Source organism: Halomicroarcula saliterrae, assembly GCF_031624395.1.
Classification (GTDB): Archaea; Halobacteriota; Halobacteria; order Halobacteriales; family Haloarculaceae; genus Haloarcula; species Haloarcula saliterrae.
In genome coordinates this window covers 1,092,165-1,147,207 of the sequence record NZ_JAMQON010000001.1, presented here as the reverse complement: position 1 = coordinate 1,147,207, position 55,043 = coordinate 1,092,165, and the positions used below count along the sequence as shown (strand labels likewise).

General features: G+C 68.1%; 54 protein-coding genes (2 of these 54 cut by a window edge). 31 read left to right on the top strand and 23 right to left on the bottom strand.

Annotation, left to right across the window (positions count from 1 at the left end; all coding sequences use genetic code 11):
- Positions 1–100 carry the 3' portion of a PadR family transcriptional regulator gene (locus NDI56_RS06245; RefSeq protein ID WP_310918580.1) on the top strand. Its footprint begins 188 nt before the window's first position, so the window shows 100 of its 288 coding nt (coding positions 189–288); its start codon lies off the left edge, out of view; the stop codon is at positions 98–100.
- Here NDI56_RS06245 and NDI56_RS06240 read toward each other — a convergent pair.
- Positions 97–1,344: an AI-2E family transporter gene (locus tag NDI56_RS06240; RefSeq protein ID WP_310918579.1), complete on the bottom strand. Its 1,248-nt coding sequence runs from the start codon at positions 1,342–1,344 to the stop codon at positions 97–99. The two genes, NDI56_RS06245 and NDI56_RS06240, sit on opposite strands and share 4 nt — an antisense overlap.
- Positions 1,345–1,424: 80 nt before the next feature.
- Between NDI56_RS06240 and NDI56_RS06235 the strand changes: the two genes are divergently transcribed.
- A complete protein-coding gene (locus NDI56_RS06235) occupies positions 1,425–2,693 on the top strand; it encodes an MgtC/SapB family protein (RefSeq protein ID WP_310918578.1) in 1,269 nt (422 codons plus the stop codon).
- Here NDI56_RS06235 and NDI56_RS06230 read toward each other — a convergent pair.
- Complete coding sequence (locus NDI56_RS06230; protein ID WP_310918577.1) at positions 2,690–3,019, bottom strand: ribbon-helix-helix protein; 330 nt, start codon at positions 3,017–3,019, stop codon at positions 2,690–2,692. The two genes, NDI56_RS06235 and NDI56_RS06230, sit on opposite strands and share 4 nt — an antisense overlap.
- Before the next feature lie 173 nt (positions 3,020–3,192).
- Between NDI56_RS06230 and NDI56_RS06225 the strand changes: the two genes are divergently transcribed.
- The gene (locus tag NDI56_RS06225; RefSeq protein WP_310918576.1) at positions 3,193–4,116 is read left to right on the top strand and encodes an HhH-GPD family protein; all 924 of its coding nucleotides are present in this window, start codon (positions 3,193–3,195) and stop codon (positions 4,114–4,116) included.
- A gap of 5 nt (positions 4,117–4,121) precedes the next feature.
- Here the strand turns inward: NDI56_RS06225 and NDI56_RS06220 are convergent, their stop codons facing one another.
- The 3 genes from NDI56_RS06220 to NDI56_RS06210 form a co-directional block, all read right to left on the bottom strand.
- Entirely contained in the window at positions 4,122–4,847 is a 726-nt protein-coding gene (locus NDI56_RS06220; protein WP_310918575.1) for a universal stress protein, read from the bottom strand.
- Between the two features lie 2 nt (positions 4,848–4,849).
- Positions 4,850–6,280 carry an APC family permease gene (locus NDI56_RS06215; protein WP_310918574.1) on the bottom strand — a complete coding sequence of 477 codons (1,431 nt, stop codon included), beginning with the start codon at positions 6,278–6,280 and terminating at the stop codon, positions 4,850–4,852.
- A 99-nt stretch (positions 6,281–6,379) separates the two neighbouring features.
- Positions 6,380–6,916 (bottom strand): hypothetical protein, encoded by a 537-nt coding sequence (locus tag NDI56_RS06210; RefSeq protein WP_310918573.1) that lies wholly within the window; start codon positions 6,914–6,916, stop codon positions 6,380–6,382.
- Positions 6,917–7,035: 119 nt separating this feature from the next.
- Between NDI56_RS06210 and NDI56_RS06205 the strand changes: the two genes are divergently transcribed.
- From NDI56_RS06205 to NDI56_RS06185, 5 genes are all read left to right on the top strand, one after another.
- Positions 7,036–7,614: an NADPH-dependent FMN reductase gene (locus NDI56_RS06205; protein WP_310918572.1), complete on the top strand. Its 579-nt coding sequence runs from the start codon at positions 7,036–7,038 to the stop codon at positions 7,612–7,614.
- Positions 7,615–7,825: 211 nt separating this feature from the next.
- Positions 7,826–8,458 carry a YIP1 family protein gene (locus NDI56_RS06200; protein WP_310918571.1) on the top strand — a complete coding sequence of 211 codons (633 nt, stop codon included), beginning with the start codon at positions 7,826–7,828 and terminating at the stop codon, positions 8,456–8,458.
- Between the two features lie 21 nt (positions 8,459–8,479).
- Positions 8,480–8,743: a hypothetical protein gene (locus NDI56_RS06195; protein ID WP_310918570.1), complete on the top strand. Its 264-nt coding sequence runs from the start codon at positions 8,480–8,482 to the stop codon at positions 8,741–8,743.
- A 75-nt stretch (positions 8,744–8,818) separates the two neighbouring features.
- Complete coding sequence (locus NDI56_RS06190; RefSeq protein ID WP_310918569.1) at positions 8,819–11,032, top strand: DHH family phosphoesterase; 2,214 nt, start codon at positions 8,819–8,821, stop codon at positions 11,030–11,032.
- 39 nt (positions 11,033–11,071) lie between these two features.
- Positions 11,072–11,560 carry a cupin domain-containing protein gene (locus NDI56_RS06185; protein WP_310918568.1) on the top strand — a complete coding sequence of 163 codons (489 nt, stop codon included), beginning with the start codon at positions 11,072–11,074 and terminating at the stop codon, positions 11,558–11,560.
- Between the two features lie 227 nt (positions 11,561–11,787).
- On the opposite strand, the gene NDI56_RS06180 is transcribed toward NDI56_RS06185, so the two are convergent.
- Entirely contained in the window at positions 11,788–11,922 is a 135-nt protein-coding gene (locus tag NDI56_RS06180; RefSeq protein WP_310918567.1) for a hypothetical protein, read from the bottom strand.
- Positions 11,923–12,076: 154 nt separating this feature from the next.
- Between NDI56_RS06180 and NDI56_RS06175 the strand changes: the two genes are divergently transcribed.
- From NDI56_RS06175 to NDI56_RS06160, 4 genes are all read left to right on the top strand, one after another.
- Positions 12,077–13,732 (top strand): tRNA uridine(34) 5-carboxymethylaminomethyl modification radical SAM/GNAT enzyme Elp3, encoded by a 1,656-nt coding sequence (locus NDI56_RS06175; protein ID WP_310918566.1) that lies wholly within the window; start codon positions 12,077–12,079, stop codon positions 13,730–13,732.
- Positions 13,733–13,741: 9 nt separating this feature from the next.
- Positions 13,742–14,203: an SRPBCC family protein gene (locus NDI56_RS06170; RefSeq protein WP_310918565.1), complete on the top strand. Its 462-nt coding sequence runs from the start codon at positions 13,742–13,744 to the stop codon at positions 14,201–14,203.
- Positions 14,204–14,269: 66 nt separating this feature from the next.
- Positions 14,270–14,983 carry an MBL fold metallo-hydrolase gene (locus NDI56_RS06165; protein WP_310918564.1) on the top strand — a complete coding sequence of 238 codons (714 nt, stop codon included), beginning with the start codon at positions 14,270–14,272 and terminating at the stop codon, positions 14,981–14,983.
- Positions 14,984–15,055: 72 nt separating this feature from the next.
- Complete coding sequence (locus NDI56_RS06160) at positions 15,056–16,090, top strand: NAD(P)/FAD-dependent oxidoreductase (protein ID WP_310918563.1); 1,035 nt, start codon at positions 15,056–15,058, stop codon at positions 16,088–16,090.
- A 6-nt stretch (positions 16,091–16,096) separates the two neighbouring features.
- Here the strand turns inward: NDI56_RS06160 and NDI56_RS06155 are convergent, their stop codons facing one another.
- Positions 16,097–16,474 carry a truncated hemoglobin gene (locus NDI56_RS06155; protein ID WP_310918562.1) on the bottom strand — a complete coding sequence of 126 codons (378 nt, stop codon included), beginning with the start codon at positions 16,472–16,474 and terminating at the stop codon, positions 16,097–16,099.
- Positions 16,475–16,571: 97 nt separating this feature from the next.
- Between NDI56_RS06155 and rqcH the strand changes: the two genes are divergently transcribed.
- The 5 genes from rqcH to NDI56_RS06130 all read left to right on the top strand — a co-directional run bounded on the left by rqcH (position 16,572) and on the right by NDI56_RS06130 (position 22,749).
- On the top strand, positions 16,572–18,710 hold the full coding sequence (gene rqcH / locus NDI56_RS06150; RefSeq protein ID WP_310918561.1) for a ribosome rescue protein RqcH: 2,139 nt from the start codon (positions 16,572–16,574) through the stop codon (positions 18,708–18,710).
- A gap of 146 nt (positions 18,711–18,856) precedes the next feature.
- Positions 18,857–19,513 (top strand): DUF4013 domain-containing protein, encoded by a 657-nt coding sequence (locus NDI56_RS06145; protein WP_310918560.1) that lies wholly within the window; start codon positions 18,857–18,859, stop codon positions 19,511–19,513.
- A gap of 135 nt (positions 19,514–19,648) precedes the next feature.
- Positions 19,649–20,374, top strand: a complete 726-nt coding sequence (locus tag NDI56_RS06140) for a DUF4013 domain-containing protein (protein WP_310918559.1) — start codon at positions 19,649–19,651, stop codon at positions 20,372–20,374.
- Between the two features lie 38 nt (positions 20,375–20,412).
- Entirely contained in the window at positions 20,413–21,480 is a 1,068-nt protein-coding gene (locus tag NDI56_RS06135) for an mRNA surveillance protein pelota (protein WP_310918558.1), read from the top strand.
- Between the two features lie 111 nt (positions 21,481–21,591).
- A complete protein-coding gene (locus NDI56_RS06130; RefSeq protein WP_310918557.1) occupies positions 21,592–22,749 on the top strand; it encodes a sensor histidine kinase in 1,158 nt (385 codons plus the stop codon).
- 3 nt (positions 22,750–22,752) lie between these two features.
- Here NDI56_RS06130 and NDI56_RS06125 read toward each other — a convergent pair whose 3' ends face one another.
- The gene (locus NDI56_RS06125; protein WP_310918556.1) at positions 22,753–23,514 is read right to left on the bottom strand and encodes an MBL fold metallo-hydrolase; all 762 of its coding nucleotides are present in this window, start codon (positions 23,512–23,514) and stop codon (positions 22,753–22,755) included.
- Between the two features lie 237 nt (positions 23,515–23,751).
- Positions 23,752–24,537, bottom strand: a complete 786-nt coding sequence (locus tag NDI56_RS06120) for an ArsR/SmtB family transcription factor (protein WP_310918555.1) — start codon at positions 24,535–24,537, stop codon at positions 23,752–23,754.
- Positions 24,538–24,630: 93 nt separating this feature from the next.
- Here NDI56_RS06120 and NDI56_RS06115 point away from each other — a divergent pair, with 93 nt between their 5' ends.
- Positions 24,631–27,366, top strand: coding sequence for an ATP-dependent helicase (locus tag NDI56_RS06115; RefSeq protein WP_310918554.1), 2,736 nt, complete (start codon positions 24,631–24,633; stop codon positions 27,364–27,366).
- 60 nt (positions 27,367–27,426) lie between these two features.
- Positions 27,427–28,050, top strand: coding sequence for a beta-class carbonic anhydrase (locus tag NDI56_RS06110; RefSeq protein ID WP_310918553.1), 624 nt, complete (start codon positions 27,427–27,429; stop codon positions 28,048–28,050).
- Positions 28,051–28,066: 16 nt separating this feature from the next.
- Here NDI56_RS06110 and NDI56_RS06105 read toward each other — a convergent pair whose 3' ends face one another.
- On the bottom strand, positions 28,067–29,242 hold the full coding sequence (locus NDI56_RS06105; RefSeq protein ID WP_310918552.1) for a spondin domain-containing protein: 1,176 nt from the start codon (positions 29,240–29,242) through the stop codon (positions 28,067–28,069).
- A 221-nt stretch (positions 29,243–29,463) separates the two neighbouring features.
- On the opposite strand from NDI56_RS06105, the gene NDI56_RS06100 reads away from it, so the two are divergent.
- The 3 genes from NDI56_RS06100 (at position 29,464) to NDI56_RS06090 (ending at position 32,539) form a co-directional block, all read left to right on the top strand.
- Positions 29,464–29,925 (top strand): PH domain-containing protein, encoded by a 462-nt coding sequence (locus tag NDI56_RS06100; protein WP_310918551.1) that lies wholly within the window; start codon positions 29,464–29,466, stop codon positions 29,923–29,925.
- Entirely contained in the window at positions 29,922–31,481 is a 1,560-nt protein-coding gene (locus NDI56_RS06095) for a PH domain-containing protein (RefSeq protein ID WP_310918550.1), read from the top strand. The genes NDI56_RS06100 and NDI56_RS06095 overlap by 4 nt, the downstream gene beginning before the upstream one ends.
- A gap of 65 nt (positions 31,482–31,546) precedes the next feature.
- Positions 31,547–32,539, top strand: a complete 993-nt coding sequence (locus NDI56_RS06090; protein ID WP_470303403.1) for a DUF7972 family membrane protein — start codon at positions 31,547–31,549, stop codon at positions 32,537–32,539.
- Between the two features lie 13 nt (positions 32,540–32,552).
- Here the strand turns inward: NDI56_RS06090 and NDI56_RS06085 are convergent, their stop codons facing one another.
- The 7 genes from NDI56_RS06085 to NDI56_RS06055 form a co-directional block, all read right to left on the bottom strand.
- Positions 32,553–35,276, bottom strand: coding sequence for an AAA domain-containing protein (locus NDI56_RS06085; RefSeq protein WP_417935944.1), 2,724 nt, complete (start codon positions 35,274–35,276; stop codon positions 32,553–32,555).
- A gap of 175 nt (positions 35,277–35,451) precedes the next feature.
- Positions 35,452–35,826, bottom strand: coding sequence for a DUF2237 family protein (locus NDI56_RS06080; RefSeq protein ID WP_310918547.1), 375 nt, complete (start codon positions 35,824–35,826; stop codon positions 35,452–35,454).
- A 32-nt stretch (positions 35,827–35,858) separates the two neighbouring features.
- On the bottom strand, positions 35,859–37,127 hold the full coding sequence (locus tag NDI56_RS06075) for an AAA family ATPase (protein ID WP_310918546.1): 1,269 nt from the start codon (positions 37,125–37,127) through the stop codon (positions 35,859–35,861).
- Positions 37,128–37,238: 111 nt separating this feature from the next.
- Positions 37,239–38,684 carry a glycosyl transferase gene (locus tag NDI56_RS06070; RefSeq protein ID WP_310918545.1) on the bottom strand — a complete coding sequence of 482 codons (1,446 nt, stop codon included), beginning with the start codon at positions 38,682–38,684 and terminating at the stop codon, positions 37,239–37,241.
- Positions 38,685–39,992, bottom strand: coding sequence for a DUF58 domain-containing protein (locus tag NDI56_RS06065; RefSeq protein WP_310918544.1), 1,308 nt, complete (start codon positions 39,990–39,992; stop codon positions 38,685–38,687). It abuts the gene before it with no gap.
- Positions 39,992–40,900, bottom strand: coding sequence for a DUF7269 family protein (locus NDI56_RS06060; protein ID WP_310918543.1), 909 nt, complete (start codon positions 40,898–40,900; stop codon positions 39,992–39,994). The genes NDI56_RS06065 and NDI56_RS06060 overlap by 1 nt, the downstream gene beginning before the upstream one ends.
- Positions 40,897–42,978, bottom strand: coding sequence for a DUF4129 domain-containing protein (locus NDI56_RS06055; protein WP_310918542.1), 2,082 nt, complete (start codon positions 42,976–42,978; stop codon positions 40,897–40,899). The genes NDI56_RS06060 and NDI56_RS06055 overlap by 4 nt, the downstream gene beginning before the upstream one ends.
- 138 nt (positions 42,979–43,116) lie before the next feature.
- On the opposite strand from NDI56_RS06055, the gene NDI56_RS06050 reads away from it, so the two are divergent.
- Both NDI56_RS06050 and NDI56_RS06045 read left to right on the top strand, forming a co-directional pair.
- On the top strand, positions 43,117–43,662 hold the full coding sequence (locus NDI56_RS06050) for a hypothetical protein (protein ID WP_310918541.1): 546 nt from the start codon (positions 43,117–43,119) through the stop codon (positions 43,660–43,662).
- Positions 43,640–44,005, top strand: coding sequence for a hypothetical protein (locus NDI56_RS06045; RefSeq protein WP_310918540.1), 366 nt, complete (start codon positions 43,640–43,642; stop codon positions 44,003–44,005). The genes NDI56_RS06050 and NDI56_RS06045 overlap by 23 nt, the downstream gene beginning before the upstream one ends.
- Before the next feature lie 4 nt (positions 44,006–44,009).
- Here the strand turns inward: NDI56_RS06045 and NDI56_RS06040 are convergent, their stop codons facing one another.
- Both NDI56_RS06040 and NDI56_RS06035 read right to left on the bottom strand, forming a co-directional pair.
- A complete protein-coding gene (locus tag NDI56_RS06040; RefSeq protein ID WP_310918539.1) occupies positions 44,010–44,960 on the bottom strand; it encodes a zinc-dependent metalloprotease in 951 nt (316 codons plus the stop codon).
- Positions 44,961–44,997: 37 nt separating this feature from the next.
- Complete coding sequence (locus tag NDI56_RS06035; protein WP_310918537.1) at positions 44,998–45,216, bottom strand: hypothetical protein; 219 nt, start codon at positions 45,214–45,216, stop codon at positions 44,998–45,000.
- Between the two features lie 77 nt (positions 45,217–45,293).
- Between NDI56_RS06035 and NDI56_RS06030 the strand changes: the two genes are divergently transcribed.
- The 5 genes from NDI56_RS06030 to purF all read left to right on the top strand — a co-directional run bounded on the left by NDI56_RS06030 (position 45,294) and on the right by purF (position 49,509).
- Positions 45,294–46,352: a M20/M25/M40 family metallo-hydrolase gene (locus tag NDI56_RS06030; RefSeq protein WP_310918535.1), complete on the top strand. Its 1,059-nt coding sequence runs from the start codon at positions 45,294–45,296 to the stop codon at positions 46,350–46,352.
- Positions 46,353–46,432: 80 nt separating this feature from the next.
- Positions 46,433–47,626, top strand: coding sequence for an AI-2E family transporter (locus NDI56_RS06025; RefSeq protein ID WP_310918533.1), 1,194 nt, complete (start codon positions 46,433–46,435; stop codon positions 47,624–47,626).
- Between the two features lie 78 nt (positions 47,627–47,704).
- Positions 47,705–47,887 carry an LSM domain-containing protein gene (locus NDI56_RS06020; protein ID WP_310918531.1) on the top strand — a complete coding sequence of 61 codons (183 nt, stop codon included), beginning with the start codon at positions 47,705–47,707 and terminating at the stop codon, positions 47,885–47,887.
- Positions 47,884–48,057 (top strand): 50S ribosomal protein L37e, encoded by a 174-nt coding sequence (locus NDI56_RS06015; RefSeq protein WP_220587618.1) that lies wholly within the window; start codon positions 47,884–47,886, stop codon positions 48,055–48,057. Before NDI56_RS06020 ends, NDI56_RS06015 begins: the two co-directional genes overlap by 4 nt.
- A 9-nt stretch (positions 48,058–48,066) precedes the next feature.
- Complete coding sequence (gene purF / locus NDI56_RS06010; RefSeq protein ID WP_310918529.1) at positions 48,067–49,509, top strand: amidophosphoribosyltransferase; 1,443 nt, start codon at positions 48,067–48,069, stop codon at positions 49,507–49,509.
- 50 nt (positions 49,510–49,559) lie between these two features.
- On the opposite strand, the gene NDI56_RS06005 is transcribed toward purF, so the two are convergent.
- Positions 49,560–50,825 (bottom strand): cation:proton antiporter, encoded by a 1,266-nt coding sequence (locus tag NDI56_RS06005; RefSeq protein WP_310918527.1) that lies wholly within the window; start codon positions 50,823–50,825, stop codon positions 49,560–49,562.
- Positions 50,826–51,040: 215 nt separating this feature from the next.
- Here NDI56_RS06005 and NDI56_RS06000 point away from each other — a divergent pair, with 215 nt between their 5' ends.
- On the top strand, positions 51,041–51,748 hold the full coding sequence (locus NDI56_RS06000) for a DUF2270 domain-containing protein (RefSeq protein ID WP_310918526.1): 708 nt from the start codon (positions 51,041–51,043) through the stop codon (positions 51,746–51,748).
- A 63-nt stretch (positions 51,749–51,811) separates the two neighbouring features.
- Here the strand turns inward: NDI56_RS06000 and NDI56_RS05995 are convergent, their stop codons facing one another.
- The 3 genes from NDI56_RS05995 to coxB form a co-directional block, all read right to left on the bottom strand.
- Positions 51,812–52,369: a DUF420 domain-containing protein gene (locus tag NDI56_RS05995; RefSeq protein ID WP_310918525.1), complete on the bottom strand. Its 558-nt coding sequence runs from the start codon at positions 52,367–52,369 to the stop codon at positions 51,812–51,814.
- 163 nt (positions 52,370–52,532) lie between these two features.
- A complete protein-coding gene (locus NDI56_RS05990; RefSeq protein ID WP_310918523.1) occupies positions 52,533–53,090 on the bottom strand; it encodes a DUF420 domain-containing protein in 558 nt (185 codons plus the stop codon).
- A 67-nt stretch (positions 53,091–53,157) separates the two neighbouring features.
- Positions 53,158–53,976 (bottom strand): cytochrome c oxidase subunit II, encoded by an 819-nt coding sequence (gene coxB / locus NDI56_RS05985; RefSeq protein WP_310918521.1) that lies wholly within the window; start codon positions 53,974–53,976, stop codon positions 53,158–53,160.
- 172 nt (positions 53,977–54,148) lie between these two features.
- Between coxB and NDI56_RS05980 the strand changes: the two genes are divergently transcribed.
- On the top strand, positions 54,149–55,043 hold the start of the coding sequence (locus tag NDI56_RS05980; RefSeq protein WP_310918520.1) for a DUF6789 family protein. 1,373 nt of this gene lie beyond the right edge of the window; the window shows 895 of its 2,268 coding nt (coding positions 1–895); its start codon is at positions 54,149–54,151; the stop codon falls past the right edge of the window.

Here is a 55,043-nt window from a genome sequence, read left to right as displayed (position 1 = left end):
ACGGACCAACTTCTACACGCTGACTCGACGCGGTCGCCGCGAACTCGACGCGAGACGGTCCTGGGAGAACCAGTACGTCGACATCGAAGCGGACGCCTAGCCGGGGTCTTCCGCTCCGGGAGCCGGTGCGCCCTCCTCGCCCCGTGGCCGCTCTGTCGCGCTATCTATCTCCGGGTCGCCCACTTCCTCACCGACCAGGTTCGTCGGGTCGACAGTGCTCGGTTGGGATTCGCCCCTGACGATGACCGGGAGGACGAACCGCGCGAAGTGGACGACGAGCACCAGTATCATCGGAGCCAGAAAGAGCCCGTACCAGCCAAAGAGGAACGGGCCCAGAACGTACGCGAACATGAGTGTCCCCGTGTGGAGCCCGGTGTTGCGCTCGGGCTCGGGTTCGGCCCGGCTCGAACCGAAGGGACCGAACGAGAGCGAGCCGCCGCCGGAGACGTACGGCCTGACGACCAGGTCCGGAATCGTGTCCACGATGACGAACGCGACGCCGACGAAGAGCGCGACGAACCACCAGTCGCCGCCGTCCAGCCCCGCGTCGACGGCGAGATACAGCGCCATCGGGACGTAGACGATCTTCATCCCGATAATCGGAATGAGGCTCGCGGCCCCCGCGAGCAGTCCGGTCAGAGCCGGATACGGGACCGCGAGCCCCGTCGGCGCGACGAAGTCGACGACGCTGAACGCGAGTGCACCGATAGCTCCGGTGACGATGGCGTTGAGTATGTTCCCGTAGAACACCTTGTGGAAGCTCCTGTCGACCTCGTGGAAGTACCGGTCGAGGACACCGCGGTGGTCGAGAAAGCCCTTCACCCACTCGGCGAGTCGCGGGCCGTCACGGAGCAGGTAGAACGCCAGCGCGAACATGACGAACGCGTGGATAAGGCCGGTCCCGATGACGCCCAGATAGCCGACGAACTGCCCGAGCGTGGTCACGACTGTCTCGGGACCGGTGGCGTCCGATAGCAGCGTCTGGGGGTTCTGGACGATTTCGGAGACGTTGATGTACGGTTCCACTGCCGCGGCGTACGGGCCGAGGTCGGTCGTCTCGGCGAACTGACTGAACTCCTGTACGGCGATTGCGATGGTGTAGTACAGCAGGACGAGCACGGGCAGGGCGAGCAGGAACAGCGACAGCAGCGCCGCCACCGACCGCTGTCGGACCCGGCGATACACCCGCCGGTAGAGCGGGCGGGTCGCGTAGTACAGGAATATTCCGAAGACGAACGTTCCGATAAAGGAGTACACGACATACAGCAACGTGGCTGCCAGCACGAGGCCAAACCCGATCCAGAAGGCCCGCGGCCAGTTGATATCCACGTCGTACTGTGCCATGCATCTGGCTATCACAGGGTACCTGAAAAAGCTACCTCGTCGTCCCGCAGTATTAGGCCGTTCCGGGGCGTAGCGAGAACGTGACAATATACCTACAGCTCGCGACGTATCCGATAGACACCGGGGTCCTGCGCATCCTGCTTGCAGGGGCGCTCGGGATGTTCCTCGGCCTCGAGCGCGAGTGGTCCCAGAAGTCCGCGGGCATCAGGACCTTCGCGCTGGTCAGCTTGCTGGCCGCTGTCTTCACCGTCACTGGACGCGACTCCCTGGTCGTCGTCGGCGGGGTGCTGGTCATCGTCCAGGGGATTCTGCTCGCGGTCCAGGGTCTGCGCCAAGAGCGGGCGACGCTCTCGCTGACCACGTCGGTCTCGCTGCTGGTCGCCTACGGCGTCGGCGCCGTGGTGGCGGCGGGGTACATCCTCGAAGGAGTGACCGTCGCCGTCTTCTCGTCGCTGTTGCTCGTCCTGAAACGCGAACTCCACAGCTTCGCGTGGGGACTCAGCAAACAGGAGCTCCGGTCCGGAACGGAGTTCGCCATCCTCGCCTTCGTCATCTACCCGCTGTTGCCCGCCGAACCGGTGGCGCTACCGGGCGATCTACTCGGCATCTCGCTCGAACTGCGGGTCGTCTGGCTGATGGTGGTGTTCGTCGCCGGCATCGGCTTCGTCAACTACGCCATCGTGCAGGCCTACGGCGGCAAGGGCATCGCTGTCACCGGCTTCTTCGGCGGGCTCGCGTCCTCGACGGCGGTCGTCGGGACGATGATAGACCACGTGCGACAACAGCCCGCCGCGTCGTCCTACGCCGTCGCCGCCATCCTGCTCGCCGACGCCGCGATGGCGCTCCGGAATCTCCTGATTACCGTCCTCTTCACCGTCGAGAGCGGAATCCTGCTGTCGCCGCTGCTCCCGCTCGCGGCGGTCATCGTCGGGAGCGTCGCCGTGGCGGCCCACACCGCCGACTGGTCGGAAGATATCGAGATAGACCTGAAGAGCCCGTTCTCGCTGCGGAACGTGCTCGGTTTCGGCGGCGTGTTCCTGCTCGTCGTCGTCGTCGGCGGCTTCGCCAACGCGCGCTTTGGAACGGCCGGGCTGTACGTCACGTCGGCCCTCAGCGGGCTGGTGTCGAGCGCGGGCGCGACCACCTCGGCCGTGTTACTGTACCGCGGTGGCGCTATCGACGAGCCGACGGCGATGGTCGCTATTCTACTGGCCACGGCGGCCAGTATCGTCGTCAAAGCGGCGCTGACGGCCCCGGGTCCGGACCGGAGCTTCGCCGGTCGCGTCGCCCTCTGGAGCTCCGTCGTCCTCGGCGGGGCGAGCCTGCTTGCCGTCGCCCTCCTCGTCTAGAACTGGTAGCGCCGGTCGTCGTTGTCCGTCGCCTGCGGGAACTGGTTGCCGCCCGTCATCTCGTCGAAGGTCATCCCCGACAGATACTCGTCGTACGTACAGTCGTAGCCCGACCGGAGGTGGAAGTCGAGGGTCCCCCGCTCGACGGTGGACTGAAACAGCATGTGAATCGCCCGGCGGACGAGTTCGTCGGCGTCATCGGGGTCGAGCGCGACCGACAGCATCGACAGCTCGTTGCGGGTCTCGCGGTCCAGCGACACCGAGAGCTCGTCGTCGAGGTCGTCGTACCGGTCCTGCATCTCGTCTTGCAGTTCGTCGAGGGTCATACCCGTCGGAACGGCCAGCCCGTAAAAGGGACTTGCGACTAGCGTCCGTGCCCGTCGACGAGAGTCCAGAGTGGGAGGCTCTCCGGCTGTCCCCGACCCTCCCGGAGGAAACGAACACGCTCGCCTCGACTACAATCACCACACACAAATCACGGAGAGCCAAAGGGCCGACAATGAGCGACCAGTCGGGGGAGTACCTCCCGAACGACGTACAATCGGTCCAGAACGCCCTCGTCGACTGGTACGAGGCCGACCACCGCGACTACCCGTGGCGCCGCACCGAGGACCCCTACGGGATTCTCGTCTCTGAGGTGATGAGCCAGCAGACCCAGCTCGACCGCGTCGTCGCGGCTTGGGAGGACTTCCTGGAGCGGTGGCCCGCAGTCGCGGACCTCGCGGCGGCCGACCGCGGCGACGTGGTCGGCTTCTGGACGGACCACTCTCTGGGGTACAACAACCGCGCGAAGTACCTCCACGAGGCGGCCCGCCAGGTGACCGACGAGTTCGGCGGCGAGTGGCCCCGTGACCCCGACGGCCTCTCGGAGCTGATGGGCGTCGGCCCCTACACGGCCAACGCCGTCGCTTCCTTCGCGTTCAACAACGGGAACGCCGTCGTCGATACCAACGTCAAGCGGGTGCTCTACCGGGCCTTCGACGTGCCCGACGACGACGCGGCCTTCGAGGAGACGGCACAGCGGCTCATGCCCGCGGGCGAGTCCGAGGTGTGGAACAACGCCATCATGGAACTGGGCGGCGTCGCCTGCGAGAAGACGCCCGACTGCGACGGCGCGCAGTGCCCGTGGCGGGAGTGGTGTCACGCCTACCAGACTGGCGATTTCACCGCGCCGGACGTGCCGACCCAGCCCGAGTTCGAGGGGTCCCGCCGGCAGATGCGGGGGCGGGTCATCAGCGTGCTCAACGAATACGACGAGCTCGCGCTCGACGAACTGGGGCCGCGGATTCGCGTCGACTACGCGCCCGACGGCGAGCACGGCCGGGAGTGGCTGCGGGGGTTGCTCTCGGACCTGGAGGCCGACGGGCTCGTAACACTCACGGACGGCGCCGAGACGACCGTGGCGACACTCAGTCGGACGTAGCGCTCTCAGGACGACTCGCTCGCCTCGCGCTGGACCACGAACACCGGCCCGTGAAACCTGTCGGCGATCTGCTCGGCCGGCATCCCGAAGACGAACGTCGTCAGTGACGGGTCCGATTCACCCATCACGAGGGCGTCGTACTCCTCGGCCGCCGTTGCAATCGCCCCCAGCCGTTTCTGTTCGGTATCGGTTCGCGTGTCGACGGCCGACGCGTCCATCCCAAGCTCCGTCATCCGGTCTCTCACCCCGTTCAGGAACGTCTCGATATCGTCGTCGGTCTCGTTCGTCTCTGTGACGTGATACAGCGTCACGGCGACGTCCGTCGAACTGAACAGTCCGGCGACCGCCTCCGCGATTCGACTCACGCCGGCAGTGCCCCGGACCGCGACGAGGACCTCCTCCGGCGGTCTGGTCCCGTTCGGAACCAGGACAGCCAGGCAGTCGTGTTCGTCGCTTATCCTGTCGAGCGTCTTCTGGCCGTCGTGCGTGAACACCAGCCGTCGCTCGACAGTCGCGCCAGCGTCTCGGAGTATCGACTCGTATTTGTCCAGTCGCGCGTTGGCGCGCTCCTCGAACTGCATCTTCGCTTGCCCCGTCGCGGTCTGGTCCGGGACGACGTGGTAGCCGAGCAGGACGACGTACGCGTTCGCCAGGAGTTCCGGTACCCCATCGGGGATCGATTCACCGTCGAGGACGCGTATCGGGACGAGTATGCACGGTCGATCTGTCATAGTCAGAGTGCTCCTTTCAACGTGACACCGCTCGCGTAGTACCGGTACCAGAGATACGAGAGGACCATAAGAACGGCGCCGACGACGATGGAGGCCGGCTGCATGAACGCGATGAGGCCGAAGCTGGCGACCGCTCCGACCGCGGGGACCGCCGGATAGCCGGGGACCCGGTAGCTCGGGGTGTACCAGGTCGGATTCCGTCGGCGCAACACCACCAGCGCGACACAGATGAGGCCGTACATGACGAGGTGGAGGAAGGAGGCGACCTCCGCGAGGAGCTCGACCCGTCCGGTCGCGATAAGGACGAGAATCGGTCCGCCGGCCGCGAACAGGGCGACGTGTGGCGTTCCGAACCTGAGGTTCACTTCGCTCGCCCGCCGGGGGAGCAGGGCGTCACGACTCAACGCGTAGACGGCCCGTGAGGCCGAGAGAATCGAGGCGTTGGCGCTGGAGAAGGTCGCCAGCAGGCCGGCAAACAGTATCGCGACCGCACCGGGCAGCCCCAGAAACTCCCGGGCGACCTCGACCATGGCCGTCTCGCCGAAGGTGCCCAGCCGGTCCGCGCCGAAGGCGCTCGTCGCGACGAAGATGGTGACGACGTAGAACACGGTGACGACGAGGACCGAGCCGATCATCGCGAGCGGGAGGTTCCGACCCGGGTCCTTGATTTCGCCGGCGACCGTCGCGACCTGTGCGAACCCGAGATAGGACGTAAAGACGAGTGCAGCGGTGGTCAACACCGGGAAGGTGCCCTGTGAGAAGAACGCTTCCGGCGTGTTTTGCCCGCCGAACGCACCGAACGCATCGAGGACACCGTACGTGAGAAACACCGTCAGCACGACGAGGAGGGCGCCGACGACGCCGTTCTGGAGCTTGGCGGTGTTCTCGGTCCCGCCGATGCTCAGCGCGGTCAGTGCCAGTCCGAACAGCAGGCCGATAGCGACGACGGGGTCGACGCCCAGTTCGACGCCGGCCTCGGCCAGCACAGCGGTCGCGTAGTGGCCCAGTCCGACGAGGTAGAACGCGGCGGCAAACACCAGGCCCAGCCACAGTCCGAGGCCCACGATAGCGCCCGCGGCGGTTCCCAGACCCCGGGAGATGAAGTAGTAGCCGCCGCCGCTCCGTGGCATCGCGGTCGCCAGTTCGGCGGTCGGGAGCGCGACGAGGAGCGCGATACCACCCCCAATCGCAAAGGACAAGGAGGCGGCTGGGCCGGCCGTACTGGCCGCGAGCCCGGGGAAGACGAAGATACCGGCCCCGATCATCGTCCCGATGCCGATTGCCAGCCCACCGACGAGCCCGATGGTCCGTTCGAGTTCCGTCTCCTCGTCGTGAACGATGGCCTCGTCGGTGACAGTCTCGGGCTGCTCGACCGGCGCCTCACCGTCGACGTTCCGGCCGGTGGGCTCGGGCCCGACAGGCTTGTCACCCATAGTTACGTGTTACCGTACATCGGGGATAAAACCGAGGTAGGGACCCTCCGCGGGGCCCGGTTTTCGACGCTGGAACGCTGCCCCATCGGGCAGCCGCTATCAGGGCGTCACCCGGCCGAGAAGCGGCGCCGCGACGCGGCGGACGGCACGCCCGACCTTCCGCCGGGTCCGTGAGTTGGACTCGTAGTCGACGTCGCGCCTGTCGAGCCACTTGCGCATTGTCGCCGAGCCGGCCTCACGGTCGATACCGAGCTGTCTGGCGTGTTTGATCGGGTGTCTGAGCCAGCTGTACTCCCAGTGTGCGTAGACGTCGATGCGGTCGGGCGCACGGGCGATGAGGATGACGTGAAGCTGTCGGTCCGACAGCGGGGCCCGCCGGAACGTCCAGCTCCCGTCCGGGTCGGAGCCGACCGCGGGCTGGTGGTACCAGCTGACTGGCCCCCACGCGAAGCCGCCCCGGGTTAGTTCCCGTTCGAGCTCGTCCCGTGGTAGCTCGACCGTTCCGGCGTAGCCAGACCGGTGGAGCTTGAACTCCGGCTGGCCGACCAGCCGTGCGACGCCGGTCAGCCACGGGCCGATCAGATGCCGAATTCGGTAGGGGAGGTCCGGTCGGAAATCCGCAACCGTCTCTCTCATGGGAGGTCCTACGAGCGCCAGCTGTACGAAAGTGAGCCTCCGACAGCGTAGCCACGCCGCTGGGAGAGCCACCCGGACCGACCGCTACCACTTTGGCCCGCCGCCGTCTGAGTCAACGCATGGCACGACCGCACGTCGTCGGTATCGCCGGCAGCCTGCGCGACGGGAGCTACACCGACATCGCCGTCGAACGCGCCCTCGACGCGGCCGCGGACGCCGGCGGAACGACAGAACTGCTCGACCTCCGCGAGTGCGACCTCCCCGTCTTCGACGCGGACGACCGCGAAGCGGGCGACGCGCCCGAGGTACGGCGCCGGATTCGCGAGGCCGACTCGATACTGCTCGGGACGCCGGTGTACCACGGCTCGTACTCCGCGCCGCTGAAGAACGCGCTCGACTACTGCGGCTTCGACGAGTTCGAGAACAAGACGGTCGGCCTGCTGGCCGTCGCCGGCGGCGGGTTCCCCATCACGGCTCTCGAACACCTCCGGTCGGTCTGTCGCGCGCTCGACTGCTGGGTCATCCCGCACCAGGCCGCCGTGCCGCGAGCCCGCGACGTCGTCGAAGACGGGACGATTACCGACGAGGGCATCGACGAGCGGGTCGCGCGGCTGGGCGAGGAGGCCGTCCAGTACGCCAACATCGAGCCCGACCCGCCGTGTCTAGAGAGCACAGAGAACGTCGGTGCTGACGATTAGCCGTGAGGGCCTCGTGCCCGAACTCGTAAGCGTCAGCACCGAAGGTGCCGGGGGGTTGGCGTAGGGCTCGTGCCCGAACTCGTAAGCGTCAGCACCGAAGGTGCCGGGGGGTTGGCGTCGGCCTCGTGCCCGAACTCGTAATGGGCAGCCAGAGCGGCGCCGCTGACTGCGACTCGGAATTCTCTTACTGGCCGAGTCCTCACCCACAGTCGTGACACAGTGGGTCGAGACCACCGGGACGGGGCGCGACCGCGGGCCGGTGGCCATCGTGCGGGCCTGGGCGGAAGTCCTCCGGCGACCGCGACGGTTCTTCCGGACTGGCATCGCCCCGGGCGACCAGGCGCCGGGGCTCATCTTCGCGTCGCTGGTGGTCCTCGTCGAGGAGGCCAGCCGGTACGCAGTCGTCGAACTCGCGAGCCGCGGCGTCCTCTCGACCGGCCCGTTCCAGTACCCGGCTATCGGCGATTTCACGCCCGGCGTCGCCGCGCTCGCCCTGCTGGGTATCATCGTCTTCGTCGCGCCCATCACGGTCCACCTGACCGCGGCTATCCAGACACTCCTGCTCATCCCGACCGCGCCCGAGCGGGGCGGCATCAGCGAGACGGTCCAGGTCATGTGCTACGCGATGGCCCCCTGCGTCGTCGCCGGGCTCCCGTTCCCGGAGCTCCGCGTGCTCGTCACGCTCTGGGGGGCCGCGCTGTACGTCGTCGGCACGACCGTCGTCCACGACATCGGCCTGCCGAAAGCGGTCGCCGTCGGTGCCGTGCCGGCGGCGATACTGTTTGGCTACGGCTTCCGGGGCTTCGACGCCCTGACGACGCTGGCGAGTGCGAGCGGACTTTAGTCGCGGGCGCGTAGGGCGGGTATGCTCACGCTGGACATCGACGACTTCATGCTCGAACTGAAAGACGGCGCGTTCAAGAACGTCGGCCCGTCGAACAAGCAGGCGACGGTGAAGATGTACGACATCGAGGGTGTCGACGTGCGCGAGTACGGCGACAAGCGCGTCAAAGTCGCCTTCGAGGACGAACAGGGGAGCGAGATAGAGGTCGCCCTGTTCCCCGAACAGGCCAGAGCGGTCGCAGAGGGGCTCGAAATGCTCGAATCCGAGGGCGACGTGCTAGACTGAGCCCGTCAGTACCCACCCGTTTCTCTCGCGCGGAATTCGACAACAGTTTTAGGCCCCACCTGCTTGCATCGGTCAATGGGTTCGTGTATCATTTGCGGCACATCCGTCGACGGACACATCTGTGACCTCCACGAGGAGGACGCGTTGTTCGAGTTCCGAGGGAATAGCGCCGACCAGCTCAACGTTGGTCGATACTACCGCGGTAACGTGGACGGCTTCGCCGAGTTCGGCGTCTTCGTCGACATCGGTGACAGCGTCACCGGCCTGCTCCACCGCAGCGAACTGGACCAGCGACTCGATTCGCTGGACTGGGAGCCGGGCGACGAGGTGTACGTGCAGGTCAAGAACGTCCGCGACAACGGTAACGTGGATCTCGGCTGGTCCATCCGACAGGCCGAACGCGAGTTCCGCGGCGTCCTCGTCGACGACCCCGACGTGGGGCACTCGACGCTGCTGGACGAGGAAGAGGACGACTCGGGAAACGCTGACGGGGACGGGCCGTCGGCTCAGTCCCCTTCGACGGAAGACGCGAGCGACGCCGACCAGGTCGAAGCGGACGCCGACGACAGCGACCCGGCGCCCCGAACTGAAGACGAGGCGACCGACGAGCAGACGGCGACCGACGACGACCACTCCGAGGGGACCGCCGTCGGCACGGTCGGCGAGACCACCGACGCCGAGAACCCCACCGACACGGCCGTCGTCGCGTCGACTGGCACCGAGACGGCCACGGAGGGAACGGCCGGCGACGGAGCCGACGCCGACTCGGACACGACCGACGATGCCCCGGCGACAGTCGCCATCGGTAGCCTCGAAGACCACGTCGGCGACGACATCCGACTCGAAGGCGAGATAGTCGGCGTCCGGCAGACGTCCGGCCCGACCGTCTTCGAGCTCCACGACGAGACCGGCACCGTCGACTGCGCCGCGTTCGTCGAAGCGGGCGTCCGCGCCTACCCCGACGTCGAAGAGGGCGATTTCGCCCGACTCGACGGCGAAGTGCGCCGACGCCGCGGCGAACTGCAGGTCGAGACCGAGGACCTCGCCGTGCTCGACGAGGCCGAACGGGACGCCGTCGAACAGCGACTCGCCGACGCGCTGGACGACGAGGCCCGACCGGACGCCGTTTCCCCGCTCGCCGAGGACCCGACCATCGAGGCCCTCTCCGCGGACCTGGTCGAGGCGGCCACCGAGATTCGGAAGGCCGTGCTCACTGACCGTCCGGTCATCGTCCGCCACGCCAACACCGCCGACGGCTATCTGGCCGGCAGCGCGCTGGAGCGTGCGACGCTCCCGCTCGTCACCGACCAGCACCGGCGGTCGGACGCGCAGTACCACTACTTCGACCGCCGACCGCTTGAGGGCGGCGTCTACGACATGGACGACGCCACGAAGGACACCTCGCAGATGCTGGACAACCGCGCGCGCCACGACGAGGCGCTCCCGCTGTTCGTCTTCGTCGCGGCCGGGGGCACCCGCGAGAGCCTCGACGGCTTCGACCTGCTGAACGTCTACGGCGCGCCCACCGTCGTCGTCGACGACATCGAGGTCGACGGCGCGGTCACCGACGCCGTCGACGCCGTCGTCTCGCCGAGCCTGGCCGACGCGCCCGACACGACCGCGACGGCGCTCGCGGCCAACGTCGCCGCCCACGTCAACGGGGACGTGCGCGAGGACCTGCGCCACCTGCCGGCTGTCAGCTTCTGGGAGGACGCCCCAGAGGCCTACGTGGACCTCGCCGACGCGGCGGGCTACGACGCCGAGGCGGTCGCACAGCTCCGCGAGGCCGTCGCGCTGGAGGCCCACTACCAGTCCTACGAGGACAAGCGCGAGCTCATCACCGACCTCGTGTTCGGCGACGACGAGAGCGACGTGGGCGGGCTCGCCGGCCACGTGGCAGAGCAGTTCCGCGAGAAGGTCGACGAAGAGGTCGCGACAGCCGAGGCCAACCTCGACTACCGAACCGTCGACGACGCGACGGTCGCCGTACTGGACACGGACGCCTACTCCCACCAGTACGAGTTCCCGCCGGAGACGCTCCTGCTGGACGAGCTCCACCGCTCGGTTCGCGGTGACGCGGACGCCGTCGTCGGCGTCGACACCGACACGCTGTACGTCCGAACCGACGCCGACGTGGACCTGCACGAACTGGTGGCCGACGTCGACGAGGCCGTCCCCGAGGGCGGTGTGACGACCCGGAGCGTTCGTGACGGCTCCATCCGATACCTCGCCGGCGAGCGCGACGCGGTGCTCGACGCGACGCTGGAGCGGCTCGCGGCGGCCCTGTAGCGACGCAGGACTTTTTTCCCCGCTCGCTGTCGACTCGGTATGAGCGACGGCCCCGTCAACGCGGACGACGTCGGGTGGACCGAACACGACCACGGCGACCGCCAGTTCAGACGAAAGAAGCTGGCCGAGGCGGCCGGCGGCGAGGAACTCGGCGCCAGCCTGTACGAGGTGCCGGCGGGCAAACGGCTCTGGCTGCGACACTACCACGAGGGCAACGAGGAGTCGATATTCGTCCTCGACGGCGGCGGGACCCTCTATCTCGGTCCCGACGCGACCGAACACGACCTCGAAGCCGGCGACTACGTCGCGCTGCCGGCCGGCGAGGAGAGCGCCCACGACGTCGAAGCCGGTGACGACGGCCTCCGGCTCCTGATGAGTGGCACCATGGACGAGCCCGACATCACGGTCTACCCGGACCGCGAGATGGTCGGCCTCTATGCCGGCGCCGCGCCCGGCGGCGACAGCGACGAGCGGACGATATCGACCTATCTGGACCGACACGCCGAACTGGACTACTGGGACGACTAGCCCGGCTCAGTCGTCGGTTTTCGCCGCTCCGACGGCGCGTTTCGCGCCGTAGACCGCCCACTCCGCGGAGTAACAGAACACGCAGCCCCGGAACTGCGGCCGGTCGCTGTCTGCAGTCGTCATACGCACACAGAAGGACTCGGCGGTCTTCAATCCTGTGCGTGTCAGCGCGCCGCGACGGCTCCGCGCTGACTGAGAGAGTGATAGCTGGACGACGCGTATCGGCGCTACTCGCCGCTGTCGGGGTCCGGCTCGTCCGTTCCGCAGTGTGGCTCGTCCGCGGAGTCGTCGGAATCGTCGTCGAGCGGCGGAATCGAGCTGATTCCGAGCTGGTATCGGCGAGGGACGGGTGATTCTTTCATACCCGATGGACAAATCTAAACTACTTAACTACTGGCATAATACAATATATATGTCATCGACGGTCCTTGGACAGGTGGCCGGCCCGACGGGGGCCACAGCGTACGCCCGAGCGACACGCTTATTCGGCAGAGACGACCAGTTCGGGTACGAGCGATGAGCACGGAGACGACGGACCCCGAGGAGACGGAGGCCTTCCAGCAGGTGTGTGCGGAGCTTGTCGACCGCATCCTGGCCGGCGAGGTCGAGCGCGACGACGTCGAGAGCGCCAAGATAGACGTCTGTCGGGAGTTCTCCGCCCCGAAGGTCCCACAGAACTCCGAACTGCTCGACTACGCGCCACAGGAGCACCGCGAGGTGCTGGAGGAGGTCCTCCAGCGCAAACCCGTGCGGACGGCGTCGGGCGTCTCGCCCATCGCCATCATGACCTCGCCCCATCGGTGTCCCCACGGGAAGTGTCTCTACTGTCCCGGCGGCCCGGACTCGGAGTTCTCCTCGGCCCAGTCCTACACCGGTCACGAGCCCGCCGCCGCCCGCGGCGAGCAAAACGACTACGACCCCTACGGACAGGTGACGCTGCGGCTGAACCAGCTGCGCGAGATCGGCCACCCCGTCGACAAGGCCGAACTCATCGTCATGGGCGGGACGATGACCGCCCGGAGCCACGACTACCAGGAGTGGTTCGTCAAGCGGGCCATCGAGGCGATGAACGACTTCGACGTCGACGCCGACCCCTCGCCCGCCGAGGGCGTCAGCTTCGCCGAGGACGACTACGAGTTCCGGTATCTGGAGGACGTCGTCGCCGAGAACGAGACGGCCGACGTGCGCAACGTCGCGACCACGTTCGAGACCAAGCCGGACTGGTGCGACCCGGAGCAGATCGACCGGATGCTCCGGCTGGGCGCCACCAAAGTCGAGGTCGGCGTCCAGACCACCTTCGAGCGCATCAACCGGGAGATGCATCGGGGCCACGGCGTCCAGGCCAGCATCGACGCCAACCGCCGGCTCAGGGATTCGGCGTTCAAGGTCGGCTTCCACATGATGCCCGGCCAGCCCGGGATGTCCAGGGAGATGTGTCTGGAGGACTTCCGGCGCCTCTTCTCGGAGTCGCGCTGGAAGCCCGACTACCTGAAGATCTACCCGACCCTCGTCGTCCCCGGCACCGTCACCTACGACTGGTGGAAAAAGAACGACTTCGACCCGCTGCAAAACGAGGAGGCCGCGAAGCTCGTCGGCGAGATCAAGGACATGATTCCCCGATACACCCGGCTCCAGCGGGTCCAGCGCGACATCCCGGCGGACTTCATCGAGGGCGGCGTCTGGAAGTCCAACCTCCGCCAGCTGGCCTGGAAGGAGATGGAGAACCACGACTGGTCGTGTGACTGTATCCGCTGTCGCGAGGCGGGCCACAAGGACGAGGTCGCCGAAGACGTCGAACTCGACGTCATGACTTACGAGGCCTGCGGTGGCACGGAGCATTTCATCTCGTTCGAGGACTTCGACACGGACGTGCTGGTCGGGTTCTGTCGGCTGCGCTTCCCCGACGACCCCGTTCGCCGAGAGCTTCGGGACGCCGCGCTCGTCCGGGAACTCCACGTCTACGGCAACTCCGTCGGCGTCGGCCAGACCGCGGGCGACGACGACCACCAGCACAAGGGGTACGGCAAGCGCCTGCTCGCGAAAGCCGAAGAACTCGCCAGCGACGCCGGCTTCTCGAAGATCGCCGTCATCTCCGGCATCGGCGTCCGGCAGTACTACCGGGAGAAGCTGGGGTACAAGCAGGACGGGCCGTACGTCTCGAAGCGACTGTAGGACTCCCCCATGGGACGGATTCTCAGGGAAACGCGTATCGACGCTCCCCGAAAGCGAGTGTTCGACCTCGCGCGCCACGTAGAGGCTCACGTCGAGACGATGCCGGCGGAGGAGGCGATCGGCGCGACCGGGCTGCTGGAACTCGGGGATTTCGTTACCTTCCGCCAGCGGCAGTTCGGCGTACCGTTCGAGCTGACCGCCGAGGTGACCGTCATGGACCGACCGAACAGGTTCGTCGACGAGCAGCGCGCCGGCGTCTTCGGCTCGCTCGTTCACGAGCACACGTTCGAGGACTGCGAAGGTGGGACACTGATGCGTGACAGCGTTCGGTTCGCGATGCCGTTCGGTCCGCTCGGGAAGACGGGTGAGCCCGTCGCCCGACGGCGCTTGCAGCGGCTCATCGACTACCACGCGACGGCACTGCGTGCGGTGGCCGAAGGTGACGAGTGGCAGCGATTCCTGAACGACTGAGCTGCGTGACAGAGACCACCACGCACGATACGGTGTCGTTTTCCACGCCGATACCCTCTGTGAGGTATGGTCCGAGAGCTTCGCCCTGGCCTCTGGCTGCTTGAACTCGGGCTCCTCCCGCCGCTGGCCTCGAACGCCTACCTCGTCGACGAGCGCCAGTTCGGGGGTGAACGCGAGGAACTAGTGCTGATAGATACGGGGCTGTGGTGGAACCGGCCGAGCATCGCCGACGAACTCGACGCAGTGGGGTACGGCCCCGGAGACCTCGACCGCGTGCTGCTAACCCACTACGACCTCGACCACGTCGGCGGGCTCAACAGGCTCGTCCCCGAGTTCGACGGCCCGGTCTCCGTGGGCCGGGACGACCTCGACCTGCTGGAGCGACGCGTCCATCCCGAACTGCTCCACCACAAGGGCCTGTTCCACCGGGCGAGCCGACGGCTCTTTCCGCTCCCGGACCTCGCGCTGGAGCCGCTGTCGGACGGCGAGACGGTGGGCGGGTTCACCGCGTACCACACGCCGGGCCACAACCCGGGCCACACCGTGTTTCACCACGCCGGCGCGTCCGCCGCGTTTCTGGGCGACCTCGTCTGGGCCGCCGACGACGGCGGGCTGACGACGCCGTTCTGGGGCGACTCCTACGACATGGTCCAGCTCAGGGAGAGCGTCGGAGCGCTCGCCGACCGGATTCCGGCCTTCGACGTGGCGGCGATGGGTCACGGCGACCCGCTCGTGACCGGCGGCCACGCGGCGCTTCGCGCGCTCGCCGGGCGGCTGTGACACCGGCCGCCGGCTGACGGTTCGGGGCTGTTTGGGCCGGGTTATTTACTCGCGCCACCCGTCGGTTCGGACATGACCTCGACCCTGGCTATCGTGGGTGCCGGTGGCGCGGGCGCCGCCGCTGCGTACGCGCTCCGGGACGACCCGGTCGACGTGACCGTCTTCGAGAAGAGTCGCGGTGTCTGTGGGCGGGCGGCCACCAGACGCAAGGACGACTGCATCTACGAATACGGGGCGAACTACCTCAAGGACGACGACGAGCGCGTCACCGAGCTGGTGACCGAGACGCTGCCGAGCGACGGACTCGTCGACGTCGAGGCGCCCATCTACGCCTTCGAGCGGGACGGCGACGTCGGCGAGGGTCGGGACAGCGACGAGCACAAGTGGACCTACGAGTCGGGCATCACACAGCTCGCAAAGCGACTGTTCGCCGCGGCCGACGCGACCGTCCACAACGGCGTCCGCGTGGAGACGCTGGACCGCGACGCCGGCGGCTGGCGCGTCTTCGACGCCGAGGGGACAGACCGCGGCCACTACGACGCGCTCTTGCTCACGCCGCCGGCGCCCCAGACCGCGGACCTGCTCGGCGAGGCGGCCTGGGACCACGACGACTGTCGCGACCTGCGCCAGACCGTCGCCTCGGTGCCGTACCGGACCGTCGTCTCCGGGATGTTACACTACCCCTTCGAGCTGGACGTGCCGTGGTACGCCGCCGTCAACACCGACAAGGCCCACGATATCGGCTGGCTCGCCCGGGAGGAGTGCAAAGCGGGCCACGTGCCCGAGGGGGAGTCACTGCTGCTGGTCCAGATGAACGAGCCGTGGTCGGTCGCCAACTACGACGCCCACCCCGACCGCATCCTCGACGAAATCGCCCAGCGAACCGCCCGCCTGCTCGGTGACGACCGGCTCACCGACCCCGACTGGACGGACCACCAGCACTGGCGCTACGCGCAGCCGGAGGACACGGTCGACCGCGACGCGCTCGCCCCGGCGGCCGACCACGACCTCTACTTCGCCGGCGACTGGGTGGCCAGCGAACCGCGACTGCACGCGGCTGTCCGGAACGGGCTGGACGTCGGCGAGCGGATCGGGGCGGACTACTGAGCGGGCTCACCCCTCGTCGTCCGGGCCGGCGAGCAGGTCCGTCTCGTAGGCCGCGACCGCCCCGACGACGGCCTCTGCATCCGTGTCCGCCACGTCGAACGCGTCGAGACTCCCGTAGAGCAATGCGATGGCCCGCTGGATGAGACTCGGTGTGAACGGGACGTGTGCGTGGGCCTCCCGGACCGGCGGTCCGTCGTATCGTTCGGGCCCGCCCGCGGCCTCACAGAGAAAATCCGTCTGCGTTCGCCTGAGTTGGGCCATGTCCGCGTTCGCGAACAGCGGTCCGATGTCCTCGTCCGCGAGCAACCTGTCGTAGAACTCGTCGACGACGGCGCGGATGCCGTCGCGGCCACCGAGCCGGTCGTACAGCGTCTCCTCTGCCATGCGAGCGGTAGGGTGGGGAGGACCTAACGCTTCCCGGTCCGGCCGAGCCCAGCGTCCGTCCCGATAGGCATTTGGGCGGGCGCCGACAGCCACCGACATGGACCACAAGCGGGAACTGACGAGCGTCGACCTCGCCGCCCTCGAGGCCGAACTCGCCGAGTACACGGGGGCGAAACTCGACAAGGCGTATCTCTACGCCGAGGACGACCTCGTGCGGCTGAAGCTGCGGGACTTCGACCGGGGCCGCGTGGAGTTCATCATCGAACTCGGCGACGTGAAGGGGGCCTACGTCGCCGCGGCGGACCACGTCCCGGACGCGCCCGGCCGGCCGCCCGACTTCGCGATGATGCTGCGCAACCGGCTCTCGGGGGCGGACCTCGTCCGCGTCGAGCAGTTCGAGTTCGACCGCATCCTCGAACTGGAGTTCGAGCGCGGGGACGGCTCGACGACGCTCGTCGCGGAGCTGTTCGGGGACGGCAACCTCGCAGTGCTCGACACCCACGGCGAGGTCATCGACTGTCTGGAGACCGTTCGGCTGAAGTCCAGAACCGTCGCGCCGGGGACCCCCTACGAGTTCCCCTCGGCGCGGTTCAATCCGCTGACCGTCGACTACGACGGCTTCGTCGCTCGCGTCCGCGACTCCGACGCCGACCTCGTCCGCACGCTCGCCACGCAGCTGAACTTCGGCGGGCTCTACGGGGAGGAGCTCTGTACGCGGGCCGGCATCGACTACCACGAGCCCGTCGAGGAGCTCACCGAGGCGCAACTCGACCGCCTCTACGAGGTGGTCTCGGAGTTCGCGACCAAGCTCTCCGAGGGGCCCCTCGACCCGCGGGTGTACTACGAGGAACTCGACGGCGAGACCGACGAGGACGGCGACCCGGAGCGCCGCCGCGTCGACGCCACCCCGGTCGCCCTGGAGGAGTACGAACACCGCTACAGCGAGCGCTTCGACTCGTTCAACGCCGCGCTGGACGACTACTTCTACAACTTCCAACGCGAGGAGGAGGTCGAGGGCGGCGAGACCCAGCGACCGGACTTCGAGAGCGAGATATCGAAGTACGAGCACATCATCAGGCAACAGCAGGAGGCCATCGACGATTTCGAGGCCGACGCCCAGGCCGAACGAGAGAAGGCCGAACTCCTGTATGCCAACTACGACCTCGTCGACGACGTGCTCTCGACCGTCCGGAGCGCCCGCGAGGCGGACGTGCCGTGGGCGGACATCGAGGCGAAGTTCGCGGAAGGCGCCGACCGGGGCATCCCGGCCGCCGAGGCCGTCGTGAGCGTCGACGGCAGCGAGGGGACGGTCACGCTCGATATCGACGGCACGCGCGTGACCGTCGACGCCGACACCGGCGTCGAGAAGAACGCCGACGAGCTGTACAAGGAGGCCAAACGCATCGAGGGGAAAAAAGCGGGCGCGCTGGCGGCCATCGAGGACACCCGGGAGGACCTCGACGACGTCAAACAGCGCCGCGACGAGTGGGCGACCGACGACGGCGACCACGACGCCGAGGAGGACGACAGCGAGGACGAACCGACCGACTGGCTCGCCGAACAGTCGATTCCGGTCCGCCACAACGAGCAGTGGTACGAGCAGTTCCGGTGGTTCCACACCTCCGACGGCTATCTGGTCATCGGCGGCCGGGACGCCGACGACAACGAACAGCTGGTCCAGAAGTATCTCGAAGGCGGTGACAAGTTCTTCCACGCGCAGGCCCACGGCGGCCCGGTCACCGTACTCAAGGCCACCGGACCGAGCGAGGCCGCGAAAGAGGTCGACTTCCCGCAGTCCTCGCTGGAAGAGGCCGCGCAGTTCGCCGTCTCGTACAGCTCCGTCTGGAAGGACGGGAAGTTCGCCGGCGACGTGTACATGGTCGACCCTGACCAGGTCTCGAAGACCCCGGAGAGCGGCGAGTATCTGGAGAAAGGCGGGTTCGCCGTGCGGGGCGACCGGACGTACTTCGAGGACACGCCGGTCGGCGTCGCCGTCGGCATCACCTGTGAGGACCGAACGCAGGTCGTCGGCGGGCCGCCGGCGGCCATCGAGGGCGACGTCGCCACGAGCGTCGCCGTCGAGCCGGGCCAGTACGCCCAGAACGACATCGCAAAGCGGCTCTACCGGGTGTTCAAGGAACGGTTCACGGACGAGACGTTCGTCCGGAAAGTCGCCAGCCCCGACCTGATTCAGGAGTTCCTGCCCCCGGGCGGGAGCCGGATGGTCGACGAATAGCACGGCTCACGCAACCTTATATACTTGTTGGTCGTAGTATAGGTAGGTACAAGACGACGAGCCGTGTGACAGGGCGACTCGCCGCCGGGTATCGGACAATCATGTTTCAAGAAGCCCTAAACTACCCACGGAACAGCGACAGCGCGGTGAAAAACGTAGCCATCGGGGGGATACTGCTCTTCCTGAGCTTCCTCTTCGTCCCGGCACTCGCCGCGTTCGGATACGTCGTCCGCTCGCTCCGACACGTCCTGAACGGCGTGGAGGAACCGCCGGAGTTCGACGACTGGGGCGACCTGCTGACCGACGGCGCGAAGGCGTTCGCAATCGGTCTCGTCTACGCGCTGATTCCCGCGGCTATCGCGGTGGTCGCAGTGCTCGCAAGCGGCGCGACGCTGGGTCTGGGCGGCAACGGCGCCGGGAGCGGCCTCGTCGTGGGGCTCATCGCCCTCGTCGCCGCGCTGCTCGTGTTCGTCGTCTCGCTGCTTTCGGCCTACATCGTCCCTGCGGCCGTCGTGGCCTGGGTTCGCACGGACAGCCTCGGCGCGGCGTTCTCGCCGCGTGAACTGCGCGTGCTCGCGTTCAGCAAGACCTACGCGACCGGGTGGGCCGTCGCCCTCGGTATCGGCCTGCTGGCCGGTATCGTCTCCAGCGCGCTCGGGGCCGTCTTCATCGGCACCGTGCTCGTTCCCTTCATCGCGTTCTACGGGAACGTCGCCGGCGCGTACGCCATCGGCTCGGCGGTCCGGGAGATGCCCGCCGTCGACGACGGGCGCGACGCCCCGGCCAGCCAGCCCGCGGCCTGAGCGGTTCGGTAGCCGGTGTACTGTTAGCAAACGTTTATTTTTGCAGTCGTGGAACCTCTAGCCGTTACTGTCACCTGCGGTAGCGCGGTGGTTCGGTTCCACCGTCGACGACCGGGGTCAGTGACGGAGGTTCCAATGCTCGAAGACGCAATCACGTACCCGTCGACCGGTGAACGGAACGTCGAGACGCTCGCTATCGGCGGCGTCTTGAGTCTCCTGGGCGTGTTTTTCGTCCCGATACTGTTCGTCTATGGCTATCTGGTGCGCGTCATCAGGCAGGTCGCCAAGGGGGAGACCGACGTGGCGCCGGCGTTCGACGAGTGGGAGGAACTCCTCGTCGACGGACTGGTCGTGTTCGGTATCTCCGTCGTCTACGTGCTCGTACCGACAGCGGTACTCGTCGCGGGGCTGTTCGTGTTGCTCGTGCCGGTCGGTGTGGGTGTCGGGGTCGGCGGCAACGGCGGCAGCGCCGTCGCCGTCTTCGGCGTCCTCGTCTCGCTGGCCGTCACGCTGCTCGGAATCGTCGCCCTGCTGGCGGCGTTTTACCTCGTCCCGGCCGCGGTGGCGGCCTACGCCCGCACCGGGCGATTCGGGTCGGCGTTCTCGCCGTCGACGCTCCGGAGGGTCGGGACCGACGGGAGCTACGTCGTCGCCTGGCTGGTCGCACTCGTCATCGGCTTTCTCGCGCAGGTCGTCGGCGGCGCGCTCACGCTCACGCTCGTGGGTGCCGTGCTCGTCCCCTTCGTCACGTTCTACGGCAACGTGGCCAGCGCCTACGCTATCGGCGCCGGCGTCGCGGAGACTGAACTCGCCTCGGAGACGAGCGACGAGGGAGCGGCTGCCGGCCGGCCCGCGGTCTGAATAGCAGGGCACTTGTGGTCGGGCGGCGCAGTTCGGGTATGCAGATAAAGAGCCGGCAAGCCACCGGCGAGGGTCGCGAGCGCGTCGAACTGGTCCCCGAGACGCTCGACGACCTCTGGCACCTCTCCTACGTCGTCGAGCCCGGAGACCACGTCTCCGGGGATACGACCCGCCGCATCCAGCGCAACGACGACACGCTCCGGGACAAGGGCGGCGAGCGCGAGCCGATGTGGCTGCAAATCGAGGTGACCGACGTGGAGTTCGCGAAGTTCGCCAACCGCCTGCGGGTCGGCGGCGACATCGTCGACTGCTCTCGGGAGGACCAGCTGGGCTTTCACCACACGCTCAACGTCGAGGAACACACCGAGCTGACGATCGAGAAACGGTGGAAGCCGGACCAGAACGACCGGCTCGACGAGGCGGTCGAGGCCACGGAGAACCCGGACGTCGCCATCGCGACGGTCGAGGAGGGCGAGGCCCACGTCCACACCGTGGCCCAGTACGGGACCGAGGAGCGCGCTGTCATCACGTCCACGACCGGCAAGGGCGATTACGCCCGCCCCCGCGACGAGCTGTTCTCGGAGCTCGCGGACGTGCTCGAACGACAGGACGTGGACGCGTACATCCTCGCCGGACCGGGCTTTACCAAGCAGGACGCTCTGGACTACTTCGGCGACGCGATTCCCGACATCGCCGAGCAGATCACCGTCGTCGACACCGCGTCCGTGGGCGACCGCGGCGTCCACGAGGTGCTGAAACGCGGCGCCGTCGAGGACGTGCAACAGCAGACCCGCATCGCCGAGGAGGCAGACCACATCGACGAGCTGATGGCCCGCATCGGCGAGGGAAGCGAGGTCGCCTACGGCCCCGAGGAAGTCGCCAAAGCCGCCGATTTCGGCGCTATCGAGACTCTGCTGGTGCTGGACGAGCGGCTGCGGCTGGAACGGGCCGACGAGGGCGACTGGGACGTCGACGTCGACCACATCATCGAGACGACCGAACAGAAGGGCGGGGACGTGACGGTCTTCTCGGCGGAGTTCGCGCCGGGCGAGCAGCTCTCGAACCTCGGTGGTATCGCCGCGCTGTTGCGGTATCGGCTCGACTGACTCTCCGGTAGCGGGCCGCTGCCCGTCGGAAGATATCGTTTCTGGTAATTGTTGGGGCCCTTTTTTATACTGTAACTAAATAATTAAAGACGATAGAGGAGATGCCGTAGAATGTCATTCGAGGAACAGCAGAATTTCGCCAGACAGGTAGCCGACCTCAACAAGTACGGTCAGGCGCTCAACCGGTGTGAGACCGTCGAAGAGGTCGTCTCGCTGACGCTGGAGGCGATGTCCCTGCTGTTTCAGTTCTCCTACTCGACGTTTATCGAAGTCCGGGACGGCGAGCTCAGGGTGGTCCACAGCACGAACCCGCGGCTGACCCAGGGCGGGAGACCCGGACCGGTGGCCCAGCGGGCGTTCGAGGACGGCGAGACCGTCGTCACGACCGGCAGCGACGCCGGACTGGATCCGGACTCGGACGTGACAGCGACACTCGCAGTACCGGCACAGGTCGGCGGGGAGGTGACCGCGGTGCTGGTCACTCGGTCGACGTCGGTCGACACGTTCGGTGACGAGTACAGTCGCCCCCTCGAAATCCTCGCCTCTCACGCGGCCACGGCTATCAGCAACATCCGCTCGCGGGAGCGACTCGAACGGGCCCGGCAGGACTTGCAGGCGCGAAAGGAGATGATAGAGATGTACGACCGTCTGTTGCGCCACGACTTGGGGAACGACCTCCAGATAATCGCCGGCTTCGCCGACGCCGTCGCGGGCGAGGTGGCGGGCCAGACCGCCGACTACGTCGGCAAGATACAGCGGGCCGCCGAGAGCTCCGCCGACCTCATCGAGCGGGTCGGTAACCTGGTGAGCACGCTCGAAGCCCAGGACGAGCCCGAACCCCGCGACCTCCGACCCATCCTGGAGAGCACGGTCACCGAGGTGTCCGCGAACTTCCCGGAGCTCACCGTCGAGTTCGACCCGTCGACGGCGGCTTACCGGGTCTACAGCGGCGACCTGCTCGACTCGGTGTTCACCAATCTCGTCTCCAACGCCGCGGTCCACAACGACGGCGCGGTGGAGATGGGTATCACCGTCGAGGAGACGGGTGACGGCGACGTCGTCGTGACGTTCGCGGACGACGGCAGCGGCGTGCCCGAGGCGGTCAGGACCGACATATTCGAGATGGGCGCGAAAGGCCCGGAGAGCTCCGGGACCGGTTTCGGCCTCGGCTTCGTCCGCGCGCTGACCGAGTCCTACGGCGGCGACGTGACGGTCGGCGAGAGCGACGCGGGCGGCGCCAGTTTCCGTGTGACGCTCCAGCGGGCCTGACTCTCAGACGCTGTCGACCGTTATCGAGAGCCCGTCCTCCGCAAAGCGCACGTCGCCGTCGTACTCCTCGCCCAGCGAGTCGAGCATCTCCTCGTGGCGTCCCTCCGTGTGCGGGTAGAGGTGGGTCAGATACACCCGTCCGACCGCCGCGTCGGCCCCGGCGAGTGCGGCCCCGAGGCTCGTCGGCGTCGGGTGGTTCGAGACGTCCACGTCGTCCGGAAACGAGCAGTCGTGGACGAGCACCGCGGCCCCGTCGGCGAACTCGACCAGCTCGGCGAACGCCTCGGAGTCCCCGCTGAGCGCTATCGTCGGGCCGCCCGACGCCGGGGTGAGCCGGTAGGCGAAACACTGCATCGAGTGGCGCGTCTCCATGCGCTCGCCCTCGAAGCCCGCCAGCGAGAACGTCGTCCCTTCGATGTCGACGAGCGTGAGGTCGAGTCGGTCCTGCATGTACTCGTGGACCGAGAGCAGGTCCTCGACGAGCGCGGTGGTTCCGGGCGGGCCGGCTACCGTCAGCTCCGTCTCGCCGGCCAGCCAGCGCGCTTTCATGAGCACGTCGAGGTCGGAGACGTGGTCGAGGTGGTGGTGGGTCAACAGGAGGGTATCGACGCCTTCGTACCCGATATCGGTCCGCGCGAGCGCGTCGAGCACGCCGCTGCCACAGTCGACGAGCAGGGCCGTCCCGTCGGCCGTCAGGAGTGTTCCGGACTGGGCGCGCCGGCCGGTCGGCATCGCGCTTCCGGTGCCGAGAAACGTGAGTCGCATGTCTGTCACAAGCGGGTGGAGCGCCAAATGGGTTGGTGCGTCAGCGGGGACGTCGGCGGGGACGCCGACTGGAGGGGCTTCAGGGCGGGAACCAACCGGGAAGCGATGGGGGGTGGCCGTCTCTGAGGGGGCAAGGACACGTGGGCTGCGTGCCCGGTGACGGCCCGATTATGGCTTCCACGAGGGAGACAAAAAGTCCATCCGAGACTCAAAACCGCGTTTGACCTATCGATGCCCCTACTCGGTGTAGGCCCACGTCAGACCGACGACGGTCAGGACGAGCAGCCCGCCGAGGAAGAAGGCGACGCCGGGTTCGAGGTCGAGCCCGCCGCCGGACGCGGCGCTCGTGACCGTCTCGGTCGCCGTCTCGGTCATCTCGACGACAGTGGACGGCTCCTCGGTCGGTTCCTCCGTGGCTTCCATAATCTGGATGCCGCCACCGCCGCCGTCCGTCGACGTGGGCTCCGGAGTCGCCGTCGGTTCCTGCGACGGCGCCGTCTCCGGTGTCGGCTCGGTCTCGTTGGCGCCGACATCGGCCCCCGACGACGACTCCCCGCCGGTCTCCGGCGAGCCCAGCAGTCCGGGCAGGCGTCCGAAGAAGACCTGAATCATCACGCTCGCCGCGGTCAGCAGGCCGACAGCCGGGACGAGCCGCTCGACCAGCGAGCGCAGCGTCCGCTTGCGGTCCGGCGTCCCGACGAACACCACCAGCGGGTCCTCGGGCGGTTCGTACACCGTCATCTCCTGACCCTTCTCGGAGTACTGGGTGCCGGCGACGGCGATGAGCTCCTCCGACTCCAGTTTCTCTAGGTGGTAGGAGACCTTCTGGATGGACATATCGAGCCGCTCGGCCAGCTCCGAGGGGGTTCCGGGCTCGTCGTAGACTTCGTTGAGGATATCGCGGGCCGTCTCCGAGGAGAGGGCATCGAGGACGGCGGAGACGTCTTCGTCGACGCCGACGATCTGCAACTCACCGTCCTGTGACGTGCTCGTGTCGGGGCCGCGGGAGGGCAGCAGGGACATATCGCCATCACTGACGGCCAGCGTAATGAATCTCGTGGACCCTGCTCAGTCCCGGAACCCACTTGTCCGTCCGGGCCAACCACAACCCAGACGATGGACCCGCGAGCGCGGCTGGACGCCACAGCGCCCGACTTCGACGTGGCGACCGTCGACATCGACGACGGCGACGTGCTCTCACGGCTCGCGCCCGTGGTCGCGGAGTGGTGGACCGAGCAGTTCGGCGAGTTCGTCCCCGGCAACGGCGGCTTCTTCACGCCGCCCCAGAAGGAGGCGATTCCGCTCATCCACGAGGGGACGAACGCGCTGGTCTGTGCGCCCACCGGGTCGGGGAAGACCCTCGCCTCCTTCACCGCGATCATCAACGAGCTGTTCGCGAAGGCCCGCGAGGACAGCCTCGACAACAGCGTCTACTGCCTCTACGTCTCGCCGCTGAAGTCGCTGGCCAACGATATCCACCGGAACCTGACCGTTCCCCTCGAAGGTATCTCCGAGAAGCTGGACGAGCGCGGCGAGGACGTGGAGATTCGCCACGCGATTCGACACGGGGACACCAGTAGCGCGGAGCGCCAGCAGATGCTGGAGACGACGCCCCACATCCTCAACACCACGCCGGAGACGCTGGCGATACTACTCAACTCGCCGAAGTTCCGGAAGAAGCTCGAAACCGTCGAGTACGTCGTCGTCGACGAGATTCACAGCCTCGCCGAGAACAAGCGGGGCACCCACCTCTCGGTGTCGCTCGAACGACTGGAGGCGATGGCCGACTCGTCGCCGACGCGCATCGGCTGTTCCGCGACGGTCGAGCCCCGGGAGACGGTCGCACAGTTCCTCGTCGGCCGCGACGAGCCCGGCGGCGACGCTCGCCCCTACGAAATCGTCGACACCCGCTTCGTCCGCGACCTCGACGTGGAACTGTCCTGCCCGACCGACGACCTCATCGACACCCCCAGCGGCGTCGTCACGGACCGGTTCTACCGACAGCTCCACGAGCACGTGCAGGACCACACGAACACGCTCGTGTTCACGAACACCCGCTCTGGGGCCGAACGGGTCCTGCAGAACCTCCGGGAGCGCTACGACGACTACGACGAGGGGAACTCCGGCTGTCACCACGGCTCGCTCTCGAAGGACAAGCGCCACGAGATAGAGGGGGCGCTCAAGGACGGCGAGCTCGACGTGGTGACGACCTCGACGAGCCTCGAACTCGGCATCGACATGCCCTACATCGACCTCGTGGTGCAGGTCGGCTCGCCCAAGTCCGTCGCCGCCCTGCTCCAGCGAGTCGGCCGGGCCGGCCACCAGCTCGGCGAGACCGTCGAGGGTCGTGTCATCGCGCTGGACCGCGACGAGCTGGTCGAGTGTGCGGTGATGCTCGGGAAGGCCACCGACGGGTTCGTCGACCGCGTGTTCATCCCCGAGAACCCACAGGACGTGGCGACCCAGCACGTCTACGGGATGGCCATCAACGCGGTCCGACCCGAGGCCGAGGTCAGGGGCATCCTCGAACGGGCCTACCCGTACCGGAACTACACCGAGGACGACTGGGAACAGCTCTGTCGGTATCTCACCGCCGACTACCCCGGGCTGGAGGACAGAAACGTCTACGCGAAAATCTGGCGCGACACCAACGACCCGCCCGACGGCGACCACCACTACGAGGAGTACGACGTGGGCGAGCACCTCGTCGGCAAGCGCGGGCGGCTCGCGCGGGTCATCTACATGACCAACATCGGCACCATCCCGGACTCCTTTACCTGCGACGTCGTCACCCGCGGGAGCGACGAGTGGGTCGGCCAGTTAGACGAGTCCTACCTCGACACGCTGGAGAAAGGCGACGTGTTCGTCCTGGGCGGGTCGAACTACGAGTACCGGTACCGCCGGGGCTCGAAGGTGTACGTCGACCCGACCGCTGCCCGGCCGACGGTGCCCTCGTGGTTCTCCGAGCGGCTGCCCCTCTCCTACGACCTCGGTCGCGAACTGCTCGGCTTCCAGCGGGAGCTACTGGAGAAGCTCGAAGCCGGCGGGCTCTCCGAGGTGCGCAACTGGCTGCGGACGTTCCCCCTCGACGAGAACAGCGTCCGGGCCATCGCTCGGATGTTCCGCGAACAGGTCGCCTACGCGGGGAGCGAGAGCGTCGCCACGGACGAACGCCTCGTCATCGAGGAGGCGATGGACCACGACGAGTACGAACGCCACTACCACGTCCACTCGAACTACGGTCGGCGGTTCAACGACGGCTTCTCGCGGTTGCTGGCCTACCGGGTCGCGCAGGCGGCCAGCGCCAACGTCCAGGTCGCCGTCGCCGACAACGGCTTCACCCTCTCGATGCCGCTGAACCGCAAGGTCGATATCGAGCGCATCGTCGACGACATCGACCCGGCGGACGTGCGCTCGGACCTGCGGGCGGCCCTCGACGGGACCGACCTCCTCCAGCGGTACTTCCGCATCAACGCCACGCGCTCGCTGATGATACTCAAACGCTACAAGGGGTACGAGAAGTCGGCCAGCGAGCAGCAGGTCTCCGCGGAGATGCTGCTTGGCTTCGCCGAGGACCTCGGCGACTTTGCCGTCGTCGAGGAGACCTACCGGGAGATTCTGCAGGACAAACTCAACGTCGCCGCTATCGAGGACGTGCTTACCGATATCGACCGCGGCGCGGTCGCTGTGGGGACGATTCGAGTCGACTCGCCGTCGCCCCGGGCCTTCGGGCTCGCGACCCTGATGGCCAGCGACGTGGTACTCGCCGAGGACGAGTCCGCGGTGCTCGCGGAGTTCCACCGCCGGGTACTGGACGAAATCGAGGACGACGCCGTGCCGGTGGACTACTGACGCGCCGCTCGTGTCGGTTCGGTGCCAAGAGTGATGACGCTGGCTTCGGTAGCGGTACTGATGGCACACCACACACACGACGACCGCGAACCGCCCGAGGCCGGTCACGTCCACGAGTGGGTCGACGAGTCAGTCGACGCGCGCGACGACTGGGCGCGCCGCCGGCGCAAGGACATCCCGAACGACAAGCGACTGTTCGTCCTCGCCTGCATGGACGAGCGGATTCCCGTCGAGGAGGTACTGGGGCTGGAACTCGGCGACGCGCACGTCTTCCGCAACGCCGGCGGGAAGGTCACCGCAGACGTCGTTCGGTCGGCGGCGCTGACGCTGCAGTTTTTCGACACCGAGGAGATAATCGTCGTCAACCACACCGACTGCGGGATGATGAGCGCCAGCGACGAGGACGTCGTCGCGGGGCTGGAAGCCGCCGTCAGCGGGGACCTGTCGGACCTCGACCTCGACCCGTCGCTGCCGGAACTGGATATCGGCGACGCGACCTTCGACGAGTGGCTCAAGATGACTGACGACATCGACGAGGCCTGCGAGCGGCAGGTCGCGTATCTCCGCGCTCATCCGCTGATTCCCGACGACGTGACCGTCACCGGCTACGTCTACGAGGTCGAGAGCGGCCACCTGCGTCGCCCCGGCGACCGGATCGGGGACGAGATCAGCGAGCGCGTGTAGGCGTCCGGACGACGGCTCAGTTCATCGAGTCGCCGTCAGTCATGGATTCACCGTCGCCCATGGATTCACCGTCGCCCATGGATTCACCGTCACCCATGGATTCGCCGTCACCCATGGACTCGCCGTCACCCATGGACTCGCCGTCACCCATGGATTCGCCGTCACCCATGGACTCGCCGTCGCCCATCGAGCCGTGGGGCGTCAGCGTCACGCTGATGACGTTGCTCACGTCGGGGTAGCGATAGCCGTCACCGACGTCTTCGAGCCGCTGGACGACGCCGCCCTCGTCGTCGCCCTGGTCGGGGCTGCTCTGGGCGGGCGCCTGGTCCGGTCCCTGGCCGGGCTGGCCGTTTGGCTCCGTGCCGGCGTCCCAGAGGTGGACGCTGTCGGTCACGTCGCCCGAGACCGGCTCGCCGTCCTCTGGCCACAGCGCGATGCCGTCGGCGCCCGGCGAGAGGAACACGTCGTTCGACGGGACGAACATGCTCGCGAAGGAGAGCTTCTGGCCGGGCGTGGCCTGAACGTCGAACTCGAAGGCACCGCCGGGTGCGATGGGTGGTGCGCCGGGCACCTCGCCCATCGGGTCGTTCGGGTCGGCGACGGTGTTTTCGGGTGTGTACGCCCCGGAGTGTGCGACGCCGCCCATGTCGCCACTCATACCGTCGTCACCCATACCGTCGTCACCCATACCGTCGTCGCCCATGCCGTCGTCGCCCATACCGTCGTCGCTCATGCCACCGTCGCCCATGCCACCGTCGCTCATGCCACCGTCGCCCATGCCGCCCAGCTCGTCGACGAGGCCGGGCTCGCCCTCGAAGCCCGTCGGCGGGCCGGCCTCGGCCAGCGCCTCCAGCCCGATAGAGGCCGACTCGCCCTCGGTGTAGATGGGGTTGTCGCCGCTGTGGACGGCGTAGGCCCCCGGCGTTATCCAGACGGCGCCGCCGGTGTGGCTGTCCGAGCCGTAGAAATCCGTCGGCGCGACGTTCTCGATGCGAACGGTGACGGTGGTCTCGCTCGTCATACCGCCCTCGTCCATTCCGCCTTCGGTCATGTCGCCCTCGGTCATCTCCCCGGTCGCCGTGCTCTCGGACGGCGTCCCGTTCCCCGTGTCCCCGCTACAGCCGGCGATGGCGAGCGCGGCCGCGCTCCCCGTCGCGGCGATGAACTTCCGTCGAGTCGAGTTCTCTGACATTACAGTGGGGACGACGACAGGGGTTTGAATATAGATTTTTCAACATCCGTTTCGATTCCGTTCCAATTTCCCCCCACAATCGGTGTCTGACGCCCGCACACTTTCTTCCGCTGTTCACACTTGCCCGAACGGCGGGCGCTGACAGCCTGTCGTGTATGTATTTCTAGATGTTCGCGGCGCGGGAGCAAACGATTAATCCGCGTCTCGGACCACTGGCCGATATGGAGTCGCTGCATCCCCGCGTCAGGTTCCTCTGGGCCGGTCGGTCGGCGATAGCCGGTCTCGTCCTGCTCGGGCTTCTCGTCGCCGTCGACCGACTGTTCGTCGCTGTGCCCCTCGAACTGGCCGTCGGCGGGTGGGTCGCGCTCGTCCTCGTCGGCGCCGTCCACGCCGTCCTCGCCCATCGAATCTGGCGGTTCGCGCTGGAAGACGATTCGCTCTTTCTCGTCCGCGGGGTCGTGACCCGGACCGACACCTCGGTGCCGTACGTCCGGGTCCAGCACGTCGACACTACCCGCGGCCCGGTCGAACGGACCGCCGGGCTAGCGAGCGTCGTGGTCTACACCGCTGGCTCCCGCGGCGCCGACATCACGATTCCGGGACTGCGGCCCGACCGGGCGACCGAACTGCGCGAGCGCCTCCGCGAGCTCGCCGGCGAGAGCGAGGCCACGGACGCAGTATGAGACGGCTTCATCCCCTGAGCGGAGCGGTGAGCGTCGGTCGCGGGCTGGTTCAGGGCGCCTTCTTCGGCGTCATCGCCGGGACGACGATGGTCGGTGTGCTGGGGCTGCCCGCCTGGACCATCCCACTCGTGCCGCTGGCGCTGGCGCTTCTCGTCGGCGGCTTCGCACTGGCGCGGTACTACCGCTTTACGTACGAGATCGAGGGCGACACGCTGGCCGTGGATTCGGGCGTGTTCGCCCGGCAGTCCAGAGAGATTCCCCTGGGGAGAATCCAGAACGTCGACATCACCCAGGGGGTGGTGAACCGGCTGCTCGGGCTCGCCGTCGTGGCCTTCGAGACCGCCGGCGGGGCCACGACCGAGGCGACACTCGACGCCGTCGACGAGGCCGAGGCCGACCGCCTGCGCCGTCTGGTCCAGCGCCACGGCGAGACGTCGCCCGAGTCCGGGGAAGCGCCCGCCGAGGCCGACGGTGAATCGCTCCGCGAGGACGCTTCCGCGCCAGCCGCCGGCCCCGACACCGAGGAGCTGTTCGCGTTCGACCTCCGTGACCTCCTGACCTACGCCGTCGTCTCCGTGCGCCCGGCCGCGCCGGTCTTGCTGCTGGTCGGGCTCCCGCTGGGCATCGACATCCTCACCACCGTGCTCCGGTACAATCTGGGGGTGGTCGGTGGCCCACCCAGCCTCTCGCTGGCCGTCCTCGAAGCGTTCGGCCCGCCGCGGCTGGTCGCGCTTGCGCTCCTCACGCTCGCGCAGTTCCTCGTCGCGGCGCTGGTCCTGAGCGTCGCCCTGACGCTCGTGGAGTACTACGACTTTCGGCTCGTCCGCGAGGGCGACGACCTGCGCTACGAACGGGGCCTGCTGCGCCGGTACAGCGGGACGATTCCCCTCTCGAAGGTCCAGACCGTCTCGATACGCGAGAACGTGGCGATGCGCCGGTTCGGGCTCGCCACGCTGGTGGTCGAGACCGCGGGCTACAGCGGCGGCAGTCAGGAGTCCGCCCAGGGCGTCGCCATCCCGATGGCACCGCGGGCGGACGTGTACGCGCTGGCCCGCGACATCGAGCCGTTCGACGACTTCGACTTCGAGCGTGCGCCGACTCGCGCACGGCGCCGCTACGCCGCGCGCTTCGCCATCGTCGCCGGCGTCGTGACCGCCGTCGGCTACGCGGTGGATACGTTCCTGCTCGGCAGCGGCTACTGGTGGGTCCTGGGCGGGCTGTTCGCGCTCGTCCCGCCCGCGGCACACCTCCGCTGGCGACACCGCGGCGTCGCCCTCGACGACGACGTGCTGGCGACCCGGTCGGGGTTCTGGCGACAGACGACGCGCGTCGTCCCGTACTACCGTGTCCAGACCGTGTTCGTCGGTCGGTCGCCGTTCCAGCGCCGCCGGGACCTCGCGACGGTGACCGCCGATACGGCGTCTACGAGCAGTATCTTCGGCGGGGCCGCCCGGGCCTACGACGTGGACGACGAGCGGGCCGCACAGCTCCGCGACACGCTCCGGGAGCGGCTCTACACGGACCTGCTGGAGCGACGGCGTGGGACGGGTCAGTAGCGCGAACCGGGGGAACTGACAGCGTCCGGAGGTATCCATTTCAGCCTCGGCCCGCTAGCTCGGGTATGTGTCCTGCACGGGGGCAACGCGACGAGCGCACGGGGGACGATTCCATGTCGACGGCGGAATCGTGGCTGTTGCTGACCGGTTCACGGACCGCCGTGGCCGCCGCGATCGCGGTCGGTATCTTCGCGGTCGTCGTCGCGGTGACGCTCTCCGGTGCCGTCCCGCTGCGGCGCTACGAGGCCATGTTGTACGTGTTCAGCGGCCTCATCACGGGGAACCTGACCATCATCACCGTCGTCGTCTCCATCAACCAGCTGTTGCTCTCCCGGGAGCTACGGACGCCGCCCGACCTGAAATCGGAGATAGACGGCATGATCGACTACCGCCGGACCATCGAGGACGAGGCGGGGCAGATAGCGCCCGTGGAACCGCTGGGGTTTCTCCGGCTGCTGTTCGAGACGACGCGCCAGCGCGCCCAGCGGTTGGGCGGGCTCTCGACTACCGAGGCCGACGCGGAACTGGCGTCTGACATCGACCGCGTCGTCACGGAGATAACCCGGTCGGCCGACCGTGTCGACGACCTCCTCAAGACGAGTGACGTCGGGACCTTCGAGGTCCTCTCGACGACGCTGAACACCAACTACGCACGCGATATCAACCGTCTCAGACAGATCAAATCGCGCCACGCCGACCGGATGCCCGACCACATCGACGACGCCGTCGACGGGCTCGTCGAGCTCCTCCAGAACATCGACATCGCCCGGCAGTACCTCAAGTCGGTCTACCTCCAGCAGGAGCTGGCGAAGCTCTCGCGGCTGCTGTTCTACGCCGGGCTCCCGTCCGTCGTCGTCGTGACCGTGGCGCTGCTCGTCTTTACCGCGTCCGACGGGGCGGCCCTCCCGCGGTCGCTCCTTCGTCTGGTCGTCCCGGTGGTGATAACCGTCGGCCTCGTTCCGCTCGCGGTGCTCGCGTCGTTCATCGTCCGGACCGCGACCGTCGCCGAGCGGACCGCCGCGATAATCCCGTTCACGACGCCGACACAGGAGGAGTGAGCGCCGACCGGCGTCAGCTCGACGCCCACTCGACCATCCGCCCGTACACCGCGTCGGTCCCGAGCGCCTCGGCGTCCCCGACGAGCACCAGCGCCTTCTTCGCCCGGGTCAACGCGACGTTGATGCGCCGGTAGTCCTCGAAGATGGGGCCGTCCAGCCCACCGGTCGCGACGAAGGAGACGACGATGACCTCCTTGCTCGACCCCTGGAACCGGTCGACCGTGTCGACGGCGACCTCGGGCAGGCGCCGGTTCAGTTCGGCGACCTGCGCGCGAAACGGGGCGATGACGCCGATATCTCCCGCCGGGACGCCGGCCTCGCGGTAGGCGGTGACCACCTGGGCCACCGCGTCGGCCTCCGCCGGATTGGTGTTGCCGGTCCGTGCGCCGTCGGGGTCGACGAAGGACACCCCGTCGCGCAGGTGCGCCGGCAGCGCGTCCATCGTGACGCCCTCCAGGTCGTCGATGCGCTGGGCGGCCACCGCGCCCGTCGCCGGCCGCAACTGGCCGTCGTAGAACTCCCGCGAGGCGAAGGCCTGGATGCGCTGGGCCATCCGGTACTGGCGGTCCAACATCACACCGGCCTCGGGGAACGCCTCGATGAGGCGCTGGAACAGCGACGTCGAGAGCGTCTCGTCGTCGGACTGGACGACCGGCGGGAGCTGCTGGTGGTCGCCGACGAGGACGAACCGGTCGGCGAGCGTCGTCGCCGCGAGCGTCCCGGGTTCCGTGAGCTGGCCGGCCTCGTCGACGACGGCGGTGTCGAACGACTGGCTCTGCATCGCGGTCCCGCCACAGGTCGCGGTCGTCGCCGCCACGACCTGCGCGTTCCGGAGCGTCCCGGCGCACTCCTCTGGGTCGCCGGACTGCTCCAGCCTGTATCTCTGCATGTCCTCGCGGACGCCGCTCTCGGTGCCGACGCGGACGATGTCCCTAAAGCCCTGTTCTTCGAGCGCCTCGATGGCGTTGTCGACGGCGCGGTTCGTGAACGCGGAGAGGAGCACCCGGTCACCCTGCTCCACGAGCGCACGGACCATCCGGGCGAGCGTGTACGTCTTGCCCGTCCCGGGCGGCCCGTGGACGAGCGCGAAGTCATCGGCCCCGACGGCCAGCTGGCAGGCCTCGTTCTGGGCGGCGTTGTTGTCGATAAAGGTCTCCTCGACGGCCTCGAACGAGGGGTCTCGCCGCCCGAACAGCACGTCCTTTCGCTCGGGCGGCTGGGTGAGCAGGGCGTCGTGGAGCGCGTTCTGGAGACGGTCGGTCGTTATCTCGGAGGGGTAGACGTCCAGCCGGCGCAGGTCGAGTGGCTCGTCGGTCGTGACGACGATTTCGCCGTCGGCGAGTCTCCGAACCCGCCCCAGCTCGGCGTCGCCGTTGACGGGGTCGCCGTCGCTGGCCATCACGAAGTCCCCCTCGCGTATCTTCGAGACGGCGCCTGTCCCGTTCGCCCGGAGTTCCCAGCGGCCGCCGTCGAGTTCGGTGCGACCCGTGGGCTCTAGGTTCACGAGCGCCCGGTCGTCGTCGGCCCGCTCCTCCGGCGTCTGCTCCCAGAGCTTGGCGTACTCGCGGTGGACCGCGCGGCGTTCGGCCTCGATGGCGCGGTAGAACCGCTCGAAGTACGCCCGTTCCTCGTCGGGGATAGCCACACCCACCTGTCCGGCCTTGGACTCCTGGTCCAGTCGGCCCGAGACGGCCATGCAGGTGTCCTGCTCGAAGCAGTACTCGCACTTGGCGTTGGCCTCGTACCCCGTCGGCACCCCGCTGTCGTGTTCCATCGCGGCGATGGCGTTGCGCGTTCGGACGACGTACTTCAGAAGCCCCGCACCGATGGAGAACTCCTTGGCCGGCGAGAGGTCGCCGCTCTCCTCGGTGCGCTCGACGGCGGCGTTCTTCGTATAGAGGAGCGTCCCGGTGTCGGGCGCCGCGTCGATGGGAGTCTGGGCGGCCCCGCCGTCGCCGGCCATCACCGCGCTGGCCGAAAGCGACTCCGCCTCGCGTTCGCCCAGCATCAGCGCGTACGCCGTCGCCTGAATCTTGTCCTGGAAGCGGGGCTCGCGCTTGGTGTTTTTCCCGGTCTTCAGCTCGACGGGCATCCCCCTGCGGACGGCGTCGGCCCGCCCTTTCATCCCGTAGCGCTCGGAGATGAGCGTCATCTCGGAGCGCCACTGGTCCGTCTCCGAGAGCGTCCCCTGCTGGAGCCACCCCTCGATGGCTTTCGCGTGGTCGCGGACGTCACCGGCCACCTCCTCGGCGGTTCGACCGAGGAGCCCGATGTCGAGCCCGGCCTCGTGAACCTGGTCGTCGATGGCCGTCTCCACGTCCCGGCCCCGGAGGAGGTCACCGAACACCTCGTGGACGACTGTCCCTTTCACCAGCGGGTAGGCCAGTTCGGCCCCGTCGAGTTTCCGCAGGTAGTACATCCGCGGACACTGCACCCACGCCCGGATGTCGGTCACGTCCACGAGGAAGGACGGCTCCACGACGACAGTCGAGTCCCCGCCGACGGAGTACTGGGTCTCGCCCTGGTACTCGCGCTCGTCCGGGTCGTAGACGGCCAGCTCCATCCCCGGTTCGAGATACTCCGCAGTCTCGGTCCACTTGCCCCACAGCGTCACGGTCGTCGGCTCGCCGGCCCCGCGGTCGGGCCGCAGCGTCACCTCACAGAGTTCTGACTCGCCGTACTGCGTGTTGACGGTCTTTGGCGCCTCGACCTCCACGACGACACCGCGTAATTGCACGGGCATAGCAACGACTGGGGCCGGAAAAACGCTGTCGGTCAGCGTCACTGCCGCGTTGGGCGTGGGGTTGAACGCGAGCGCGAACCCGAGGCACGGACACAGGAACAGCCCCAGAACTCCGCCGACAAGCGCCAGACGCGAGACCCCCAGCGCAGCGGAGTGCCCTTTCGAGGGATCACTCCCCGCTGTCGTGCGCGTACTCCCGAAGCGTCTCCATCGACACGTCGTCCAGCACGTCCTCGCTCGTCGCGTCGAGGACGACCGGCGGCGCGTGACCGGCCTCGTGAGCCTCTATCCAGCGCGGGACACAGACACACCAGTGGTCGCCGGGGGTCAGTCCCGGAAAGTCGAGCTCCGGTCGAGGTGTCACGAGGTCGTTGCCCTGTGCCTTGCTGTACTGGAGGAAGTCGTCGGTCATCACCGCACAGATCTCGTGGCGGCCGGGGTCGCGTTGGAGCGGATAGCAGTAGCCGTCCCGCATAAAACCCGTCGTCGGGCCCATCGAACAGGCCGACAGCTCCCCGCCCAGAACGTTGGTCTCGCTTTCCATACGTCCTCTCCCGGGCGGCGACGGGAAACCGTTTAGGACTGTTCGCCGCCGTCCGTGAACAGGTCGCCCAGCCCGTCGTCGTCTTCGTCTTCGGACTCGTCGACGGCGGTCTCGTCGGGCTGCCCGTCCGACGTGTCCTCGGGGTCCGGCGACGCATGGTCGTCGTGACCGTTACCCCGCCGGCTCCCGGACGCCGCTGGTTCCGGCGGGCTGGTGCCCTGCTCGCCGTCCCGTCGCGGCGGTTCGTCACCGTCCTCGACTGCCGGGTCGGGGTCGAGCTGTTCGTGCCCGCCGTTCACACTGGCGTCGCCGGTGCCCGAGACGGACGGCGCGGCCGGCGAGACGGCGGGCACGTCGACGCTGTCCATCGCCGTCCGGACGATGTCGTCCGAGTCCACGCCCTCGACCGTCGCCTCGGTCGTCAGGATGAGCCGGTGGCTCATCGTCGCCTGCGCCATCCGCTTTACGTCTTCGGGCGTCGCGTACTCGCGGCCGTCGATGACGGCGCTGGCCCGGACCGCCTCGAACACCCGCTGGACGCCACGGGGCGAGACGCCGATATCGGTGCGGTCGTCCTGTCGCGTCGCCCGTGCGAGGTCGATGATGTAGCGTCGTATCTTCTCGTCGACCCGGATGTCCTCCGCGAGTTCCTGCAGTTCGAGGACCGTCTCCGGCGTGACGACCGGGTCGACGCTGGGGGCGAGGGTCCGTCTGTTGTCCCGCATCTCCAGCAGCCCCATCTCCCCGTCCACGTCGGGGTATCCCATCGAGGTCTTGACGCTGAAACGGTCCCGCTGGGCCTCCGGCAGCCGGAACGTCCCCTCCTGTTCGACCGGGTTCTGGGTGGCGATGACGACGAACGGCTCCGGGAGGTCGTGGGTCGTCCCGTCGACGCTCACCTGGCGCTCCTCCATCGACTCCAGCAGGGCGGCCTGCGTCTTCGGCGGCGCGCGGTTTATCTCGTCGGCCAGCGCGACGTTCGTAAACACCGGCCCCTGTGCGAACTCGAACGCGCCCTCGTGCTCGTCGTAGATGTTCGAGCCGGTCACGTCCGCCGGCAACAGGTCGGGCGTGAACTGGATGCGCGTAAACCGGAGCCCCAGCGACTCCGCGAGCACGCGGGCCAGCACCGTCTTTCCCGTCCCCGGCACGTCCTCGACGAGGACGTGGCCCCGCGCGATGACGGCCGCGAGTGTCTCGTACAGCACCCGCCTGTCGACGACGACTGCCTCCTCGACGCGGTCGACGATGTCCTGACAGCGCCGGGCCGCGTCCGCGGGCGTCAGGGCTCGCTCGCTCATACTCGGTGGTTGTCCTCCGCTGTCATGAAAGTGTGCCATTGGACGATGTCGCCGGTCTCCGCGTCGGCTATCGGTTTTTTCTCGGAGGGCAGGGCGGATAGAAAGTCCCTGTCAGCCCCGCAGCGCCAGCGCCACGAGGACCACGCCGAGGACGGCGACGCCCATCGTCGCCGGGGTGCCGACCGCCGGCCCGACGGACCGGCGCGCGATATCGAGCGCCGAAAGCGCCGCGATTCCCAGCAGGGCGATACCGACGGCGATGACGCCGTGGTACAGCTCCAGCCGGCGCGTCTCGGGGATGTGACCGAGCTCGGCCGTCACGCCGAGGCCGAAAGTCCCCACGTCCCACACCACGAGGCCGCCGGCCACCGCGCCGAAGACGAACAGCGACGGGAACCCGACCAGCGCGGCGCCCAGCCCGACGGCTATCAGCCCCGCCGCGGCCACCGCGACCGAGCCCGCCCGCCCCGGAATCGCGCCGGTGTAGAACCCCACGAGAACGATGACGAGGATGGCGTAGACGAGCACGGGAAGCACCGGGATGGCGAAGAAAAACGTGAGGCCGACGGCCCCGAACCGCGCGAGCGTCGGGACCAGAACGAGCAGGGCGAAGACGTAACAGAGGGCCGCGACGGCGGCCCCGACGGTCCCCGTCGAGAGGCTGTCGAAGCCCGACGTGGCCCGACGGGCGACCCAGGCGACCGCGGCGATGAGGACGGAGAGGACCGCCACACAGGCCAGCGGAATCGCGGTCAGCGCGGCGACGACCGCGACGAGCCCCGATATCGGCGGGATGGCGAGCACCGTCTGGAGGACCCCGGCCACCAGCCCGGCCACGGCGACGGCGGCCAGGCCCCACGCGCCCGCCGTGACGTAGACCAGCGTGGACCGCAGGCGCATGTATCGCGCTCTCGCCGCCGGGCGCCGGTGGACGGGGGTGAGCTGGACGGCCGGAATCGCCCGCACCGCCAGGTACAGACAGCCCCCCGCCACCCCGAGCAGGGCCAGCAGGCCGAACAGACCGGCGACCGGACCGGTCCCGCGGGTGAGCGAGAGCACGACTTGCCGTCCGGCGATGCCAAGCGCCACGGCGATGCCGACGACGACCACCGCGACGAGCCAGAACACGTAGGAGATAACGCTACTGCCGAGTGCCGTCTGTACAGTCTCCCTGTCGAACGCGTCGTTCCAGCCGGCCGCCACGCCGAACATGGCGGCGAGTCCCCCCACGACGAGGAACACGAGTCCCGGCCGGGCGAACGCCACCAGCCCACTGACCGCCACCAGCGCGGCCAGGACGACCGCCGACGGGAGAAAGAGCAGGTGACCGAGCACCACCGGCCCGAGCCGGTCGCGACACAGCAACGCGAGACCCGCCGAGGCGAGGCCGACCAGCAGCCCGAAGGAGCTAAACAGGAGCGGCTGGCCGACGAGGAAGCCGGCCGCGGCCAGCACGCCGACGACGATGACCGCGACGACTGTCAGACTCGCCCCGCGTGGCCGCCCCTCGTCACCGACGGCAGAGGGGTTGTCGAGCCGGGTGCCACCGATGGCCATTCAGTGGCCACCCCCCGCGCGGACGCCGGCGCCGGCCCGGTGGGCCTCGACGGCGAACACCGCTTCCAGTATCGTCGGCAGCGGTGTCCCGCGTCGCCAGTCTATCGCCCGGGCCCCGCCCGCCTGACAGCGGGACAGACGCGTGCGGCGCCGGACCTGCTCGTACTGGCCGCTCACCGTGTTCGAAGCTACGATGTCCGGTGAGAGCACGGTCCGGGACTGGCCGGTGCCGGACCACAGGCCCACCATCTCGACCGGCGCGTCGTCCAGCAGCGGCGAGACGAGGACGAACTGCGCCTCTCGACCGGCCAGTTCGCCGAGCTTCCGCGCCTGGCGCGTGGCCGCGCTGTCGGGTGCCGGTGGTGTGTCGATGGCGTCGTCGAGCACCGAAATCGCCTTCGAGCGCTGCTGGCTCCCGGCGCCGGGCGGGAGCCACGTGAGGCCGCCGGGCCCGTCGCCGTCGACGCCGACCACGGCGACAGCGATGTCGTGTCCGGTGGCCAGCAGCGTGTTCATGGCCCGCGTCGCCGCGTACGCCCCGAGTTCGACCGCGGTCGGTCGGCCCGGCCCCGCGGCGACTCGCGAGACCGAGCGGGCGTCGAGAACGAACACCACGGTGGCCGACACCTGTCTGTCGTAGTTGACCGTCGAGAGCTCCGACTGCTTGGCGTAGCCGCGCCAGTCGATTCGCCCCGCGGGGTCGCCGTGGCGGTACTCCCGCGTCGAGTGGAAGGTGAGGCCGTCGCCGGGCGTCTCCGTCGTGAGCCGGCCGACGCGGGTGTCGCCCGCGTCGGACAGCGGCGGGGCGTCGGCGTCCAGCCGGCAGACGAGCCGGCCGTCGCCCGCGGGCTGTCGGTCGGCCGTCGCGACGGCGCCCGCTCCCGCGCCCCGGACCCGCAGGCGGGCCGGCGGGAAATCGAACTCACCCCGGCGGGCGACGACTGTGTAGGTGAGCGTCAGGGTCTCCCCCGACGCGAGCGTTCGGCCGCCGCGGGGGCTCCCGTCGAGGACGGCCAGCGCCGGCGGAACCGGGTCGACTACCCGGAGGTCCGACACCGTCCGGTCGCCGTCGTTCGTCACCGACAGCGTGACAGTCACCGGCCGTCCCGGCGGCGCGACCCGGGGCTCGATGCGGCGCGTGACCGCGAGCTCCGCGGGCACTGTCGCCGTCGAGACGGCGCCGTAGGCCAGATAGGCCAGCGGGATGGTCGCGGCGAGCAGCAGCGTCCCCGAGGCCACGACAGCGCCGTACCCGGCCAGTATCGCGGCCGCGACGACCGCGCCGCGCCACCGGAGGCGACGCGCCATCAGCTGTCGCCCCCCGCGTCTCGGGTCGGCCAGTCGGCGGAGGCTGCGGGCGGGTCTGCCGTCTCGGACCCGTCCGCGGTCCGGTCGGCCCCACTCGCGTCCGCCTCTCCGTTGGCTCCGACTCCTTCGGTCACGGGCGACTCGGCGTCGGGGCCGTCCTTGTCGTACTCGGCCGCACCGACCGAGGCGCGCCCCTCCACGGCGCGGCGGAGGCTCCCGTCGCTGGCCCGCCGGAGGTCGTCGAGCGTCGGTTCGACGACCGGCACCGGTCGCGGAGCGTGCTGGCCGACGACCGGCGGGAGCGCCGCCTCGGCCGCAGCGGCGACGGCCCCGACGGCCCGAGCGGTCCGGTGTCGCACGGCTTTCGCGGGGAAGAGCCACGCCCAGACACGTCGACGCAGCGACCGCTCCGGGGGCAACACGTCTTCGTCGAGCACTGACGCGGCGACCGGGTCGTCGGTCCACGAGCCAGCCGACAGCGCCGCTTCGATGCGGTCCCGCTCCCAGCCGCCCTGCCCCAGCGCGTCGACGAGCGCCTCCCGCAGCGGCGCTCTGACGGTGTCCAGTCCCGCGTCGACGGTGTCCGCGTTCCGCGCCTCGTCCGCGGCCGTCCCGATGACATCGGCCATCTCCGTCCCCGATATCGGGTCCGTCTTCGGCGTCGATTCGGGCGGGTCCGCCACGATTGCGCCCCCCTCACTCCAGGGCGAGGCGGAGACCTCGTCACCGCTCGGGGTCGACAGGAGCTTCCACAGCGACAGCGCAAGCACCAGCAGGCCGAGCGGGGCGCCGAGCCAGAGCGGTGCGCCAGTGTCCGTGACCGGGCCGGACAGCAGCCCAATCCCCACGCTGACACCCAGTAACAACGTTCCGACGGCGGCCAGTAGCATCGCGAGCTTTCCTCTCATTCCTCGTCCTCCTCGCGGTGTCGCGTGGCTTCGAGCGCCTCGTACGCCGTCCGGGCCTGATCGCGACGGCTCTGCTCGGGCTCGCCGCCGTACTCCACGTCCCGGAACGCCTCGGTCAGCGCCTCGACGGGCTGCCGGGGGAGGCCGCGGTCGATAGCGGCCCGGGAGACCTCCGCGGGCGTCCGGGTCCGCCAGGTCGACGGCGTGACCCACTCGGCGAAGCGCCGCCAGAGCTGTCGCAGCGCGGGCGCCGAGCCGTCGTCGGCCGCCGCTTCGGGGTCGGTCGCCCCCGTCTTCTCCGTCGCTCGCTCGGTCGATTCGACCTCGTCGCCGCGTCGCCTGAGCCACCAGCCGACCGCCGCGAGGCCGACGAGCGCGGCCGAGACGAGGAGCCCGGGCGCGCCGAAGGCGTAGGTGGCACCGACGACGACCCCGAGCGCGAGACAGACAGCGGCGACGCCACGGAGGGGCAGCGAGCGCAGGCGGGCACCGAGCCGGCCCGGCAGTGTGCGCAGCCACGCCCCGAACCGCGCCGCCAGCGCCGAGACCGAGGTCGGCAGGGAGCGGAGCCAGGCCGCCAGCCGAACGGCCTGCCGTCGGAGCCAGTCGGCTCCCGATTCGACCCCCGCGACGACCCGCAGGACAGCCAGCTTGCACCACTCCAGGAAGCCGACGATCTGCTCGGCGGCCGTGGCACCGCCGGAGGCGACGGCCCGCCGGTATCGGTACAGCCCCACGAGCAGTACGACGGTTCCAGCGGCCGCCAGCCCGAGCCGCTCCCCGAGGACGTAGCCACCGAACAGCAGTCCGACGGCGGTCCACCAGCGCGCGACTCGCTTGGCGGCACCCCGGCCACGCAGTCGTGCCGTCACTAGCGTCGTCGCGAGTGCGAAGACGCTCAGCCCGAGCGTCAGGCCGCCGGTGAGCCAGTAGGCGCGCCACAGCGGGACAGCGTCGGTCTGTGTGGCAGTGGCGGCCCGAACGGTTCCCGAGAGCGTCGTCGGCAGCCGGAACGTGAGCCGACCGTCCGAGCCGGTGGTGCCCAGCGTCTCCCCGGCCAGCGTCACCGTGGCGTTCGGGACCGGCGTCTCGTTCCGGGTGACGGTGACCGCGGCGCGCTCGCCGGGGACGAACAGCCCCGGAACGAAGCCGACGTTCAGTTGCCACACGTCGATGGTCCGCTGCCCGCGTATCTCGCCGCGGCTGACGGTCACGTCGATGCTGTCGCTCTCGGGCACGGTCAGCCGGTATCGCCCGCTTCCGTCCGTCTGTCCGACCCGTTCGCCGTCGACAGCGACCGTGGCGTTGGGCATCGGCACGCCCTCGACAGTCGCAAAGAGCGCGACCGTCGAGTTCGGGACTGGGTCGCCGGTGACGCGTATCGTGACGGCCGATGCGACATCGTAGTCCGAGGAGTTGTTCACGCCGACCGAAGCGGGGCGCTGGCCGGTGGCCCGCCCAGCGTCGATACTCGCAGCCGTGGCTACGCCTCCTGCACCCGCGACTGACACGCCCGCCCCGACGAGCGGGAACTGGCCCGGGCCGACGGACTCCGGCTCGCTGAAGGTACACGGCTCGTCTATCGGCGACTCCACCGTGACGTTCAGCTCCGTCACGTAGGGAACCGTGCCGGTCACGAGCCCTCTTCCGTCCGTGTGGCCGACGAACTCGCCGTTGAACCACACCCGGACGTCGCTCGCCGGCTCGCCGTCGACGGTGACCGCTACCGTGGTCGTGGTCCCCGGTTTCGGGTCGCTGCGCACGTCGACCCGACAGCCACTCGCTGCCTCGCGGACGTCGACCGGTTCGTCACTGTCGCCGAAGCCCCCGTCGCCCCCGGGGTCGTACCGTTCGCCGTCCGAGCCGTCGCCGGAGCTGCCGTCACTGGGGGGGTCACCGCCGATGTCGCCGCCGTTACCGCCCTGCAACCCGGTGCCGTCGCCGGACCCGAACAGTCCGTTCGCCCCGGTGACCGGCGCGAGAAACGCCGCCATGACGAGACCGACCAGACAGACACCGACCAGAAGAAGCTGGCGACTGTCGACACCTTCGACGCCGCCGTCGCCTGTTGTTCCCACGCTGTGGCCCCCTCGTGACGAGTGTAGTTGGTTACCGCATCGTCTCGCAGATACGTTCGATTGCGACCGGCACGGTAATCAATCCCCGCCATCCACCGGACCGATGGCTTCATTCTGGCGCGGACCCAACCGCGGACCATGCGCGTTCGTGACTGGCAGGACATCATCGAGGACGTGATGGACAGCAACGCCGACCCCGGCGGGTGGCGGGCCGTCGGGGGCGACCGCGCGGGCGGCATCGGCGAGGACATGTATCTGGGCCACCCGTCCGCCGGGGTCTACCAGCTCAAGACCTACGCCAAGAACCCGATGGCCGTACAGGGCGTGGGCTCGCAGGTCGCCCGGAAGATAGACGACGACATCGACCCGCTCTTCCCCGAGCAGGGCACCGGCGTCTTCGGCGTCCAGCAGGGCCCCGAGGACGAAGACGACGCAGAGGAGAAAGCGAAGAACCTCGAAACAGTGCTCGAAACCCACGCCGACGCGCCGACGACACCGCGAGCGCTCGTCGAGGACATGCTCGACGCCATGGACTCGCCGGCCTACGGGCCGATGGAGTACGACCAGTACGACCGCCCCGAGCGGATGGACGACCTGACGGACACCTTCGAAGAGGCCGAGGGCCTGCTCGAAGCGGAGTTCGAGGACGTCATCGAGGAAGATGTCCAGCGGGGGTTCTACTGATGTCCGCGGGGACGAGCTGATGGTCGGCCCCTCCGTCACGAAGGCCGACCGCGAGAAGTTTCTCGTCCAGCTGAAGGTCGGCTTCGCCCTGCTCGTGGGACTCTCGATGGCGCTGGTGACGCTGTGGGGGAGCGGGGAACTGCTGGTGACACTGGGTGTCGGGGTCGGGGCGACGCTCGTCGGCGGCGTGCTCGCCCAGTTGACGTTCCCCGACAGCATCGCCGAGACGCCCTACGAGGACGACCGCGAGCGCGGCCCGAAACCCGGACGGCGGCTGCAGGAGCGGCGGGAGGGGTCGGACGAACGGGAACAGGCGGCGAGTGGCGACGGGCGGCGCCGTTAGCGGTTCAGGGGTCGACGCGCTCTATCCACAGGCGCGGCGTCTCTATCTCGTCGGCCGTGGGCAGCGTCTCGGGCGAGTCCCAGACCCGGCCCGCGGCGGCGACGCCCCGGGCGTCCGCGACCGCGTCGAAGAAGGCCTTGCCGCGCTCGTACTGCTGGCGTTTCATGCCCAGACCGAGGAACCGGCGGACGAGCTGGGCGACCGGCCCCCGACCCTGCCGGCGCTCGTCGACCTTCCGGCGGAGGTCGTCGTACTCGTCGTCGAACGCGCGGTCCATCAGCAGTTCTGCGTACCCCTCGACGGCGGTCATCGTGGTGTCGAGTTCCCCGAGCGAGGAGCGGTCGAGCTCGCCGCTGGAAAGTTTCTCGATGGTCTCCTCCATCGTCTCCTCCATGTACTCCGAGAGCCACGGGGCCGCGCCGAACTCCGCGGCGTGGGTCACCTCGTGGAACGCTATCCAGCGGCGGAACCGGTCGCCCTCGACACCCAGCTGGCCGGCGACGCGCCGGATGTTCGGCCGGACGAAATACAGCGCGTGGTCGTCGTTGTCCGCGAGCAAGAGCGGGTCGTACTGTCCCAGTACGTTGTTGCCCAGAAATGAGAGCGCGAAGGCCATCGACCCGGTGTTGACGACGCGGGCGACCCCCGGAATGTACTCGGCCTGCTGTTCGATGGGGGCCATCACCCGCTCGAAGGTCGCGACGTTGGCGTCTATCCAGTGGTGGCGGTTCTGGATTTCCACGGTCGCGGGCAGGTCGAAATCGAGCCCGCCGACCTCCCGAACCCGGTCCCGGGCGTCCCGGACGTCCGTTGTGTACCCCTCCTGTTCGGCCGCCGAGAGCGTCAGGTCGCCGGCGTCCGTCGACTCCTTGGCGGCCTCGGCCACCGCCCGCCAGTCTATCGGTCCGTCACCCGTCGCACCGGCGACGGCGCGGACGCTATGATACAGTCCCATGCGGGGAAAAGGGCGCGCGCCGTGATATGCCTTCTCCTCACACTGTCGGCTCGTCGTCGCTCCCCCCGCCCATCTTCTTGGCGGCCACCGCCGCGACCGCGAGGACCACTAGAGCCAAGACCGCAAACAGGCCCAGCGGAGCCCCGTCGGAGTCGCTTTCGTCCGTCGCTTCCTCGTCGCTGCCGCCGACGCCGGGGGCGTTAGCCGTGAACTCCGAGCCGTCGAGGTGTACTTCGAACAGGGTGATGTCTACCATACTGACACATCACGCGCTCGACTCTTAGTGGTTGCGCTACCCCGGATATTCATGACCGGTGGCGGTCAAGGCGGGGTATGGACGAGCGACGACGACAGCTGCTGGAGGAACTGCTCTCGACGCCCGGGCCGTCCGGTTACGAGGCCGATAGTCAGGCCGTCTGGGTCGAGTACGTGAGCGAGTTCGCCGACGAGGTCCGCACCGACGAGTACGGCAACGCCGTCGCGACCCTCTCGGGCGACGACACCGAGGTAGCGCTGGCGGGTCACGGGGACGAGATCGGCTTCATCGTGCGGGACCTGACCGACGACGGGTTCGTTCGACTGGGCCGTATCGGCGGCTCCGACAAGACGGTCTCGCGTGGCCAACACGTCACCGTCCACACCGCTGACGGGCCGGTCTCGGGCGTCGTTGGCCAGACCGCTATCCACCTGCGGGAGAAAGACGACGACGGCGTCCCGGACGTGGCCGAACAGCACGTCGACGTGGGGGCCACCGACGGCGACGAGCTGGACGCGCTCGTCGACCGCGGCGACCCGATCACGTTCCAGCAGACCGTCACCGAACTCGAAAACGGCCGGCTCTCGGCCCGCGGGATGGACAACCGTATCGGCATCTGGGCGGCCGCCGAGGGGCTGCGCCGGGCGGCCGAGCGGGACGTCGAGGCCACCGTCCACGCCGTCTCGACTGTCCAGGAGGAGGTCGGCCTGCAGGGCGCGAAGATGGTCGGTTTCGATCTCGACCCCGACGTGGCTATCGCCGCTGACGTCACCCACGCGACGGACTCGCCGGACTCGCCCGGCAAGCGCTCGACCGGCGTCGAGCTGGGCGCGGGGCCGGTCGTCTCCCGGGGGAGCGCCAACCACCCGGCCGTCGTCGAGGCCCTGCGCGCGACGGGCGAGGACGAAGACATCGACGTCCAGTTGCAGGCGACCGGTATCCGAACCGGCACCGACGCCGACGCCTTCTACACGTCGCGCGGCGGTACCCCTTCGGTCAACGTCGGCCTCCCGAACCGGTATATGCACACGCCGGTCGAGGTCATCGACCCCGATGACCTCGACGCGCTCGCGGACCTGCTCGCTGGCTTCGCCGTCCGCGCCGACCAGCACGCCCCGTTCACCGTCGACGTGTAAGCCGGGCTTACCGCTCGAAACCGTCGGTAATCTACGTATAACCAATCGAGTTCAGCGCCACTAGCCAGCCATGCCTGCTGGTGGGTATCAGTCGGTCGAACGTCGGGAGCGACGGCGGGGCACTGTCCGGTAACATGGCGTGGCTCGACTCGCGGAGCCGCGTCGCGTGGTGGGCCGTGGCCTTCGTCTTCGGCGCGATCACCGCCTGGGTCGTCCTCACGTACGTCGGGACCTTCGTCCTCGGCCTGTTTCTCTACTACGTCGCGCGGCCGGCCTACAGCCGCTTTCGGACCCAGTTCCGCCGGAGCATCGCCGCCGCCACCGCGTTGCTCGCGCTCGCCGTGCCAGTGGTCCTGCTCGTGGGGTACACGCTCGCCGTCGCGGCACAGGAGCTGGCCCGCCTCCAGCGGACCGTCGACCTGGGGCCGCTGTCCGACCAGATCGAGCCCTATCTGGACGTCTCCCAGGTCGTCCAGGACCCGGAGATGTTGCTGCAAAACCCCGACATCGTCAACGCCGGCCAGCTGGTCGCCGAGGGCGCGCTCGGTTACATCCCGCTCGTCGGCACCGCGCTCATCAACGTCTTTCTGGCGCTGGCCGTGGCGTTCTATCTCCTGCGCGACGGGCCGCGACTCGGCCGGTGGGTCAGAGAGACGTTCGACGACCAGGAGGAGTTCATGGGGGTCTATCTCGACGCTGTCGACGAGGACCTCGGAAGCGTCTACTTCGGCAACATCCTCAACGCCTTCGCCATCGTCGTCGTCGCCGCGTTCGTCTACACGGTGTTGAACGTCTTCGCGCCGGCCGAGGGGATACCCTACCCCGCTCTGGTGGCGGTGCTTGCCGGCGCCGCGAGTCTGATACCGGTCGTCGGGATGAAACTCGTCTACGTCCCGCTGAGTCTCGGACTGTTCGCACGAGCGGCCCTGACCGGGGAGCCGCTGTGGTTCCCGACCGTCTTCGTCGTCGCCACAGTCGTCTTCGTCGATTTCATTCCGGACCTCGTGCTCCGACCGTACGTCTCCGGCCGGAACCTCCACGTCGGCCTCGTGATGATCGCGTACATCATCGGGCCGCTCCTGTTTGGCTGGTACGGGCTCTTTCTGGGGCCGCTCTTGCTCGTGGTCGTCTATCACTTCGCCCGGCTGGTCCTCCCCGTTCTCATCGACGGCGACGGCGTCGAAGCGATGCCAGTGACCGAAGACGCCGTCGAGACCGGCGACAGCGCCGACCCCGGGGAGACCGACGACGCCGTAGACGGCGACCCGGCGTAACCTCCGGGTGTTGGGCGGTTGACCAGTTCCCGGTCGACAAGCGGTACGTTTAAGCGCCAGTCACTATCCCAACCGAACATGAGTGGACGACCGCTGGACGTGCTCGAAGCGTCACTGGGCGAGGCCGTCACTGTACAGTTAAAAGGTGGGGAGATATACGAGGGCGAACTCACCGGCTACGACCAGCACATGAATCTCGTGATCGAAGACGAAGACACAACGATTATACGCGGCGATAACGTCGTATCCATTAATCCATGACTGGCGCAGGAACCCCGAGTCAGGGAAAGAAAAACACCACGACACACACGAAGTGTCGGCGGTGTGGGAACAAGTCGTATCACACGAAAAAGAAGGTCTGTTCGTCCTGTGGCTTCGGCAAGTCGGCGAAGCGACGTGACTACGAGTGGCAGTCGAAAGCCGGCGAATAACCTCCTATCATGCACGAGAAGTGCGGCGTTGTTGGCATCGCTCTCGAGGACCGTGACGCCGCCCGCCCTCTCTACTACTCCCTCTACGCTCTCCAGCACCGCGGTCAGGAGTCCGCCGGCATCGTCACCCACGACGGCTTCCAGCAACACAGCCACGTGGAGATGGGACTGGTCGGCGACGCCTTCGACCCCGAAGACCTCGAGTCGCTGAACGGGTCGAACGGTATCGGCCACGTCCGCTATCCGACGGCCGGTAGCGTCAACGCCTGCTGTGCACAGCCGTTTTCCGTGTCGTTCAAGTCGGGTTCGCTGGGGCTGTCCCACAACGGGAACCTCGTCAACGCGGACGAGATCGGCGACGAACTGGCCGACCTCGGCCACGCCTTCACCTCCGACGGCGACACCGAGGTCATCGCACACGACCTCGCCCGCAATCTGCTGGAAGAGGACCTCGTCCGCGCGGTCAAGCGCACGATGGAGCGCATCCACGGCTCGTACTCGCTAACCATCATGCACGACGAGACGGTGCTCGGCGTTCGCGACCCGCAGGGCAACCGCCCGCTCGTCATCGGCGAACTGGAGGACGGCTACGTCCTCACGTCGGAGTCCGCCGCCATCGACACGCTCGACGGTGAGCTCATCCGGGACGTTCGACCCGGCGAACTCGTCGTGCTCCACGACGACGGCACCGGCTACGACACTTACCAGCTCATCGAGCAGGAGAACACGGCACACTGCTTCTTCGAGCACGTCTACTTCGCCCGACCGGACTCCACCATCGACGGGAGTCTGGTCTACGAGGTCCGGCGCGAACTGGGCCGCAAACTCTGGGCGGAGTCGGGCGTCGAGTCCGACGTCGTCCTCCCCGTGCCCGACTCAGGGCGCGCCTTCGCCTCGGGCTACGCCGAGGCCGCACAGGACGACGGCTCGGACATCGAGTTCGCCGAGGGGCTGATGAAGAACCGCTACGTCGGCCGCACGTTCATCATGCCGACGCAGGACGAGCGCGAACGCGCCGTTCGGCTCAAGCTCAACCCCATCAAGTCCACCATCGAGGGCAAGAAGGTCACCATCATCGACGACTCCATCGTCCGTGGGACCACCTCGAACCAGCTCGTCCAGTTACTCAAGGACGCCGGCGCCGAGGAAGTGAACGTCCGCATCGGCGCCCCGCCCATCATCGCGCCCTGTTACATGGGCATCGACATGGCCTCCCGCGACGAGCTCATCGCGGGCGATCAGTCCGTCGAGGGGATTCGCGAGGAAATCGAGGCGGACACGCTGTCGTATCTCTCCATCGACGCTATCGCCGAGACCCTGGAGACCAGCAAGGCGGACCTCTGTCTCGGCTGTGTCACCGGCGAGTACCCCTACGACATCGAGGGGGAGGAGACCGACCGCGACGTCGCCCGTCCGGAGATTAGCGGACAGCCCAAGCCCGCCGACGACTGAGCGGGGGTCGCCCCCCGCTGACCGGACCTCGAACCGCACGAGACGGCACCTTACTCCGTCGCTGTCGTGACCCCTAACCGATGGAGCAGCGGCTCCATCGTCAGCCCCTGCACGACCAGTGTGAACATCGCGACGCCGAAGGTCAGCACCTGGAACTGCGTCGCCAGTTCCGCCGGGAAGGCGGCGGGTAACCCGAGCGCCAGCGCGAGCGGAATCGAGACGTGGATACCGCTCCAGACGAGTACGGGCCGATAGCTCCGCGGGACCGACGTGAGGCCACTGCGGTCTACGAGCGCTGCGAGCGGATACACGACGACGGCTCTGGCGAGGAAGACGAGGCCGATAGTCAGTGCCATCGGGACCGCAGTCGCGAGGAGGGCGTCGAACGGCGTCATCAGTCCGATGGTGAGAAAGAGGAACGTGTTCGCGACGAAGCCCACCGACCGCCAGGTGATGCTGAACGTCAGTCTCGTATCCGCGCCGAGAGGGGTTGTCTCACGCCGTTCGGCGACGAATACACCGGCGCTGACGACCGCGACCACGCCGCTGACACCGAGTAGTTCTCCCGCGAGGAAGGACCCGTAGGCGAGGACCACTGAGAGGATGATCGTCGTCAGTTCGTCGTCGAAGAACACGAAGACGCGGTAGACGACGATGCCGACCGCCGCGCCGACGAGCACCCCGCCGACCATCGAGACGAAGACACCCAGAGCCAGGTCCACGACGATTTCACCGAGACCGAGCCCGACGAGGTCGGCCGGCCCTGACCGGGGCGACTCCAAAGCCAGTTCGAGGAACGCGGTGTACAGCACGACCCCGACCCCGTCGTTGAGCATACTCTCCCCGTCGACGAGCACAGAGAGGCGTGCAGGGACCCCGAGCTCCTCGAACAGCGGCAGGACGGCGACCGGGTCCGTCGGGAGAACGATAGCCGCAAAGAGGAGCCCACCGAGCAGGGGGAACCCGAGGACGAGGTGGCTGGCCAGTCCGAGAAGCGCGACGGAGATGGGTAGCCCCACGACTGCGAAGCCGAGTATCAGGCCGACGTTCTCGACGAACCGGTCCGCGTCGACCCGCGAGGCGCCCTGAAACAGCAACGCCGGGACCAGCACGAACAGGATGAGGTCGCTGAGCAGTTCGGGGGTGAGTTCGCTCCGGAGCCCGAATCCGAGCAGCGAAGCTGCGAGACCTACCAGCACGAGCGCGATGGTGTAGGGAACGTGGCCGGACGTGGCCGCGAAAGCGGCGATGGTCCCGGCGAGCGCGAACACGAGTACAAGGTCGACCAGCGCCGCTTCCACCCCGCTGAGGGACATAGGGACGTGAGTTGGCACGCGAGGCGAAAATGGATACTGTCGGGCTATGGCCCAGCTGGCCGAAGATACCGACCATGAACGTACAGCCCACTCCTCAGCCGTGAGGTCATCAGGCCCGCGCGCCGACAGCATCATAGTGTTGTCAGCCCAATGTCACCTGTGACAGTTCCACAGCGAACAGACGGTACTCGGCAATGTCACCGGGAGGCAAACGGATGAGCACGGACGAGCAGTCCGACTTCGATGCGACCGACCGCGAGGCGAGCGAGGTCGGCGCGACCGCTGCCGAGGACAGCGAGGAGTTCCTCTCGCTGATGCCACACTACTATCGGGGCGAGGTCTCACAGAGCGGGAACCTGCTCTCGCGGCTCGACCTCACCATCGACTGGGCCATCGTCCTCGTCACGGCGGTCCTGGCGCTCGCGTTCCAGGGCGGGGACGTGACCGCGTACCTGCTGCTCATCGGGATGGTGGGCGTCTCGCTGTTCGCCCTGTTCGACGTCCGCCGGTACCGGGCCTTCGACGCGAGCCGGGCCCGCGTCCGCGTGCTGGAGGAGAACCTCTTTGCGAACTCGCTCGACCCCGAGGAGGTTCCGATGGCCGAGTGGCGCAGGGAACTCGCCGCCGACCTCCGGACGCCGACCTTCAAAGTGAACTACTGGGAGGCCCTCGCCCGACGGCTCAAGAAAGTGTACTACCCGCTGTACGCCCTGCTGGGTCTCGCGTGGGCCTTTCGCATCTCCATCTACACGCCCGGGCAGTCCTGGATCGAGACGGCGTCGGTCCCCGGCATCGCCGGCGAGCTCGTCGCCGCCGCCGTCGCCGCGTTCTTCCTCGTCGTCACCGTGTTCACGTACTGGCCCCGGGAGCGTCACGCCCGCGGGGAGTTCCACGGCGAGGACTCGGGCGACTGGAAGCGGTGACGCCGCTCGCCACGGCGTCGGTCTCGGTTTCCGCTGGTCTGCAGTGCGTCACCACAACGCCGCTCACCAGACCACGTACAACATGAGATAGACGACGATACCGAGCGAGAACGATATCAGCCACAGCGTCGCGGCCACCTTCCCCGCACGGGGGTGGTTCGTCCGCGCGAGCTCCGAGACCGGATAGCTCGCGGCCAGGAGGAGCGTGTAGTAGACGGCGGGGATGGCGACGATGGCCAACAGGATGTGGATGGCCAGAATCGGGAAGTAGACGTACGTCTCGACGGCCGCCGGGCCGGTGAACTCCGTCGGCCCGATCAGGCTGACTCGGTACAGATACAGGACGAGAAAGAGCGTGAACAGACCGAAGGCCGCGACCATCAGCCGGCGGTGCTGGTCGACGTTCCCCCGGCGAATCGCCCGGATGCCGGCGACGATAGTCACGATTGCAGCGGCACTGACGAGCGCGTTGACGGTTGGAATCGCCGACAGCACCGTCTCGGGGGCGCGTGGCAACAGCTCGGCCGGAATCACACCGCCGACCGCTCCGAAGACGAGCGCCAGCGAGACCACTGTCAACACCGCTGTCAGCGCGGGGACCCGGTCGCGAACTTCGAGCATAGCTGCCGGTTAGCGGTGCCCGATAAAGTGGGTTGTGAACCCGAGAGACGGTCGCCGGTTGTCAGCACGCGCTGCTCACGGCTCGCTATCGCTCGCCGTTCCGGAGGAGGCGTCCCCCGTTCGCCCTGACGCGGCTCTCGCGACCATCGGGAGCGAGCCGTGCCTACCACAGCAGATGCAACATCACGTAGATGACGAGCCCGGTGCCGAAGGTCAGGAGCCAGAGCGTCGCCGCCACTCGCCCGGCGCGGGCGTGGTCGGTCGCGGGCAGCGCCGCGACGGGGTTGGCAAGTCCCAGCAGGAACGCGTAGTACACCGCCGGGAAGGTCGAGAGGGCGAGCACCGCGTGGCCGACGAGCAGGGGGAGGTAGACGTACGTCTCGACCACTGCCGGACCCGCAAACGCCGTCGGGCCGACGACCGCGAGCCGGTAGAAATCGACGGTCAAGAAGAGCCCGAACAGGGCGAAACTGGCCACCATCAGGTTCCGATGGCGCTCGACGTTCCCCGCGCGTATCGCCCGGAGACCGGCGAGTATCGTCCCGATGGCCAGCGCGCTGACCCCGGCGATGGCGTGTGGAATCGCGTTCATCACCGCCGGCGGCGCTCGCGGGAACAGCGCCGGCGGCACGGCCCCGGCTATCACCACGAGGACGATAGCGAACGAGACCGCCGTCAGCAACCCGGCGAACTCGGGAACGCGGTGGCGCACCTGACGCATGTAAAATACTACGCTCGGCTCGGTAAAATCAATTGTGTGGTATCCGAACCCACACCGGGTCGACGGCTCAGGCGGGCGGGGCGACGCGGGCGGCGTCGGTCGCGGCCGTCCCGTTGGCGGCGCCGGCGCTCGCCGTCTCGTTGGCGGCGGTCGTCTCGTTCGTGGCACTGACGCCCGTCGCCGCGCTACTCTCGTTGGCCAGCCAGTCGTCGTACGACGACTGATTCATCACGACGACGGGGACCTGCATCCGCGCGTGACCCGAGCCACACAGTTCGGCACAGTAGAGCCGGTAGGTCCCCGTCTCGGTCGGGTGGGTCCGTGCGACTGTCTCCTGACCGGGGAAGATGTCCTGTTTGACGCCGAACTCGGGTATGTAAAACGAGTGGATGACGTCGCTCGATGTCATCGTGAACCTGATATCCGTGTCGTTCGGGAGGTAGAGGCGCTCGCTGGTCGTGACGTCGGAGTCGGGATAGCTGAACTCGTACCCCCACTGGTAGGTCAGGACCTCGACCTCCATATCGTCCGAGATATCATCGCCCGTGGCGTCGGCCGCGGCCGGCGAGATGTACGGGTTGGCCAGGACGAAGAAGCCGGAGACGCCGACGAACACCAGTATCGCACCGGTCGCAGCGGTCCACGTCACTTCGAGCGCCGGGTCGTCGATGGTCGGCCGTGGGCTGTCGTTGTTGTGGAACCGGTAGATGGCGTAGACGAGCGTCAGCTCGACGAACAGCGTCAGCGGGAGCGCGACGTACAGCAGCTGTTCGTTCAGCTCGTCGATGGCCGCCCGGTTGACCGACTGCGCGGCCGCGGGGGTACTGAACACCACCGCTCCGAGTGTGAGAACGCAGAGCCAGGACAGGGCGCGAGTGAGTCGCATTGGCCTCATCTTACGGCGGGGATGTCATATAGCTTGGCCAGTCGAACGGCCCTGCGCCACTCCCACACACCGACCGTCGTCGCGTAGTTTTATGTCGATGGCTCCATCAGATTCGGGTAATGCTTTCACCGAACGTAACGCTGCCAACTGACCCTCTCTCGACGGTTCACCGATGATGAATCGAGCCGTCATCGAAGGGTCGGCGTTGGCTATCCTCGCTCTCGGTATCCTCACCCTCTGGCTGCGGGCCCGGTACAAGGCCCGCCCGACGAGCGACGGTGGCTACTTCACGCGCGAGGAGTTGCAGTTCGAGATCGGGCGCCTCCAGTCCGAAGCACTCCGGTGGCTGACGACGACGAACCACCGCGAAATCGGCCTGCTGTACATCGCCTTCGGGACCATCGCCGCCCTCTGGGGCGGGATGGACGCGATGATGCTGCGGACGGAGCTTCTGACCCCGCCGGCGGACATCTGGACGCCCGAGACGTACAACGCGCTGTTTACCACCCACGGGCTGACGATGCTGATATTCTTCGTCCTCCCCGTCTTCTTCGGCATCGGGAACTACTTCCTGCCGCTGCTTATCGGCGCCGACGACATGGCGTTCCCGCGGGTCAACGCCATCGGGTTCTGGCTCCTCCCCCCAGCACTGCTGATGGCCCGGTTCGGGCTCATCGTGCAGGTGGGCGGCCAGGTACTCAGTCTGTTCCTGCCGGAGGACAGTATCCGATTTTTCCTCACCATCCGTGAGGTCAGCGTCGGCTGGACGCTGTATGCGCCTCTCTCCATCCAGCAACCGAACCCACAGATAGACCTCCTGTTGCTCGGCCTCCACCTGAGCGGTATCGCGACGACGGTGGGCGCCATCAACTTCATCGCGACGGTCATCTACGAGCGCGCCGACGACGTGACGTGGGGTAATCTGGACATCTTCTCGTGGAACATGATGGTCACGAGCAGCATCGCGCTCTTTGCGTTCCCGCTGCTCGGGAGCGCGCTCGTGATGCTCCTGCTCGACCGCAACCTCGGGACGACGTTCTTCACGACGGAGGGTGGCGGCCCCGTCC

What these genes read in the sequence shown, in the direction of transcription:
- NDI56_RS06230 (WP_310918577.1), bottom strand. Translation starts at nt 3,019, where the DNA reads ATGACCCTCGACGAACTGCAAGACGAGATGCAGGACCGGTACGACGAC.
- NDI56_RS06240 (WP_310918579.1), bottom strand. Translation starts at nt 1,344, where the DNA reads ATGGCACAGTACGACGTGGATATCAACTGGCCGCGGGCCTTCTGGATC.
- NDI56_RS06105 (WP_310918552.1), bottom strand. Translation starts at nt 29,242, where the DNA reads ATGTCAGAGAACTCGACTCGACGGAAGTTCATCGCCGCGACGGGGAGC.
- NDI56_RS06220 (WP_310918575.1), bottom strand. Translation starts at nt 4,847, where the DNA reads ATGACAGATCGACCGTGCATACTCGTCCCGATACGCGTCCTCGACGGT.
- NDI56_RS06185 (WP_310918568.1), top strand. Translation starts at nt 11,072, where the DNA reads ATGAGCGACGGCCCCGTCAACGCGGACGACGTCGGGTGGACCGAACAC.
- NDI56_RS06190 (WP_310918569.1), top strand. Translation starts at nt 8,819, where the DNA reads ATGGGTTCGTGTATCATTTGCGGCACATCCGTCGACGGACACATCTGT.
- NDI56_RS06160 (WP_310918563.1), top strand. Translation starts at nt 15,056, where the DNA reads ATGACCTCGACCCTGGCTATCGTGGGTGCCGGTGGCGCGGGCGCCGCC.
- NDI56_RS06020 (WP_310918531.1), top strand. Translation starts at nt 47,705, where the DNA reads ATGAGTGGACGACCGCTGGACGTGCTCGAAGCGTCACTGGGCGAGGCC.
- NDI56_RS06100 (WP_310918551.1), top strand. Translation starts at nt 29,464, where the DNA reads ATGGAGTCGCTGCATCCCCGCGTCAGGTTCCTCTGGGCCGGTCGGTCG.
- NDI56_RS06155 (WP_310918562.1), bottom strand. Translation starts at nt 16,474, where the DNA reads ATGGCAGAGGAGACGCTGTACGACCGGCTCGGTGGCCGCGACGGCATC.
- NDI56_RS06070 (WP_310918545.1), bottom strand. Translation starts at nt 38,684, where the DNA reads ATGGCCATCGGTGGCACCCGGCTCGACAACCCCTCTGCCGTCGGTGAC.
- rqcH (WP_310918561.1), top strand. Translation starts at nt 16,572, where the DNA reads ATGGACCACAAGCGGGAACTGACGAGCGTCGACCTCGCCGCCCTCGAG.
- NDI56_RS06215 (WP_310918574.1), bottom strand. Translation starts at nt 6,280, where the DNA reads ATGGGTGACAAGCCTGTCGGGCCCGAGCCCACCGGCCGGAACGTCGAC.
- NDI56_RS06135 (WP_310918558.1), top strand. Translation starts at nt 20,413, where the DNA reads ATGCAGATAAAGAGCCGGCAAGCCACCGGCGAGGGTCGCGAGCGCGTC.
- NDI56_RS06205 (WP_310918572.1), top strand. Translation starts at nt 7,036, where the DNA reads ATGGCACGACCGCACGTCGTCGGTATCGCCGGCAGCCTGCGCGACGGG.
- NDI56_RS06045 (WP_310918540.1), top strand. Translation starts at nt 43,640, where the DNA reads ATGTCCAGCGGGGGTTCTACTGATGTCCGCGGGGACGAGCTGATGGTC.
- NDI56_RS06165 (WP_310918564.1), top strand. Translation starts at nt 14,270, where the DNA reads ATGGTCCGAGAGCTTCGCCCTGGCCTCTGGCTGCTTGAACTCGGGCTC.
- NDI56_RS06115 (WP_310918554.1), top strand. Translation starts at nt 24,631, where the DNA reads ATGGACCCGCGAGCGCGGCTGGACGCCACAGCGCCCGACTTCGACGTG.
- NDI56_RS06090 (WP_470303403.1), top strand. Translation starts at nt 31,547, where the DNA reads ATGTGTCCTGCACGGGGGCAACGCGACGAGCGCACGGGGGACGATTCC.
- NDI56_RS06000 (WP_310918526.1), top strand. Translation starts at nt 51,041, where the DNA reads ATGAGCACGGACGAGCAGTCCGACTTCGATGCGACCGACCGCGAGGCG.
- NDI56_RS06075 (WP_310918546.1), bottom strand. Translation starts at nt 37,127, where the DNA reads ATGAGCGAGCGAGCCCTGACGCCCGCGGACGCGGCCCGGCGCTGTCAG.
- NDI56_RS06030 (WP_310918535.1), top strand. Translation starts at nt 45,294, where the DNA reads ATGGACGAGCGACGACGACAGCTGCTGGAGGAACTGCTCTCGACGCCC.
- NDI56_RS06210 (WP_310918573.1), bottom strand. Translation starts at nt 6,916, where the DNA reads ATGAGAGAGACGGTTGCGGATTTCCGACCGGACCTCCCCTACCGAATT.
- NDI56_RS06140 (WP_310918559.1), top strand. Translation starts at nt 19,649, where the DNA reads ATGCTCGAAGACGCAATCACGTACCCGTCGACCGGTGAACGGAACGTC.
- NDI56_RS06035 (WP_310918537.1), bottom strand. Translation starts at nt 45,216, where the DNA reads ATGGTAGACATCACCCTGTTCGAAGTACACCTCGACGGCTCGGAGTTC.
- purF (WP_310918529.1), top strand. Translation starts at nt 48,067, where the DNA reads ATGCACGAGAAGTGCGGCGTTGTTGGCATCGCTCTCGAGGACCGTGAC.
- NDI56_RS06175 (WP_310918566.1), top strand. Translation starts at nt 12,077, where the DNA reads ATGAGCACGGAGACGACGGACCCCGAGGAGACGGAGGCCTTCCAGCAG.
- NDI56_RS06130 (WP_310918557.1), top strand. Translation starts at nt 21,592, where the DNA reads ATGTCATTCGAGGAACAGCAGAATTTCGCCAGACAGGTAGCCGACCTC.
- NDI56_RS06060 (WP_310918543.1), bottom strand. Translation starts at nt 40,900, where the DNA reads ATGAGAGGAAAGCTCGCGATGCTACTGGCCGCCGTCGGAACGTTGTTA.
- NDI56_RS06225 (WP_310918576.1), top strand. Translation starts at nt 3,193, where the DNA reads ATGAGCGACCAGTCGGGGGAGTACCTCCCGAACGACGTACAATCGGTC.
- NDI56_RS06050 (WP_310918541.1), top strand. Translation starts at nt 43,117, where the DNA reads ATGCGCGTTCGTGACTGGCAGGACATCATCGAGGACGTGATGGACAGC.
- NDI56_RS06110 (WP_310918553.1), top strand. Translation starts at nt 27,427, where the DNA reads ATGGCACACCACACACACGACGACCGCGAACCGCCCGAGGCCGGTCAC.
- NDI56_RS06040 (WP_310918539.1), bottom strand. Translation starts at nt 44,960, where the DNA reads ATGGGACTGTATCATAGCGTCCGCGCCGTCGCCGGTGCGACGGGTGAC.
- NDI56_RS05990 (WP_310918523.1), bottom strand. Translation starts at nt 53,090, where the DNA reads ATGCGTCAGGTGCGCCACCGCGTTCCCGAGTTCGCCGGGTTGCTGACG.
- NDI56_RS06125 (WP_310918556.1), bottom strand. Translation starts at nt 23,514, where the DNA reads ATGCGACTCACGTTTCTCGGCACCGGAAGCGCGATGCCGACCGGCCGG.
- NDI56_RS06170 (WP_310918565.1), top strand. Translation starts at nt 13,742, where the DNA reads ATGGGACGGATTCTCAGGGAAACGCGTATCGACGCTCCCCGAAAGCGA.
- NDI56_RS06180 (WP_310918567.1), bottom strand. Translation starts at nt 11,922, where the DNA reads ATGAAAGAATCACCCGTCCCTCGCCGATACCAGCTCGGAATCAGCTCG.
- NDI56_RS06005 (WP_310918527.1), bottom strand. Translation starts at nt 50,825, where the DNA reads ATGTCCCTCAGCGGGGTGGAAGCGGCGCTGGTCGACCTTGTACTCGTG.
- coxB (WP_310918521.1), bottom strand. Translation starts at nt 53,976, where the DNA reads ATGCGACTCACTCGCGCCCTGTCCTGGCTCTGCGTTCTCACACTCGGA.
- NDI56_RS06065 (WP_310918544.1), bottom strand. Translation starts at nt 39,992, where the DNA reads ATGGCGCGTCGCCTCCGGTGGCGCGGCGCGGTCGTCGCGGCCGCGATA.
- NDI56_RS06120 (WP_310918555.1), bottom strand. Translation starts at nt 24,537, where the DNA reads ATGTCCCTGCTGCCCTCCCGCGGCCCCGACACGAGCACGTCACAGGAC.
- NDI56_RS06015 (WP_220587618.1), top strand. Translation starts at nt 47,884, where the DNA reads ATGACTGGCGCAGGAACCCCGAGTCAGGGAAAGAAAAACACCACGACA.
- NDI56_RS06080 (WP_310918547.1), bottom strand. Translation starts at nt 35,826, where the DNA reads ATGGAAAGCGAGACCAACGTTCTGGGCGGGGAGCTGTCGGCCTGTTCG.
- NDI56_RS05995 (WP_310918525.1), bottom strand. Translation starts at nt 52,369, where the DNA reads ATGCTCGAAGTTCGCGACCGGGTCCCCGCGCTGACAGCGGTGTTGACA.
- NDI56_RS06095 (WP_310918550.1), top strand. Translation starts at nt 29,922, where the DNA reads ATGAGACGGCTTCATCCCCTGAGCGGAGCGGTGAGCGTCGGTCGCGGG.
- NDI56_RS06195 (WP_310918570.1), top strand. Translation starts at nt 8,480, where the DNA reads ATGCTCACGCTGGACATCGACGACTTCATGCTCGAACTGAAAGACGGC.